We start from the raw sequence: 57054 nt of genomic DNA, 5'->3' as shown, positions 1-57054 counted from the left end.
CCGCGGTGGCGGCCGTCGGCCTCGGCGACCGGCAGGCGACCTACTGGGCGGGCCGGGCGACCCTGTGCGGCTCGCCCGACGACCTCGCCCGCTACGACCAGGTCTTCGCCGCCTGGTTCGACGCCCGTGACGGCCTGCCGCGGGCCCGGCCGAGGGAGACCCCGCGCCCGGCCGCTGCGCACCTGCTGCCCGAGGCGGAGGGCAGCGGGGGCGGTGAGGAGGAGGACGAGGACGTGCTGCGTGCCGCGGCCTCCCCGGCCGAGGTGCTGCGCCACCGCGACGTGGCCACCCTCGACGCCGCCGAGAAGCGACGTCTCGACGCGATGTTCGCCCGGCTGTCGCTGCGGCCGCCGAGTCGTCGTACGGCACGACACCGGAGGTGGCACCGCGGGCAGCTCGACGCCTCCCGCACCCTGCGCGCCTCGCTGCGGCAGATGGGCGAGCCGGCGGAGATCGCGTGGCGCCGCCGCGGGGTCCGTCCGCGGCGGGTGGTGCTGCTGGTCGACGTCAGCGGGTCGATGAGCGCCTACGCCGACGCCCTCCTGCGGCTCGCCCACCGCCTGACCCAGTGCGGGCGTGCGGGCGGGGGCACCGTCGAGACGTTCACCGTCGGCACCCGGCTCACCCACGTGACGCGGGCGCTGCGCTCGCCCGACGCCGACCGCGCGATCGTGGCCGCCGGCGAGGTGGTGCCGGACTGGTCCGGCGGGACCCGGCTGGGGGAGACGCTGAAGGTCTTCCTCGACCGCTGGGGGCAGCGTGGGATGGCCCGCGGCGCGGTCGTGGTCGTCTTCAGCGACGGCTGGGAGCGCGGCGACGCCGAGCTGCTGGGCGCGCAGATGGCGCGGCTCAAGCGCGTCGCGCACCGCGTCGTCTGGGTCAACCCGCACCGCGGCAAGGCGGGCTACGAGCCGCTCCAGGGCGGGGTCGTCGCGGCGCTCCCGCACTGCGACCACTTCCTCGCCGGCCACTCCCTGGCGACCTTCGCCGACCTGACGGAGGTGATCGCGCGTGCGTGACGTGCTGCCCGAGCTGATGCAGTGGTGGGAGGCCGGCGAGACCGTCGGCGTGGGCACCGTGGTGGCCACGTTCCGCTCCGCGCCCCGGCCGCCCGGCGCCTCCATGCTCGTCGGTCCCGACGAGACGGCCGTCGGGTCCGTGTCGGGCGGGTGCGTCGAGGGCGCGGTCTACGACCTGGCGCAGACGGTGGTGTCGACGGGGGAGCCCGTGCTGGAGAGGTACGGCGTCTCGGACGACGACGCCTTCGCGGTCGGCCTGACCTGCGGCGGCATCCTCGACGTCTTCGTCGAGCAGGTCTCGCGGGAGACGTTCCCCCAGCTGGGCGACATCGCGGCCGACGTCGCGGCCGGACGACCGGTGGCGCTGGCGACCGTGATCGAGCATCCCGACCCGGCCTGGCTCGGACGCCGGATGGTCGTGCGCCCGGACGTGCGTGCCGAGGGCAGCCTCGGGTCGGAGCGCGCGGACGCGGCCGTCCACGACGACGCCCTCGGTCTGCTCGCCGCCGGCTCCAACGCCACGATGACCTACGGACCCGACGGCGAGCGGCGTGGCGAGGGCATGCGGGTCTTCGTGTGGGGCTTCGCGCCCAAGCCGCGGATGCTGGTCTTCGGGGCGATCGACTTCGCGGCCGCCGTCGCCAGGGTCGGCTCGTTCCTCGGCTACCACGTGACCGTGTGCGACGCCCGCCCCGTGTTCGCCACCACCTCGCGCTTCCCCGGTGCCGACGAAGTGGTCGTCGACTGGCCGCACCGCTACCTGAAGGCCGAGCTCGAGGCCGGTCGTATCGACCGACGGACCGTGCTCACGCTGCTGACCCACGACCCCAAGTTCGACGTCCCCCTCCTCGAGGTGGCGCTGCGCCTGCCCGACGACGTACGTCCTGCCTACATCGGCGCGATGGGGTCCCGTCGCACGCACGACGAGCGGACCGGCCGGCTGGTCGAGGCCGGGCTGTCCGCGGAGGAGATCGCACTGCTCTCCTCGCCGATCGGGCTCGACCTGGGGGCCCGGACCCCGGAGGAGACCGCGGTCTCCATCGCCGCCGAGATCGTGGCCCGGCAGTGGGGCGGGTCGGGGGAGCGGCTGGCGAGCACCGCGGGCCGGATCCACCACGACGACTGAGTCGCCGGGGCGACCCACCCCGCCCGCGAGTTGGCGGTCGGGCGGGGCTCACTTATGGTCTTCGGGATGTTTTTGCTCGCCGTGCGCCCCCGTGTCCTCGTCCGCCCGATCCTCTCCGCCGCCGCAGCGCTCCTGCTGCTGGCGAGCGTGCTGCTCGCCGGCTCGCCCGCGCAGGCGCGCCAGCCGGAGCGCAACGCTGCCGCCTCGTCGCACGCCGCAGCCTCGGGCAACCGCTTCGCCGTGGCGACGCTCAACCTGAAGAAGGGGATGCGCGTCGCGGGCATGCGCCACGACATCAGCCAGGTCATCGGCGGCGGCGCCTCGGTCGTCGGCTTCCAGGAGCGGCTCTTCAGCCGTCCCGCCCTGCGCGCGTCGCTGCCGAAGGCGTGGACCCTGCTGATGCCCAGCGGCCCGACCGGCACGGACGACAACCCCATCGCCTTCGACAAGCGCGTGTGGAAGCTCCAGAAGACCTGGTCGGTCCTGCTCACCGGCACGACCTGGCGGCGCTACTCCGGTCGGATCGCCCACGACCAGTACGGCGTGGTGGCCGTGCTCCGCAACCGCGCGAGCGGCCACACCATCCGTGCGGTCAGCTTCCACCTGCCCAACCACCTCCACAACCGCCGCACCGGCGGCCCCAACTACGCCAACCGTCGCGGCGTGGAGGCGATGTGGCGGATGGCCGGCGCGATCCGCTCGCTGAAGGACGACACGCGCAAGGCGCACCAGTTCGTCGCCATGTGCGACTGCAACGTCACCGAGAACCGCGACACGGGCGAGAACCTCGTCAAGGGGCGCATCACCAAGCCGCTGCGGCTCGAGACCAACTACTCCGCCGACGACCACCGTCGCGGGTCCGGGATCGACTACGTCATGGCCGAGCGCCACTCGGACTTCCGGATCCGCTCCTTCCGCCCCTACCGGCACATGGTCACCGACCACCCGGGCATCGTCGCGACCTTCGTGCGGCGGCGCTGACGCCCGACGGGCGGTGACCGGCGGCCGGGCCGGCCGGAGCAGCACCTCCCGACGGACCCAGTGGTCCCGTTCCCTGTTGTGGGCGTCACAGTCGGGCTAGGTTGGCGGCGACCTCAGGGGAACCCGTGGAGCCGCCATGACCAGCGAAGACCTGCACGCACGCCGTGTGAGCGCGGTGCGCGCGTGGACGAGGTTCGTCGCCCAGGGTGACGAGCAGTCCGAGGCGGTGCGGCCCGAGATCCTGAGCAGCTGGCAGCTCTCCGGGGTGGTCTCGCCGACGGTCACCCAGGCGCCGCTCGACGACGAGGGCGACACCGCCGAGTTCTGGAACGCCTCACCGCTCCAGACCGCGGTGATGCGCGTGCAGGACGAGCTGCGTCGCACGGCCGAGGACGGCGACCTGGTCATCGCGGTCACCGACGAGCAGACCCGGATCCTGTGGACCTACGGCGGACGGGTGATGCGGCGCAAGGCCGAGAGCGTCAACTTCGTCCCCGGCGGGCGCTGGGACGAGCGCAGCGTGGGCACCAACGCGCTGGCCATCGCCGGGCGGACGGCGGCGCCGGCGATGGTGTTCAGCGCCGAGCACTACGCCGAGGTCGTGCACAACTGGGTGTGCTGGGCGGCTCCCGTCTTCGACCCGGTGACCGGTCGCTCGCTGGGGGTCATCGACCTCTCGACCACCTGGGAGCGCACCCACCCGATCGGGCTGGCGACGGCGCGGGTGATGGCGCGGCTGATCGAGGGCGCGATGCCCACCGACCGGCGTGGCGTGCTCGGCGGCGACGAGGGCCCGGACGAGCCCGGTCTCACGCTGACCCTGCTCGGCACGGCCGAGGTCTGGCTCGACGGCCGGCGCCTGCTGCTCAACCGCCGCCAGACCGAGATCCTGGCCCTCCTGGCCCTGCACCCGGCCGGGCTGTCCGTCGAGCACCTCCACTCGCTGCTCTACGGAGACGCCGCGGTGACGACCTCGACGCTCAAGGCGGAGGTGTCGCACCTGCGGGCCGCGCTGGCCGGGCAGCTGTCCTCGCGCCCCTACCGGCTCACGATGCCGGTCGCCACCGACGTGGAGGAGGTGCAGCGGCTGCTGCGGCGCGGCGACGTGCGCGCCGCCGTGCGCGCCTACGGCGGCGACCTGCTGCCCGGCACGGAGTCGCCGGCGCTGGTCCAGATGGGCGACTACCTCGCGGTCAGCGTGCGCGAGGCGCTGCTCGCACACCCCGACCCCGACGCGGTCCTGCGCTACAGCGACCTCGCGCCGTACGACACCGCCGTGGTGGAGGCCTGCCTCGCCGCCCTGCCCGTGCACCACCCGGTGGCACCCCTGCTGAAGGGCCGGCTGGCCGCCGCCCGCTGACGGCCCGGTCTGGTCCTGCGAGGGCGACCAACCGGTCGCCAACCACCGCGACCTAGCGTCGGGGGCGGAGTGACCCACCTCACACGCCCGGAGGCACTGCATGACCAAGATCGAACTCACCGTCGACGGGGCTGCGGTCTCCGATGACGTCGAGCCGCGGATGCTGCTGGTGCAGTACCTCCGCGAGAAGCTCGGCAAGACCGGCACCGTGATCGGCTGCGACACCTCGAACTGCGGGGCGTGCACCGTCCACCTCGACGGGACGAGCGTGAAGTCCTGCAACGTCCTCGCCGTGCAGGCCAACGGCCGCACGGTGACCACGATCGAGGGGCTGGCCGACACCGCCGAGGGTGAGCTGCACCCGGTCCAGGAGGCCTTCCGGGAGTGCCACGGACTGCAGTGCGGCTTCTGCACGCCGGGGATGATCATGCAGGCCGTCGACCTGCTCGGCGAGAACCCGCACCCCACCGAGGAGGAGGTCCGGCTCGGCATGGAGGGCAACCTCTGCCGCTGCACGGGCTACCACAACATCGTCAAGAGCGTGCTCCACGCTGCCGAGCAGACGTCGACGGGGGCGACCGCATGACCGCCACCCAGGACCGTCCCGCTGCCGAGATCGGCAAGGACCGCCGCCGCAAGGAGGACCAGCGGCTGATCACCGGCCGGACCCGCTGGACCGACAACATCACCCTGCCGGGGATGCTGCACCTCGCGATGGTCCGCAGCCCCTTCGCGCACGCCACCATCACCTCGGTCGACACCGAGGCTGCCAAGGCCGCGAAGAACGTCGTCGCGGTCCTGAGCGGCAAGGACTTCGGCGAGGAGCTCGGGGTCTGCATCAACGCCTGGCCGATCACCCCGGACCAGAAGACCCCAAGCCACTCGCCCATGCCCGCCGACCGGGTCGCCTTCGCAGGCGAGATCGTCGCCGTCGTCGTCGCCCGCAGCGCCGCTGCGGCACGGGACGCGGCCGAGCTCGTCGACGTCGAGTACGACGAGCTGCCCGCCGTCATCGGGATCAAGAAGGCCCTCCAGGACGAGGTCCTCGCCCACCCCGACCTCGGCACCAACAAGTCCGCGCTCTGGGTCTTCGACTCCCAGGAGGCCGGCACCGGCGGCGAGGTCGAGGCGGCCATCGAGGAGGCGCGCAACGGCGGCATCGTCATCGAGCGGGAGTACCGGCAGCAGCGGCTGATCCCCGCCTTCATGGAGCCGCGCAGCGTCGTCGTGGACCCGACCGGTGAGCAGCTCACCATGTGGTCGGCGACCCAGATCCCGCACATCCTGAGGTTCGCCCTGGCGGCCACCACCGGCGTGCCCGAGAGCAAGATCAGGGTCATCGCCCCTGACGTCGGTGGCGGCTTCGGTGGCAAGCTCCAGGCGACGCCGGAGGAGTGGGTCGCCTGGGCGGTGGCCCGCAGGCTGATGAAGCCGGTCAAGTACACCGAGACCCGCAGCGAGAGCCTGATGGCGGCGCACCACGGCCGCGACCAGGTGCAGACGCTCACCCTCGCCGCCGACAAGGACGGCAAGGTCACCGCGCTCAAGGTGCACCTCGACGCCGACCTCGGCGCCTACGTCGCGATCGTCGGCGGCGGCGTACCGGTCCTCGGCGCCTTCATGTTCAACGCGATCTACAAGTTCCCGGCCTACCGCTTCGAGTGCCAGACCGTCCTCACCAACACCACCTTCACCGACGCCTACCGCGGCGCCGGCCGGCCGGAGGCGACGTACGCCATCGAGCGGCTGATGGACGAGCTCGCCGCCGAGGTGGGCGTCGACCCGCTCGAGATCCGCGAGCGCAACTGGATCACCCACGAGGAGTTCCCGTTCACCACGGTCGCGGGCCTGGAGTACGACACGGGCAACTACGAGGCGGCGACGGCGAAGGCCAAGGCGTCCTTCGGCTACGACGAGCTCCGCGCCGAGCAGAAGGAGCGGCGCGACCGCGGTGACCGCGTCCAGCTCGGCATCGGTGTCTCGACGTTCACCGAGATGTGCGGCCTGGCGCCCAGCCGGGTCCTCGGCAGCCTCGACTACGGCGCCGGTGGCTGGGAGAACGCGAGCGTGCGGATGACCCCGCTCGGCAAGGTCGAGGTCGTGACCGGTGCCAGCGCGCACGGACAGGGCCACGAGACCGCGTTCAGCCAGATCGTGGCGGACCGGCTCGGCGTCCCGTTCGAGGACGTCGAGGTGCTGCACGGTGACACGCAGGTGGCCCCGAAGGGTCTCGACACCTATGGCTCGCGCTCGCTGGTCGTCGGTGGTGAGGCGCTCGTGAAGGCTGTTGACAAGGTGATCGACAAGGCCAAGGTGCTCGCTGCGCACCTGCTCGAGGCCAACGCCGACGACCTGGACTACGCCGACGGCAGGTTCACCGTCCGCGGCACCGACCAGGGCAAGGCGATCCAGGAGCTGGCGACAGCGACGTTCGCGGGGCACGACTACCCCGAGGGCATGGAGCTGAGCCTCGACGCCGACGCGACCTACGACCCGGTGAACTTCAACTACCCCCACGGCACGCACCTGTGCGCGATGGAGGTCGACACCGAGACCGGCGCCGTGACGATGCGCAAGTACACCTGCTGCGACGACATCGGCACGATCATCAACCCGCTGATCGTCGCCGGGCAGGTGCACGGCGGCCTGGTGCAGGGCATCGCGCAGGCGCTGTGGGAGGAGGCGGTGCACGACGAGTCCGGCACGCTGGTGAGCGGCTCGTTCGTCGACTACCTGCTGCCGACGGCCGCCGACACGATCTCCTTCGACGTGGTCCACACCGACGAGCCGAGCATCTGCACCACCAACACGCTCGGCACCAAGGGCGTCGGCGAGGCCGGCACCATCGCGTCCACCCCGGCGGTCGTCAACGCCGTCGTCGACGCCGTACGGCACCTGGGCGTCAGCGACATCCAGATGCCGTGCACCCCGGAGCGGGTGTGGCGAGCGATCCACGCCCACGACGGGGACGCCCCGACCCCGGCGGACGCGATGCCGCACTTCGAGGAGGGCGCCCTCAACCAGGACCCGACCGCAGGAGGTGCAGACCAATGATCCCGGTGCAGTTCGACTACCTCGCCCCGACCTCGGTCGAGGAGGCGCTGGCCGCCCTCGGCGAGCACGGCGACGACGCGAAGATCATGGCCGGCGGGCAGAGCCTGCTGCCGGTGCTGCGGATGCGGCTCAACGCTCCGGAGGTGGTCATCGACCTCGGCGGCATCTCTTCGTTGCGGGGGATCCGTGACGACGGGGACGCGATCGTGATCGGCGCGATGACGACCCACCACGACGTGCGCGACGACGCGCTCGTCAAGGAGCACGCTCTGCTGGTCTCGAAGGCGGCCGCCGAGGTGGCCGACTCCCAGATCCGGCACCGCGGCACCTTCGGCGGCGCGCTGGCCCACGCCGACCCGGCGGGCGACCTCGGCGCGCCCGCGCTCGCCCTCGGGGCCCAGTTCGTGATCGCGGGTCCGGGCGGCACCCGGACGGTCGAGGCGGCCGACTTCTTCGTCGATCTCTTCGAGACCGCGATCGGCGACGACGAGATCCTCACCGAGGTGCGCATCCCCAAGCACACCGGTTGGGGTGCCCACTACGAGAAGTTCGTCCGGGTGGCGCACCAGTGGCCGATCGTCGCCGTGGCCGCCACCGTGAAGGGCTCCATCGACGAGGCCAGGATCGGGCTTACCAACATGGGCTCCACCCCGTTGCGCGCGAGCGCGGCGGAGCAGGCCCTCGCCGGCGCGAGCGCCACGGAGGACGGCGTACGCGCTGCGGCCGACCTGGCCGCCGACGGCACCAACCCGCCCTCGGACCTCAACGGTGCCGCCGACTACCGCCAGCACCTCGCCCGCGTCCTGACCGGGCGGGCCGTCCTCAAGGCGGCGGGGAACTAGATGGAGCTGAGCCACCACTTCACCGTCCCGATCGGGGTCGAGGAGACCTGGGCGCACTTCAACGACATCGCGTCGGTGGCCGAGTGCTTCCCCGGCGCCCAGGTCACCGAGGCCGACGCCGACTCCTTCTCGGGGTCGGTGAAGGTGAAGCTCGGTCCGATCGCCCTGCAGTACAACGGCAGCGGCACCTTCGTGGAGAAGGACGAGGAGGCGCATCGCTTCGTCGTCGACGCCAAGGGCAAGGACAAGCGCGGCAACGGCACGGCGGGCGCCACGGTGACGGTCTCCATGACCGAGGCCGGCGGCTCGACGGACGTCGCGGTCGAGACCGACCTGGCCATCACCGGCAAGCCCGCGCAGTTCGGGCGCGGCGTGATGCAGGACGTCTCCGACAAGCTGCTCGGCCAGTTCGTGACCTGCCTGGAGCAACGGCTCGCCGCACCCGAGGAGCCGTTGGGCGGTGAGTCGGCAGCTGCGTCCCCCGCGCCCCTGGCCGCCGGCCCACCGCCGGCGGGGCCGTCCGGTGCCGCGGCACCGCCGCCCCCCGCGTCACCTCCACCGCCGCCGCCCCCACCGCCGCCCGCGCCACCGGTGGAGGCGCTCGACCTGGGCAGCGCCGTGCTCCCCGTGCTCCTGCGGACCTACTGGAAGCAGGCGCTCGGCGCCGTCGTCGTGCTCGTGCTCCTGCGCCGGCTGCTCCGGCGGGGGTGAGGGGGCCGCTCAGAACACGTTGGCCGGCCGGAACTGCACCGAGAGGCGGGGGCCGGAGTGCGCCACCTTGGGCACCGCGTGCTCCCAGGTGCGCTGGCAGGACCCGCCCATCACCACGAGGTCGCCGTGGCCCATCGTCAGCGCGATGGACGAGCCGCCGCCCCGCGGGCGGAGCAGGAGCCGCCGCGGGTCGCCGACGCTGACGATGGCGACCATGGTGTCCTGCGACCGGCCGCGCCCGATGGTGTCGCCGTGCCAGGCCACGGAGTCGTGGCCGTCGCGGTAGCAGCAGCCGGCGCTCACGAAGGGCTCGCCCAGCTCGGGGAGGTAGTGGGTGCTGAGGTCGTCGCGGGCGCGGGCGAGCGCCGGGTGCGGCAGCGGGTCGGCCGCGAGGTAGGTGTGGACCAGGCGCGGCACGTCGACCACGGCGTCGTACATCTCGCGACGCTCGGAGCGCCACGGGACCCGCTCGACGAGCGCCGAGAACACCTCGTCGGGGTCGCTCAGCCAGTTGCGCTGGACGTCGACCCACGCACCGAGGGTGAGCTCACGGCGCTGCGGCGCGAGCGCCGGGGCGGCCACGTCGGCGTCGGCGAAGAGGGACGTCTGGAAGTCCACGTGGCCTATGGTACAGCAGAGATCGAACAGGCGTTCGATCATTAAGAATTCGTCAAGGGATGACCACAGGCTCCGTCAATTCGGTGACGCCGGTCCAGCCCAGTCCTAGCCTGTCTGACATGGAACCTGTGGACCTCGTCGTCCCGCGTCAGCGGGCGCTGAAGCACGTCCAGGTCCGCGAACACGTCCGCGGTCTCATCGAAGCCCAGCCGCCCGGCTCCGCCGCCCCCTCCGAGCGGGAGCTCGTCGCGCGTTTCGGCGTCGCCCGCATGACCGTGCGCCAGGCCCTCGACGCGCTGGTCGCCGAGGGTCTGCTGGAGCGCATCCCCGGCCGCGGCACCTTCGTCGCCCAGCCCCCCAAGACGGCCGGGCGCCTCACGTCCTTCACCGAGGAGATCCGCCGCCGAGGCATGCTGCCCGAGTCGCAGACGCTGCTGGCCCGGGTCGAGCAGGCCGGTCCCGGCGTGGCCCGCGCCCTCGACATCTCGCCCGGCGACCCGGTCCTGCACTGGCGCCGGCTGCGTCGCGCCGACCAGGAGATCGTGTGCGTCGAGGACGCCTACCTCAACGAGGTGCTCCTCCCCGGCTTCCTCCAGCACGGCACCCCGACCAGCCTCTACGACGCGCTCGGCGCACGGGGCCTGCGGCCCACCGCCGTCGAGGACTCGATCTCCGCCGACCGCGCCAGCGCGGAGGAGGCCGTCGTCCTCGAGGTCGCCGAGGGCGACCCGGTCCTGCGGCACTCGCGCCGGGCGGTCTCCGACGGCCGCATCGTCGAGGTCTCGCGCACCTGCTACCGCCACGACCGCTTCACGGTCTACCTCCAGCTCGCCGACCGCTGATCGCGACGCCGGCTCCTCGCGCGGCTCAGCCCGCTGCCAGGCCCGCGATCTCGCGGTCGAGGTTGGCGCGCGCCCGCGCCTCCCACAGCTCACGGGCGCGGGCCGAGTGGAACAGCGACGGCTTGGCCGCGAGGTCCTGCAGCACGGCGAGGCGGCCGGCCCGGAAGTCCGCGTCCGCGACGTGGGCGAAGTCGGCCCGCACCCCGGCCACGTAGTCGGCGTAGCGCTCGGGCCCGGCCGCCAGGATGCCGAGGTCGGCGTCGCTCAGCGCGCACCCGGCGGCGTCGTCGTCCGACGGTCGGTGGTGGGCGGTCATCCGCACGAGCCGAGCCACCTCGCCGGCGTACGCCTCGGGGAGCGCGCGCTCGGCCCACTGCGCCGACCGCTCCTCGTCGTCGTCCGCACCGTCGTAGACGGCGTCGTGGAACCACGCGGCCAGCACGACCTCCGTCGCACCGGCGGCCAGCTCGTCGAGCCGGTCCAGCACCTCGCGCAGGTGCAGCAGGTCGTGGTAGCCGGCGCGGTCCCACGCGGAGAGCAGCTCGTCGCGGAGGTCGCGGTGGTCGGGCAGCGGCCACCGGTCCTCGAGGCTCATGCCTGCGCCGCCTCCTGGAGCGCGCGGGCGTGCGCGTGGCCCGGCGCCATCGCCCAGCGGATGGCTCCGGTCGAGACCTTGCCGAGCGCTCGGCCGACCGTCCGGTCGAGGGTGACGTCGAGGACCGGCGGGTGCGGCAGCCCCAGCTCCCGGCGTGCCGAGGCGGGCGTGAGCGACACCGCGGCACCGACGAGGGAGAGGTACGCCGGACGCGCCGCGAGCGGCAGGTCGGGGTGCCAGACCAGGAAGCGGATCGCGTCGCGGGCGGCGGGGGTCCCGGCCAGCTCGGGCTGGTAGGAGGCGAGCGTCCCGCGCAGCCCGGCCTCGGTCGTGGGCGGGTCCTGCACGCCCAGCAGCGCGGCGACGTGGGCGGTCTGGGCGACGTACTCGTCGCGCTCCGCGCCCACCAGCGGCTCGTGGCCGAACCTGTCGTGCGCGACCAGGAAGCTGTCGATCTCGGCAGCGTGCACCCAGCCGAGCAGGTGCGGGTCGGAGGCGGCGTAGGGCGTGCCGTCGGGCATCGTGCCGGTGACCGACTCGTGGGCGCGCTGGACCGCACGGATCACCGCCAGGGCGTCCTTCTCCGCGCCGAACGTCGTCATCGCGATGTAGGTCGACACCTGGGCGAGCCGGCCCCACATGTCGCCTCGGTAGCCCGAGTGGTCGGCCACGCCCTGCATGGCCGCGGGGTGGAGCGACTGCAGCATGATCGCGCGGATCCCGCCGACGAACATCGACGCGTCGCCGTGGACGCGGGTGATCGGTGAGCCGGCGTCGAACCACCGCGGTCCCGGGGAGCCGTGCACGCGCTCGCGCTGCCGGGGGCCGTCCGGCCCGGCGACCTTCTGGAACAGCTCGGCACCGAGGCGCTCGCGGAGACTCACCCTCCCGAGAGTAGCGGCGGGATCCTCACGCTCCAGCGGATCGCGCAGTCCCCCAGAGGCCCTCGAGCAGCGGCAGGACCCGTGGGTCGCGATGGACGCCGTGGCCGGCGCCCGACAGCTCGACCGCCGTCGCGCCCAGGGCGACCAGGGCCTCGGCCGTCTCGTCGTAGAGCGCGCTCCAGCCCCCGGTGACGACCATGGTCGGCACGGGGAGCCCGTCGCCGGCAACGATGCCGGTGTCCCACGGTGGTCGTAGCCGTCGCAGTCGTGCCGCCTCGCGCTCGAGCACGTCGTCGGGCAGGTCGAGCGGTTCGGACCCCATCGCAGCGGCGAAGAGCTCGCTGAACTGGCGCGCCGACACCGCCGGGTCGTCGGCCACGTCGTAGACCGGCGTCATCGCGACGACGTGCTCCTCCACGGCCGGCCTGCCGCGCGCGAGGTCGAAGCAGGCCGGCTCGCACAGCGCTAGCGAGGTCACCAGGTCCGGACGCCGCTGCGCCGCGATGACGCCCGCGCAGGCGCCGTACGACGACGCGACCACGTGGCCGCGGCCCCGCTGCTCCAGCGCGTCGACGATCCTCGCGGCGTCCCGCTCGGGGTCGTCGCCCTCGGGCGCGCGGTCGAGGAAGTGCCACTGCGGGGACGGGTCACCGCCGTGGAGCGGCCAGCCCTCGGCCCCGGCCCGCCCGGCGCCGTGCAGGAAGACGACCGGCGCCGGGCCGTCAGGGGCTGCCTCCGTGGTGGTCACGGGTGGCAGCGTAGTGACGTCGCGGTGTGACGCAGCGGACCTTTGACTTCGAGTGCTCGAAGTTCCTACCGTCGATGGTGTGACCATGACCGCCGTGCCCCGCAGCTACTCCATCAAGGAGGCGGCTGCCCTGACAGGCCTGCCCGCCAGCACGTTGCGGTACTACGAGCAGGTCGGGGTCATCGCCCCGATCAGCCGCGGTGCGACCAGTGGGCATCGGGTCTACGACGAGGCCGACCTCGACCAGCTCATGTCGATCGCCTGCCTCTCCGCGACCGGGATGTCGGTCACCGACATGCGCCAGTACATGGCCAACGCGCGGCGGGGCGCCGACGCCGCGGTCGAGCAGCAGCGTCTCCTCGAGGAGCAGCGGCGTCGGCTCGCGACCGAGGCGGAGGCGATCGCCCTCCGCGGGCGCTACGTCGGGCTCAAGGTCACCTACTGGCAGGCCGTCGCTGCCGGCGACCCGGCGCGTGCTCAGGAGGTCGCGGCGCAGGCATCGGCGTTGGCCGACGAGCTGCGCCAGGTCGGCAAGGACTAGTCACCGCCGGGACCAGAGTCCCGACGCACCACCACACCCCCCGAGAACGAAGGACTTCAGCATGCGCGTGAACGCCTATGCAGCACCGGCGGCCGGCGAGCCGCTGGCACCCACCACCATCGAGCGCCGCGAGGTCGGCGCCACCGACGTGCTCATCGCCATCGAGTGGGCCGGCATCTGCCACTCCGACATCCACACCGTGAACGGCGACTGGGGCCCCCAGCCCTACCCGGTCGTGCCCGGCCACGAGATCGTCGGCACCGTCGCCGAGGTCGGTCCCGACGTGACCACCCACCGGGTCGGCGACCGCGTCGGCGTCGGCTGCATGGTCAATTCCTGCGGCACGTGCGACAACTGCCGCAACGGCGACGAGCAGTACTGCCGCCACGGCATGGTCGGGACGTACGCCGCCACCGACCGTGACGGCACCACCACCCAGGGCGGCTACTCGACCCACGTCGTCGTCGACGCCGGCTTCGTGCTGTCCGTCCCCGACGGCATCGACCCGGCCGCGGCCGCGCCGCTGCTGTGCGCCGGCATCACGACGTACTCGCCGCTGCGCCGCTGGAACGCCGGCCCCGGCAAGAAGGTCGCTGTCGTCGGCCTCGGCGGGCTCGGCCACATGGCCGTCAAGATCGCCCACGCGATGGGCGCCGAGGTCACCGTCTTGTCGCAGTCGCTGAAGAAGCAGGAGGACGGCCTGCGGCTCGGGGCGGACCACTACTTCGCCACCTCCGACCCGGGCACGTTCGACGCCCTCGCCGGCTCGTTCGACCTCATCGTCAACACCGTGAGCGCCTCGATCGACGTCAACGCCTACCTCGGCCTGCTGGCCGTCGACGGCACGCTCGTCAACGTGGGTGCGCCGCCGGAGCCGCTCCCGGTGAACGCGATGGCCCTCATCGGCGGCCGGCGCTCGTTCGCCGGGTCGATGATCGGCGGCATCGCCGAGACCCAGGAGATGCTCGACTTCTGCGCCGAGCACGGCATCGCGGCCGAGGTCGAGGTCATCCCTGCCGACCGGGTCAACGAGGCGTACGAGCGGGTGCTCGCCTCCGACGTGCGCTACCGCTTCGTGATCGACGCCAGCACGCTCGCCTGATCGAGGCGGCCACGACAGTGGAGCCCGGGGCCGCACCTGGCGGCTCCGGGCTCCACGGTTCACTGGAGGTCGCGTCAGCTCGACTCGGCGGACAGGTCCCCGGCGTCGATGATCCGGTAGGCGTAGCCCTGCTCGGCCAGGAACCGCTGGCGGTTCTGGGCGAAGTCGGCGTCGACGGTGTCGCGCGAGACGATCGTGTAGAAGTGCGCGCTGCGGCCCTCCGTCTTGGGCCGCAGCAGCCGCCCGAGGCGCTGGGCCTCCTCCTGGCGCGAGCCGAACGACCCGCTGACCTGGATCGCGACCTCGGCCGAGGGCAGGTCGATGGAGAAGTTCGCGACCTTGCTGACCACGAGCAGCCCGATCTCGCCGGACCGGAACGCGTTGAAGAGCCGCTGCCGCTCCTTGACGGGCGTCTCGCCCTTGATGACCGGCGCGTCGAGCAGCTCGGCGATCTCGTCGAGCTGGTCGATGTACTGCCCGATCACCAGCGTCGGCTGGCCCGCGTGCTGCTTGACCAGGTCGCGTACGACGTCGATCTTGGCGTGCGTGCACGACGCGAGGCGGTAGCGGGTGTCGGGGTCGCTCGTGGCGTAGGCCAGTCGCTCGCCGTCGGGCAGGGTCACCCGCACCTCGACGCAGTCAGCGGGCGCGATGTAGCCCTGCGCCTCGATGTCCTTCCACGGCGCGTCGTAGCGCTTGGGCCCGATCAGCGAGAACACCTCGCCCTCGCGGCCGTCCTCGCGCACGAGGGTTGCGGTCAGGCCGAGGCGGCGGCGGGCCTGGAGGTCGGCGGTCATCCGGAAGATCGGCGCGGGCAGCAGGTGCACCTCGTCGTAGACGATGAGGCCCCAGTCGCGGGCGTCGAGCAGGTCGAGGTGGGGGTAGACGCCCTTCCGCTTGGTCGTCAGCACCTGGTAGGTCGCGATGGTGACGGGCCGGATCTCCTTCACGGCACCGGAGTACTCGCCGATCTCGTCGGGCGTCAGCGACGTGCGCTTGACCAGCTCGTCCTTCCACTGCCGCGCGCTGACGGTGTTGGTGACGAGGATCAGCGTCGTGGCCTGCGCGTGGGCCATCGAGGCCGCGCCGACGATCGTCTTGCCCGCACCGCAGGGGAGCACGACGACGCCGGAGCCGCCGTCCCAGAAGGACTCCGCGGCCTCGCGCTGGTAGGGCCGGAGCGTCCAGCCCTCCTCGGCCAGGTCGATCGCGTGCGCCTCGCCGTCGACGTAGCCGGCGAAGTCCTCGGCGGGCCAGCCGAGCTTGAGGAGGGCCTGCTTGAGGTTGCCGCGCTCGCTCGGGTGGACGGCCACGGAGTCGTCGTCGAGGCGGGCCCCGACCATGCCGGCGATCTTCTTCGCCCGCAGCACCTCCTCGAGGACCGGGCGGTCGGTGGAGGAGAGCACCAGCCCGTGCACCGGGTGCTTCTCGAGGCGGAGCCGGCCGTAGCGACCCATTGTCTCGGCGACGTCGACCAGCAGCGCGTGGGGGACGGCGTAGCGGCTCCAGGTCAGCAGCGCGTCGACGACCTGCTCGGCGTCGTGACCCGCGGCCCGCGCGTTCCAGAGGCCGAGCGGGGTGAGCCGGTAGGTGTGGATGTGCTCGGGCGAGCGCTCGAGCTCGGCGAACGGTGCGATGGCCTTGCGGGCCTCGGCCGCCGAGGGGTGGTCGACCTCCAGCAGGAGGGTCTTGTCGGACTGGACGATGAGGGGGCCGTCGTTCACTGCGCCGCCGCCTTCTGCCGCGCCCGGAAAGCGGCCACGTTGGCCCGTGACGAGCACCGGTCCGAGCAGTAGCGGCGCGACTGGTTGGGGGAGGTGTCCACGAAGACGTTGTCGCAGCGGGGCTCGGAGCAGATCCCGAGCCGGGTGGCACCGAGGTCGCACACGAGGTTGGCCAGCCCCATCAGCGCCTCGGCGACGAGCAGCTCGGCGACGGACGAGGCGCGGTTGGTCACGTGCATGTGGAGGTGGTCGGGGTCGTGGTCGGAGATCATCGGCGTGACCGGGTGTCGGGCGAGCAGGTCGTTGAGCGAGCTCACCACGCGGCGTACGTCGTCGACGTCGGAGGCCTCGAAGACCGGCCGGAGCTCGGCCTGGAAGGCCTGCAGCGACGGCACGTCGTCGTCGACGACCGAGCGGTGCAGCCACGAGCGGTCCGCCAGGTGCTCGCGCAGGGCCTCCGCGTCGGGCAGCTCGGCGTTCACGAGCGCGGCGGAGCGCTCGGCGTAGCGGATGAAGTCCACAGACCCATTCTACGGAGATGCCCCTTACCGGGCCGATTCGTCCGCCGCGGTCACGCCTGTCGCACGCCGGTGATGCGGTGCACCGCGAACTCGCGCACGGCGTCGGCGCGGTGGTCGTACGCCGAGAGCCGGCCGCCGTCGAGCCGGCGCGGATCGACGACGCGCTCGCCGGTCGCGCCGTGGTTGTCGACGTAGCCGATCACCACCGTGCTCCCGCCCTCGATGGCGTCGCGGAGGGCGGCCAGGGCGCCCGACGGGGAAATGGTCGCGACGGTGGGGGGACGGGAGGCCTCGGCGCGGTCGCCGGCCCGGATCGCGGTGGCCACAGCCTGCACCTGCGCCGCCTGGCGTGCCTCCACGGCGCCGGCCGGGCGGCGGCCGCGGCGGCTGCGCGCCCGCTGGAGGTCGGGGCGACTGACCCGCACGGTGCCGTCGGCGGCCTCGACGACGGGCGCTGCGCCGAGCTCGCGCAGCCGCGGCAGCAGCACGTCGAGCGGCGAGGTGGCGATGGCGACCGTGGGGGCGAGGAGGCGCAGGCCGAGCGTGCGGGCGCGCGGGTCGTGGACGAGTGCGGCCAGGGCCGCCTCGTCGTCGGCGCGCAGGAACGCCTCGGCGTGCCCGACCCGCACCGAGCCGAAGGTGCGCGCGACGTCGTCGACGAGGAACTCCAGCGGCTGGGGGACCGGTGTCTGCGAGACGGAGGTGAGGAAGTCGCGGACCTCGAGGGCGGACCAGCCGGCGTCGAACCCGCGGCGCAGGGAGCCGGAGGTGAACCGGTAGACGGTGGCGCCGCCGCGTGACTCCACGTCGGCGAGCAGGTGCAGCCGGCGTGCGACCTCGGTCTCCAGCGGGCCTGGTGCGACGGCCGTCAGGTCGGCCTGGAGCAGCACCTTCTCCACCGGGCGCGGGAGGTGGGGGTCGATCGCCTCGGCGGCTCCGGGCAGGTCGCCGGCCGCGACCAGTCGCCCGCTCGGGGGGAGCGCCCCGGCCCCGCTCACGCCGAGCACCGCGGCCTCGGAGAGGGCGGCGGCCACCAGGTCGGAGAAGATCGTCGGCCGGCGGGGGCGCAGCCAGCCGACGCGCTGCACCAGCGACGGGATCCCGGTGCCGGCGGCCAGCACCTCGCCGTCGGGCACCTCGGCGAGCACCTGCAGGGCGAGTCGCCGGGCCTCCTCGGTGAGCCCGCTCGACAGCTCGGGGGCCAGCGCGTTCCACGTCTTCCCGGCAGCGTCGCGCCGCCCGACCAGCGACGGCACCCGGCTGCTCGCCAGCCAGCCGCCCACCAGGCGCGCCCAGCGTTCGGAGATCGGCCGGCCGGACCAGACGTCGAACTCGTCCGTCGGGAGCCAGGCAGGCGAGCCGTCGGGCTCGGTGCCCTCCGCGACCAGCCCGGTCGCCTGCGCCACCTCCACGAGCAGTGCGGCGCCCGGCTCGTCGACGTGCAGCTCGCGGGCCACCGCCTTGAGGTCGCGCACGGCCAGGCCACCGCTGCGCAGCACACTGGGCGGCTCGACGCCCCAGTGGTCCAGCAGCAGCTCCACGCGGCGTACGACGTCGAACGCGGCGCCTGCCGCCGTGCGGGCCACGAGTGCGGCGTCGCGCGGTGACGTGGCCAGGGGCGGCACGTCGTCGACCGGCTCGGTGGTCGTGCGGCCGCCGCGCAGGGCGAGCCCGACCTCGCCCGGCAGGACGACGGTGTCGCCCTCGCGGGGCACGAGCAGCCGCCGGCTGAGCAGCTCCTCGGCCGGCGAGGCGGCCTCGGCGGGCGACACCGTGCGGCGTGCGGCGCCGGTCGTGCCCTCGCCGCCGTGGGCGGCGACGTGGTCGAGGAGGGCGGCCGCGGCCGGGCTCAGCTCGGCGATCCGGGCCGCGATCTCGGCCGGCGCGGCCGGGTCCGGGCTGCTGGGCCGCAGCCCACTGGTCACCCCCGGCATCCCGCGCATCGCGTCGGCCACCCCGCTGAGCGCCCGGATGCCGCCCGGCGCCTCCCAGGCCAGGGCGAGGTCGAGCAGGCGCTGCAGCGCCCGGGCCGCGTGGTCCGGGTCCGCGCGGACGATCGAGATCACCTCCTCGGAGGTGGTTTGACCTGCAACCAGCAGGGCATCAAGGACGGAAAGCTCCAGGCGGTCCAGCCCGTCGAGGGCGCGGTGGAGAGACGAGCGCGTGGCGGCCCGCGAGGCCAGCTGCGACGAATCCTGAGGGGCGGGCGTGGCGAGATCGGGACGGGCCCTGAGCAGCGCGACGAGGCGCTCGTCGGGCCAGGCCCGGAGCTGCTCGGCGAGGGTGCGCGCGGGTGTCGCCCGCCCTGAACTGGACATCCCTCTTACGCTACTCGCCGGACCGGCACCGCCGCCGGGCCTCCGGACAGTGGGCATCGAAGAGGGCACGGGATGAAGAACGTTGATCTGCACCACGGCGCCGCCAGCGACGTCGGGCTGGTGCGCAAGGTCAACGAGGACTCCTTCCTCGTCGCGCCGCCCGTCTTCGTCGTCGCCGACGGCATGGGCGGCCACTCCGGCGGCGACGTCGCCAGCCAGATGGTGGTCGAGGAGTTCCAGCGCCTCGCCGAGGCCTACGACCCCTCCCGCGGTGCCGAGCAGGTCGCCGACGCGTTCGGCCGCGCGCAGGCGCGGATCATCGACTACGGCAACGCCCACCGCGCGATCACGCCGGGCTGGCACGCCGGCACCACCGCTGTCGTCGCGGTGCTCGTCGAGGACGACGGGGTGGCCAAGTGGCTGCTGGCCAACCTCGGCGACTCCCGCATCTACCGCATCACCGAGGGCCGCCTCGAGCAGGTCAGCGTCGACCACTCCGTCGTCCAGGAGCTCATCGACGCCGGCGCGATCACGGCCGAGGAGGCTGCGGTCCACCCCGAGCGCCACGTGATCACCCGCGCGCTCGGGAGCCCCGAGGGAATCCACCCCGACTTCTTCCTGCTGCCCCTCGGCTCGGTCGAGCGCCTGCTGCTGTGCAGCGACGGCGTCACCGGGATGATCGAGGACACCGAGATCGAGGAGATCCTCGAGTCGGTCGCCGACCCCCGCGACGCGGCCGACCGCCTCGTGCGCGCCGCAGTGGCGGCCGGCGGCCGTGACAACGCCACGGCCGTCGTCGTCGATGTGGTGGGATTGGTGAAGGACGCCAGTTATGACTCCCAGCGGCAGCTGGAGAGTCTCGAATCCAAGCTTGGGGGACGACAGTGAGCTCAGAGGACCGGCTCGAGGCCAGGTTCGCGACGGGCGACTGGTACGCCGTCGTCGGCGACCACGTCACCGTGCTCCTCCCCGCGAGCCAGCGGGACCGGGTCGCGGGCCTGTGGGACCTGGCCGACTCCGGCGGGACCGCCGACGCGGTGCTCGACGCCCTCCTCGCGGGTGGTCTGTCCTCCCTCGACCACTTCGCCCTCGTCGCCCGCGGTGACGACTCGACCCGGTTGATCGTGCGCGGCCTCCCCACCGCCACCGTCTCCGCGCCCTCGGGCGAGGAGGTCGTCACCGCCGCGGTCGGCACCGCCTGGGCCGAGCGGGTGATCCCCGGGGTCACCTCGATCCGCGTGACGCTCGCCGGCGACGGCGACGTCGAGCACGCCCTCACGCCCGGCCTCGCCCGGGTGTCCACCGTCGAGTTCGGTGCCGCATCCACCGCGGCGTCCGCGCCCTCGACCGCGTCCGGGACGTCGGAGCCCGTCATGGCGGTCGAGCCGGAGCCCGAGCCCGAACCCGAACCCGAGGCCCCGGCCGACCTCCGGTCCCAGCCGGTCATGGCCGCCGAGTCCGAGGCGCTGCCCGAGTCGCCGGCCCCGCCGGCTGCGCCTGAGCCGGCTCCCGTGCCGGCCCCACAGCCGCTGAGCTTCGGCGACCCCGGCGACGACCCCACCCTGACCGGCGAGACGCCGGTGGTGGAGGACGACGAGTGGGCCGACCGTGACGGCCAGACCGTGGCCGGCCACCACGCGCCCGACTTCGACCGCCCGCCCATCCCCGGGCAGGAGATCGCCCCCGAGGTGGTGTCGCAGCCGGTGGCGTCGCTGGTGTTCTCCACGGGCGACGTGGTCACCGTCGACCGCACCGTGCTGGTCGGCCGTGCGCCCGAGGCCCGCCGCTTCGCCTCGCACGACCAGCCGCACGTCGTCACGGTCCCCAGCCCGCACCAGGAGATCTCCTCCACCCACCTCGAGATCCGTCCCGGCGCCGGCGCCGACCACGGCTCCGCCATCGCGACCGACCTCGGCTCGACCAACGGCACGGTCCTCGCGCTGCCCGGCCTCGACCCCGAGGACCTGAAGCCCGGCATCGCGGTGAGCCTGGTCCCCGGTGCCGTCCTCGACCTCGGCGACGGCGTCACCATCCAGGTCACCAACCCCTGAACCTGACACCACCGTGACCCAGCAGCCGCACCCCGTGACCTATCCGATCGCCCAGCTCGAGCGACGGTTCACCGCCTTCGCGATCGACCGCATCCTGGCCTGGGCCCTCCTCGCCCTCGTCGGCGTCCTGACCGTCGTGCTCGTCTCCGACGACGTGTGGACCGTGGTGGGCGTGGTCGGCGGCGCGATGGTGCTGGTGTGGCTCGTGCTGGCGGTGCTGCTCGGGGTGAGCGGCACCTCCCCGGGCAAGGCCGCCACGGGGCTCCGGGTGGTGCACCACGGCACCGGCACCCCGATCGGCGTCGGCCCGGCACTCCTGCGCTCCTTCGTCCTCGGCGCCGCCGGCCTGCCCACGTTCGGCATCGGCGTCGCGACCCTGGCGTGGACGGCGGTCGAGGACCGTGGTCGCCAGCGTCGCGGCTGGCACGACCACCTGGCGCACACGGTCGTGGTCGACGTACGACCCGTGGTGGAGGTCGCGACCTCGGCGGTCGACGAGGGCCCTCGCCACATCGTCAACCTCACCGCGATGCGGCTGATCCCGGCGCCGCCGGTGGAGGCGGTCCGCACGCCCGAGCGCTCCGAGCACTCGATGCGCCGCCAGCAGCTGCCGCCCGAGGTCGTCGCCCCACCAGCAGCCGTCCCGCAGCCGCCGCCGCCGACTCCGGTCGGCCGGGCGCCCCAGCAGGCTCCGCAGGCCGCCCCGCCTCAGCAGGCGCCCCAGCCGGCACAGCAGGCCCGTCACCGTGCCCCGCAGACCCCGTCCCAGCAGACGGCCCCCCAGCCGACCCAGCAGCCGACTCCGCAGATGGCGCCGCAGATGGTCCCGCCCCCGGCGACCAGGGCCGGGCGCCCGCAGCCCCAGCCGGCGCGCTGGCGGGTGCACTTCGACAACGGCGAGAGCTTCGTCATCGCCGGCATGGCGCTGGTCGGCCGTCGCCCCGAGCCGCGCAGCGGCGAGCAGGTCGCCCACCTCATCCCGCTCGCCTCGGCCGACATGTCGGTCTCCAAGACGCACGCCCAGTTCGGGCCCGCGCCCGACGGCACGATCGTGGTGATGGACCGCGGCTCCACCAACGGCACGATCCTGGTGCGCCAGGGCGTCTCGCGGCAGCTCGCCGCGGGCAAGCCGGCCGCGCTGGTCCACGGCGACAAGGTCGTCTACGGCGACCGGGAGATGACCATCACCCGCGAGGCCTGACGGGCCACGGGTGTGCCCGCGCGCACCGGGCGGCCATGATGTGCCCGTGCCGTCCTTCCTCGACCTGCTCTACGACGAGGCGCCGCTGAGCGCCTTCGACGAGCGCCTCGCCCAGGCCGAGCGCGAGCTCGACGAGCAGGCGGCCGCCGTCGTGCGCGGTGAGTACGACGTCGCGCTGCGGCTGCGCGACCTGATCGCCCGGATGCGCTCGCGCGAGGCCGAGCTGTCGGCGTTGTACGAGACGGCCTCCGACCTCACCGCCATCCGCGACGTCGACACCATCCTCGCCGCCATCGTGCGCCGTGCCCGGCAGCTCCTGCACTGCGACATGACCTACCTCTCGCTCAACGACGTGGGCGACGGCGCGTCCTACATGAAGGTCACCGACGGCGCCCTGACCCGCGAGTTCCAGAACCTCCGGCTCCCGCTGGGCACCGGGCTGCTCGGCCTGGTCGCGCAGACCGGTGCCGCGTACTTCACCGAGGACTACGCCTCCGACGAGCGGTTCGTGCACAAGGGCTACATCGACGAGGCTGTCGCCGGTGAGCAGATCCGCGCCATCCTCGGCGTGCCGCTGGTGCTCGACGGAGTGGTCATCGGCGCGCTGCTGGCCGTGCACCGGTCGGTGCGCCGGTTCCCGCAGTCGGAGGTCAGCCTGCTGACCTCCTTCGCCGCGCACGCGGTGGTCGCCCTCGAGAACGCGCGCCTCTTCGCCGAGCTCGACGAGGCCAACCGGTCGCTGACGCGGCACACCGAGGCCGTCGACGCGGCCGCGCTCGCCCACGACCGGCTCACCGACCTGCTGCTCGGCGGCGGGGGAGTGGCCGAGGTCGCCGAGGTGCTGTCGACGGTGCTCGACGGCTCCGCGTCCGTGTGGGCCCCCTCGGGAGACCTGCTGGCGGGCGAGGACCCCGGACTCGACTGGACGGGCGTGGTCCCGGCCTCGGTCGCGTCCGGCCGCTCGGTGGTGGTCGACGGCGGCCTGGTGGCGGCAGCCCTCGCGGGCACCGAGCACCTCGCCACCCTGGTGCTGCGACGCGACGAGCCGCTCGACCTCGCTGGTCGCCGTACGCTCGAGCGCGGCGCGCTGGTCACCGCGCTGGTGCTGCTGTTCGCGCGCTCCGTCACCGACGCCGAGGAGCGTCTCGGTGGCCAGCTCCTGGTCGACCTGCTGGAGGCCGACGCAGGGTCCCGCGAGCGCCTGCGGGACCGCGTGCGCCGCCACAGCGCGAGCCTCGACGGTCCGGTCGTGGTCGCCGCCGCGAGCATCGACGGGGCCGACCGCCACCGCGCCAGCCGCGCTGCAGTGGCCCTGGCCCGCCGGATGTCCGGGCTCGCGGGCGAGCACCGCGGTGCCGTCGTCCTCGTCGTGCCCAACGAGGACGCGCACCGGGTCGGCGCCGAGCTCCAGGCGGTCGTGCAGGGCCTCGGGGGCACCGCGACCGTCGGGGTCGCGGCCACCAGCGACGCGCTGCACGGCGACCGGCTCGTCGCAGCCCACGGCGAGGCGCGGCGCTGCCTCGACACGCTGGTGCGGCTGGGGCGACGCGGTGAGGTCAGTGACCCAGCCGGGCTCGGAGTCGCGCGGCTGCTGCTGGGCGACAACGATCCCGAGCACGTGAGCGCCTTCGTGGAGGCGATGGTGGGGCCCGCCCGTGAGTGGGACGCGCGGCGGGGCACCGGCCTGGTGGACACGCTCGAGGCGTGGTTCGCCACCGGTGGTCATCTCAAGGACACCGCGGCGGCGCTGCACCTCCACCCCAACACGGTGACCCAGCGACTCGACCGCGTGGGCGAGCTCCTCGGGGTGGGGTGGCGCGACCCGGCCCGGGCCCTCGACCTGCAGCTGGCGCTGCGGCTGGCTCGGCTCCAGGACGTCTGAGCACGCTCCGGCATGTGGCCACACCACATGTGGAGCGCCCAAGTGTGGCGCTACAGGACATGTGTCCTGCGTCGCGGCGCTCCCTACGGTGGGGCGCATGACCGCCGCCACCCCCACCACCGCTCTCGCCCTGGCCGGCCGCCGGGCACTCGTCACGGGAGCCGCGAGCGGCATCGGTGCCGCCGTCGCCGCGCGGCTGTCCGAGGACGGCGCAGAGGTCCACCTGCTCGACCGCGACGAGGAGGGCGTGGCCAAGGTCGCCGCCCAGGTGCACGGCATCCCGCACGTCGTGGACCTCACCGACGAGCGCGCGATCGAGGCGCTCGACCTCGACGTCGACGTGCTGGTCAACAACGCCGGCATCCAGCACGTCGCCCCGCTCGAGGACTTCGACCCCGAGCGGTTCCGCACCATCCACGCGCTGATGCTGCACGCACCCTTCCTGCTCGCCCGCCGGGTCCTGCCCGGGATGTACGCCCGGGGCTGGGGCCGGCTCGTCCACGTCTCGAGCATCCACGGCCACCGGGCGTCGGCCTACAAGTCGGCCTACGTCAGTGCCAAGCACGGCCTCGAGGGCCTGTCGAAGGTCATCGCGCTCGAGGGCGCGGACAAGGGCGTCACCAGCAACACCGTGTGCCCCGGCTACGTCCGCACGCCGCTCGTCGAGGGTCAGCTCGCCGACCAGGCCCGCACCCACGGCGTCCCCGAGGACGAGGTCCTCGACTCCGTCCTGCTCGCCCGTACGCCGCTCAAGCGGCTCGTCGAGCCCGAGGAGGTCGCCGACGCGGTGGCCTTCCTCTGCAGCCCCGCCGCCACGTCGATGACCGGCTCGTCGCTGGTCCTCGACGGTGGCTGGTCGGCCGCATGACCCACCCCGACCCTGACCCCGAGTCCATGCCATCCCCCGATGAAAGGCACGCCATGACCACCGACACCTCCCCACGGGCCGGGACCTCCCCGTCGCCCACGGACCCCGGTCGCACCAGCATCGTCAGGGTCGTCTTCGCGTCCCTGATCGGGACGGCCGTCGAGTGGTACGACTTCTTCCTCTACGGCTCGGCCGCCGCGCTCGTCTTCGGCACCCTGTTCTTCCCGGACAGCGAGCCGGCCACCGCCACCCTCCTTGCCTTCGGCACCTACGCGCTCGGCTTCGTCGCCCGGCCCCTGGGCGGCATCGTCTTCGGGCACTTCGGCGACCGGGTCGGCCGCAAGAAGATGCTCGTCTTCTCGCTCTTCCTGATGGGCCTGGCGACCTTCGCCATCGGCCTGCTGCCGACCTACGCCTCCATCGGCGTCGCCGCACCGCTGCTGCTGCTGGCCTGCCGGCTCGTCCAGGGCTTCGCCGTCGGTGGCGAGTGGGGCGGTGCCGTCCTGATGGCCGCCGAGCACGGCGACGACTCGCAGCGCGGCTTCTGGTCCTCCTGGCCGCAGGCGGGTGTCGCCCTCGGCAACCTGTTCGCCACCGGCGTGCTGTGGGTGCTCGCGGCCGTGCAGTCCGAGGACGCCTTCAACGCCTGGGGCTGGCGCATCCCGTTCCTGCTGAGCGCCGTGCTCGTGGCGGTCGGCCTGTGGGTCCGCCTGTCCATCGAGGAGTCGCCGGTCTTCACGGAGGCCCGGAGCGAGCTCGAGACCAAGGAGACGCCGCACCTGCCGCTGGTCGAAGTCTTCCGGAAGTACCCCAAGGAGGTCTTCGTGGCGATGGGGATGCGGATGGCCGAGAACATCTCCTACTACCTCTTCACCGTCATCTCGATCTCGTTCCTCACGATCTACGCCGGCACGGCGGACGACAAGTCGCTGATCCTCAAGGCCCTGCTGATCGGCTCGGTCGTGCACTTCCTGACCATCCCGGTCGTGGGCGCGCTCAGCGACCGCGTGGGCCGGCGACCGCTCTACCTCGCCGGCGCCGTCGGCGTCGCCGCCTGGTCCTGGGTGTTCTTCGACCTGGTCGCCTCCCGGTCGGAGGGCAAGATCATCCTGGCGATCGTCGTCGGCCTGGTCCTGCACGCGATGATGTACGCCCCGCAGGCAGCGTTCTTCTCCGAGCTGTTCGGCACCTCGGTCCGCTACACCGGCGCCTCGGTCGGCTACCAGCTCGCGTCGATCTTCGCGGGCGCGCTCGCCCCGATCATCGCGATCGAGCTGTTGGGCGACGCCACCGCCGGCGTCACCAACGTCCCCAAGGTGGCGGTCTACATGACCGTCGCGTCGGTGATCACCATCGTCGCGGTGCTCTTCGCCCACGAGACCAGGGCGACCTCGCTGCGGCACGACCGCGTGCTCGGCGACTGAGCCGAGCCGCCCAGCGGGCCGTCGTCCCCTCGGGGGCGGCGGCCCCGCCTGTGTCCGGGCGGGTCAGCGGGTGAGGGCGACCGGGACCCGGGTGACGCCGCCGCGGGCGCCGAGCCAGACCAGCTCTCCGTCGTCGAGGCGTCCGGGGGTGGTGGGACCGGAGACGGTGACGGTGAAGGCGGCCGACTCCCCGGGCGAGAGGCGTACGGCGAGGGGCTGGACGCGCACCCGGTGGGAGGTGAAGCCGCGGGCGGTCACCGAGAAGTACTCGGGTCGGCTGCCGGTGTTGGTCACCCGCCGCACTGCGGTCGTCTGCCCTGCGGGCATCAGCAGGGAGGGGGTGTTGAGCTCGGCGAGCCGGTTGCTGCGCAGTGCCCGACGCCACGCGCCCGCCGCGACCTCGAAGGCCAGGTGGGCCCGTGGGGCGCGGGTGGGCAGCGCACCGGCCCCCTGGGTCAGCACCGAGGATCCGGGGACCGGTCGGGCGGAGGTGACGAGCATGGAGCGGACCACCGCGGCGGACCAGTCGTCGTGCTCGGCCCGCAGGAGCGCGGCGAGCCCGCTCGCGCGGGCGGTCGCGGCCGAGCTGCCGCTGAAGACGCCCCAGCTGCGACCGCTGGACTCGGGCAGCGCGCCGAGCACCGCGTCGCCGTCGGCGACCGCGTCGGGCTTGAGCGTGGCGCCGCGCGGGTCGCCGGAGGCGCTCCACGGCGGCGTACGCCGTTCGCCCTCCGCGCCGACGACGCGGGACATGCGCAGCGGGGCGTCGGGGTGGCGGGCCACCCAGCGGCTCAGCTCGCGGCCGGCGACGGCGGGCAGGTGCACGGTCGGGACGGCGTGGAAGTCGGCGGTGACGGCGCCCGGGGTGCGGTTGACGAGCACCATCGCGCGTCCGCCGGCCTGGGCGACGGCCTCGGACTTGTCGATGCGGCCGATGCCGCCGCGGCGGCACACCACGATCCGCTCGGCGACGAGGCGGGAGTCGAGGGCCCCCTGCCGGCACTGGCCCGCATCGTGACGGGAGACGCCCGGAGCCGCGGCGTCCTGCGCCAGCACGGCGCGTCCACGCACCGAGACCGGACGTCCGCCACCGGTCCAGGAGGAGCCGCCGGGGACGCTCACCCGCCCGCGCGACATCCGGCCGATCGTGGAGCCGACGGTGGTGACCCACGGTCCGGCGTGCGCGGCGAAGGCCGAGCGTGCGGAGTTGCCCGCGGCGCCGATGACCACGACGTCGGCCTCGGCCGCGCCGAGCAGGGCGCGCTGGAGGGTGTCGATGCGCTCGCCGCCGGCGATCGCGAGGTTGAGGACGTCGACGCGGTCGGCGACGGCCGCGTCGACCGCGCTCACCACGTCGGCCGTCGAGCACCCGTCGCCGGACGGGTCCGGCGCGCCCCAGCACGCCTTGTAGGCGACGATCCGCGCCTGCGGGGCCACGCCGCCGAAGCGACCGGCGTCGCGGCCGTCGACACGGACGCTGACGCTCGCGTTGCCGGCGGCGACCGACGCGACCTGGGTGCCGTGGCCGAGGTCGTCGAGCGCGGACAAGGACTCCGAGGTGCGCACCGCGTCACGGCCGAAGCCCTCGACGAACCAGCGGGCGCCCACGACCTTGCGGGTGCAGTCGTCGGCGGTCCATCCCTCGCCCACGCTGCAGGTGCCGGCGAAGCGCCGCGGGTCGGCGCCGAGGCCGGGCACGTCGGCGAAGGCGGGGGAGTCGGGAGCCAGGCCCGAGTCGACCACGCCGATCACCACGCCCGCGCCGCCCCGCAACCGCGGGGTGGCGGCGGCGCGCACCGCGGCGAGCGACGTACGACCGGCGAGCGGGCGGACCGTGTCGGCCTCGATCGTGGCGACGCCGGGCTGGTGCTCGAGCGCGGTGAGCTGGCTGTCGGTGAGCCGGGCCGCGAAGCCGTTGAGCGCGGTGGTCCAGCGGTAGACCGGCTCGCTGGCGCCCACCGCGGCGAGCAGGGCGTCCTGCCGTGCGACGAGGTCGGCGGCCTCCCGCGTTCCGGCGGACGTGCCCGGCCCCTGCAGCGCGACGAGCGTCAGCGGGGTCGAGGGGGGAGTGGTCGGAGGGGCGTCGTCACCGAGGGCGGCGGCCGTGCCGGTCAGCGCGATCGCGAGGGCGAGCGCGCTGCTCCCCAGGATCCGCCCAGCCGGTCGTGCCCACACGGTGCCCACCCACTTCGTCGAGGTCGCCCAGGTCCGCCGACCGTCCGGCGGGACCCACGAGTTTTCCATGGTCCCAGCAGGGACGTGGGCAAATCAAAGCGGACCCCGGGGGAACCTGTTGGTGGTGGACTGGTCCAGCCGCCTATCCTGTGCCGCGCCCGTGAATCCACGGGCGCCGGAGATTGAGCTGAGTGGAGCAGTCCTGTGCCCAGTGGCAAGGTGAAGTGGTTCGACGCCGAGAAGGGCTTCGGCTTCCTGTCCCAGGAGGACGGGCCGGACGTCTACGTCCACTCCGACGCGCTGCCCGAGGGCATCACCACGCTCAAGGCGGGCACCAAGGTCGAGTTCGGCATCGCGCAGGGCCGCCGCGGCGAGCAGGCGCTCCAGGTCCGTGTCGTCGACGCCCCGGCCTCCGTGGCGCGCAACCAGCGCAACGCCCAGCGCAAGCAGCCGGACGCCATGGTCACCATCGTCGAGGACCTCATCAGGATGCTCGACGGCGTCGAGGAGACCTACCGGCGTGGCCGGCACCCCGAGCGGGCCGCGGCGCGCGGCACGGCGAAGGTGCTGCGCGCGCTCGCCGACGAGCTCGAGATCTGAGGCGGCCGCGGGGTCAGGCCCGCCGCGGCCGGGTGACGAGCACGAAGGTCGCCCACGCGCCGAGCACGCCGGCGGCGATGCCCAGGCCGAGCCGGGGCATCAGCGGCATCACGATGCCCACGAAGCCGCCGATCACCCACGCGAGCTGCAGCGTGGTGTCGGAGCGCGCGAAGGCGCTGGCCTGGATCCGGCCGGGGACGTCGCGCTGGATGGTCGAGTCGAGCGAGAGCTTGGCCAGCGACTGGGCCAGGCCTGCGGTGAGCCCCAGCAGCACGAGCGGCACGAGGCCGTAGAACAGCGCGGCCACGACCGCGATCGCGGCGTCGGCCAGCAGCGCGAGCACCACGGTGACCGCGGGATTGAGGCGTCTGAGCAGCGAGCCGATGGCGATGCCGAGGGTGTTGCCGAGGCCGGCGGCGCCGATGACCAGGCCCAGCAGCACCTCCGGCTTCCAGTCGCCGATCGGGTTGTCGCGCAGCAGGAACGCCATGAACATCGTCAGGAACCCCGACAGCCAGCGCGGCCCGCAGTTGGCCCGCAGGGCGAAGGCCACCGCCGAGGGGATCCGGGTCTTCGACCGGCGGGTGGTGGTCGCCGCGTTGGTCGGGCCGGTGAGCACCAGCTCGCCCTCGCCGTGGCTGGAGTCGACCTTCTCCGGCAGGCGGATCGCCCAGATGGTGGCGAGCACGAAGACCAGGAAGGCGTAGCGCAGCGACCATTCCGGGCCGAACGTGGAGGCGAGCACGGCGAGCGGCGCCGAGACTCCGGCGCCGACGACGCCCGCCAGGGAGACCCGCGCGTTGGCCTTGACCAGCGTGAGGTCTGGCGGGAGCAGCCGCGGGACCGCGGCGGCCCGGGTGACGCCGTAGGCCTTGGACGCGACCAGGACGCCGAGCGCCGCCGGGAACAGCCACCCGGACTCCGTCACCACCGCGGTCGCGAGCACCCAGCACAGGAAGCACCGGATCGCCATCGTGGCGCCGACGGCCCACCGCCGGCCGTGGCTGAAGCGGTCGAGGAAGGGCCCGATCAGCGGCGCGACGATCGCGAACGGCAGCATCGTCAGCCCCAGGAACAGTGCGACCTGGCCGCGGGCCTCGCCGGTCGGCACCTGGAAGAACAGCGTGCCGGCGAGCGAGATCGCCACCGCCGCGTCACCGGCGGCGTTGAAGGCGTGCAGCTCGATGAGCCGGGAGAGGCCCGAGTCCCCGGCGCCCTCCGCGCGCGCTGCGCGTCGCGCCTGCGAGACGGCGTAGTGACCGGCCGTCCCGGCACCGCGCCCGGCGACGCGCGCGCCCCGGCCGGCGGCCCGTACCCCGCGTGCGGCGCCGGACAACGAGCGTCGTACGGCACTGGGCGGGGGTGCTGCGGGGGACTCCCGGTGGTCGCGGCGGTGGTCCTGCGGGTGGTCCTGGGAGCGGGTGTCCGACTGCTGCCCCGGTGTCGGGTCGGGGCGGTCGGTGGTCACGTGCACCATCTTGACCTACCCGCCCGACAGCGAGGCGGAGGACGTCTCGGTTGTGGCCCTCGACGGGACAGGACCACCGTCCGTTTGTCATGATGCGCGTGTGATCGCTCTCCCCACCCGTGCCGGCAAGCCGGACTCCGCCCTCGCCAAGGCCGTGGACCTGGCCAGGAGCGTCGTCCTCGAGGTCGCGGAGCCCGCCGAGGTCGGCGACCACCTCGGTGCCAAGGCCGAGGAGGAGCGCGTGGTCACCCACCACTTCGCCTGCGAGCGCCCGGGCTACCCCGGCTGGTACTGGTCGGTCACCCTGACCCGCGCGAAGCGCGCCAAGGACGTGACCGTCAACGAGGTGGTGCTGCTGCCCGGCGACGAGGCGATCGTCGCGCCGGCCTGGCTCCCCTACAAGGAGCGCATCCAGCCCGGCGACCTCTCGCCCGGCGACCTGCTGCCGGTCGAGGACGAGGACGCCCGTCTGGTGCCGACGTACCTCGTCGGCGACGACCCCCTCGACAGCGACGACAAGGCGCAGGTGCGCCGCGTCGCCGAGGACCTCGGCCTGGGCCGGGTCCGCACGCTGAGCCGCGAGGGCATCGACATGGCCGCCGAGCGCTGGTACGCCGGTCCCGGCGGGCCCGACTCGCCGCTGGCCAAGAGCGCCCCGGACAGCTGCTGGTCGTGCGGGTTCCTGGTGCGGCTCAACGGCTCGCTCTCCGACACGTTCGGCGTGTGCGCCAACGGCAACGCCAACGACGACGGCCGGGTGGTCACGTTCGACCACGGCTGCGGCGCCCACTCCGAGGTCAAGCTCGCGCGCAAGCAGCAGCCGCTGCCCATGCCCGACCACGCCTTCGACACGCTGACCGACGACGACTTCGAGACCCTCTGAGCCGCACCGTCCCGGCCGCGTCCCCGACGACGCGCCGCGGTCAGCGCGCCAGCACCCACACGGCGTACTCGTCGTGGGGCTCGTGGAGCTCGTAGCTGCCGAATCGGTGCACCACACGCAGCCCCGCGGCGGTGACGTCGGCGACGAACTCGTCGGCCAGGTACGTCCGGCTGCCGGCCTTGACCGCCGTGAGGTGGAACCCGATGGCCGCGCGGCCATCGGGTGCGAGCAGCTCGCGCACGCGCTCGAGGACGGCGACCTCGGTGTCCTCGCCGAGGTAGACCATCACGTTGCCCACGATCGCGACCACGTCGAAGGTGCCCAGCTGGCCGGGGTCGAGGGCGAGCGCCTCGTGCGGCAGCACCGTCAGGCCCGGGTACGTCGCCTCCGACTGCGCGCGCAGGTCGGCGTCGGGCTCGGTGGCGACCACGTCGTGGCCGCGCGCCTGCAGCGCCGCGGCCACCCGGCCCATCCCGGAGCCGAGGTCGAGGATCCGCGCCCCACGGGGCGCGAGTGCGTCGAGGAAGCGTGCCTCCCCGTCGACGTCGACGCCCCGGGCGACCTGCACGGCGAAGTGCTGGCCGTAGCCCCGGTTGTCCTCACCCGCGACCTCCCAGCGGGTCGGGGGCAGGCGCGAGCTCACGGGCGGGCCTGCTGGGCGGCCCGCTCCTTGCGACGCCGGCGGCAGTACTCCAGGCCGCAGAGCCCGAGGCCGAACCCGGCCAGGCAGGTCCACAGCCACCACGTGCGACCGTTCTCCTGCAGCGTGCCCCAGAAGGGGAGCAGGCCGAGGAAGCCGAGCAGCCACAGTGCCGTGCCGACCTCCGTGGTCCGCACGCCGTCGACGTCGAGCGGCTCGACCTGGGCGACGATGTAGGTGCGCCGCCCGATCTCGTGCTGTGTCGGCTGCTCGTCACCCAGGTCCACGGCGACACGCTACAACCCGACGCGAGCCTGGGACACGCGCGTGTCGCGGGTCTGCCAGACTGCGGTCCTGTGAGCGAGCCGACCAACACCGCAGCCCAGCCCACGAAGGCCTCCGGCCTCGACGGCTTCTTCAAGATCACCGAGCGAGGCTCGACCGTCGGACGCGAGGTCCGCGGCGGCGTGGTCACGTTCCTGACGATGGCCTACATCATCGTGCTCAACCCGCTGATCCTCGGCTTCGTGCCCGACTCGACCGGCGAGTTCCTCGGCGGCGGCACCGGCGACGGGTCCAACCTCCCGGTGATCGCCGCGGGCACCGCGCTCGTGGCCGGTGTGCTGACGATCCTGATGGGTGCGGTGGCCAACTTCCCGCTGGCGCTCGCCACCGGCCTCGGCCTCAACGCCTTCGTCGCCAACGCGATCGCGACCCGCTCCACGTGGGGCGACGCAATGGGCCTGATCGTGCTCGAGGGCATCATCATCCTGCTGCTCGTGCTGACCGGCTTCCGCAAGGCCGTGTTCCACGCCGTGCCCCAGCAGCTCAAGATCGCCATCTCGGTGGGCATCGGCCTGTTCATCGCGCTGATCGGCTTCGTCGACGCCGGCTTCGTGACCCGCATCCCCGACGCCTTCAAGACCACCGTGCCGGTCCAGCTCGGCAACGGCGGCACCCTCACCGGCTGGCCGGTGCTCGTCTTCGCGATCGGCGTCGTCCTCATCATCGCCCTGTGGGTGCGCCAGGTGCGCGGCGCGATCCTGATCTCGATCGTCGCCACCGCCGTCCTGGCGTTCGTGCTCCAGGCCGTCCTCGACCTCGACTCGGTCGCCAACGAGGGCCCGGGCAACTGGTCGCTCAACGTGCCCGAGCTCAACGGCTTCGTCGACGTCCCCGACTTCGGGACGGTGGGCCAGTTCGACCTGTTCGGCGCGTTCTCCTCCGTCGGCCTCCTGGCCGCCGTGCTGCTCACCTTCACGCTGCTCCTCGCCGACTTCTTCGACACCATGGGCACGATGACCGCCATCGGCGCCGAGGCCGGCCTCAACGACGAGGAAGGCATCCCGCCGCACTCGCAGCGGATCCTCGTCGTCGACTCGATCGCCGCGATGGCCGGTGGTGCCGCCGGCGTCTCGTCCAACACCTCCTACATCGAGTCGGCCTCCGGCGTGGGCGAGGGTGCGCGCACCGGCCTGGCGTCGGTCGTGACCGGCGTGCTGTTCCTGCTGAGCACCTTCTTCGCGCCGGTCGTCGAGGCGATCCCCTCCGAGGCCGCGGTCCCGGCGCTGGTGCTGGTCGGCTTCCTGATGATGCAGCAGGTCAAGGGCATCGCCTGGGACGACCTCGAGATCGCCATCCCGGCGTTCCTGACGATCGTGCTGATGCCGTTCACCTACTCGATCTCGGTCGGCATCGGCGCCGGCTTCCTGGCCTACGTCCTGATCAAGCTGGTCGTCGGCAAGGTCCGCGAGGTGCACCCGCTCATGTGGATCGTGGCCGCCCTGTTCGTCGTCTACTTCGCCATCGACCCGATCACCTCCTGGCTCACCTGACCGGGCACCTCGTCGCGCTGACCACGCTGACCGGGCACTTCCTCGCGTTACTACCGCGAGGAAGTGCCCGGTCGGGTCGTCCTCAGCGCGACGACGTGCCCGGTCGGCGGAATAGTTAGCACAGGTAATGAGTTATGCTAACGACATGCCGACCGCTGACCTCCGGACCGACGCCGGGCTCGCCTCAGAGCTCCGGGCCGGTGTGATGCGCCTGCGCCGCCGCCTGGTGGCCGAGCGCCACCCCGACAACCACCTGAGCATCCCGCAGATGGTCGTGCTCGGCCTGCTCGTGCGCCTGGGCGACCAGACCGTCGGCGACCTGGCCCGCGCGGAGCGCGTGCAGCCGCCGTCGATGACCCGCACGGTCAACTGCCTGGAGAGCGACGGTTACGTCACGCGGCGCCCGCACGAGACCGACGGCCGCCAGGTCGTCGTCGCGATCACCGATGCCGGCCGCGCGGCCGTGCTGGCCGACCGCCAGCGCCGCGACGCCTGGCTCTCCCAGCGCCTCGCCGAGCTCACGCCGGCCGAGCGCGCCGCCCTCCGCGAGGCCGCTCCGGTCCTCGCCCGACTTGCCCTGACCGACTGACGACCGAGGAGTCATCACGAGTCCCACCTTCCGTTCCCTCGCCAACCCGAACTACCGCCGCTACGCCGCCGGTGGTGTCGTGTCCAACACCGGCACCTGGATGCAGCGCGTGGCGCAGGACTGGCTGGTCCTCGAGCTCGCCGCGGGCTCGGGCGCCACGGCGCTCGGCATCACGACGGGCCTGCAGTTCCTGCCCTTCCTCCTGCTGACCCCGTTCGCGGGCCTGGTCGCCGACCGGATGCCCAAGCACCGCCTGCTCCAGCTGACCAACATCGGCATGGCGCTGCCTGCCGCAGTCCTCGGTGTCCTCGCCGTCACGGGCCGGGCCGAGGTCTGGCACGTCTACGTCCTCGCCCTGGTGCTGGGCGCCGCGTCGGCCTTCGACGCCCCGGCGCGCCAGTCGTTCGTCTCCGAGCTCGTCGACCCGGGCGACCTCACCAACGCCGTCGGCCTCAACTCCGCGAGCTTCAACGCCGCGCGCCTCGTGGGCCCCGGCCTGGCCGGCGTGCTGATCGCGGCGTTCGGTGGGGGAGCGGTCGCGACCGGCTGGGTCATCCTCCTCAACGCGGTGTCGTACGCCGCTCCCGTGTGGTCGCTGCGCCACCTCGACACCAGCCGCATCGATGCCGCCGCCCCCGTCAACCGCGGTCCGGGCGCGATCCGCGAGGGCGTGGCCTACGTCCGCGCGCGGCCCGACCTGCTCCTCGTGCTGAGCTTGGTCTTCTTCGCCGGCACCTTCGGCCTCAACTTCCAGATCACCTCCGCGCTGATGGCCACCGAGGTCTACGGCAAGGGTCCCGAGGAGTTCGGCCTGCTCGGCACGGTCCTCGCGATCGGCTCGCTCACCGGCTCGCTGCTCGCCGCGCGGCGCGCCCTGGTCCGCCACCGCCTCGTGGTCGGGGCGGCCCTCGCGTTCGGAGCCACCGTCGTGCTGGCAGGCCTGATGCCGAGCTACCTGACGTTCGCGCTCCTCGCGCCGGTCACCGGCCTCACGGCACTGACGTTCATCACCAGCGCCAACACCTACATGCAGCTGCACACCGACGCGGGCGTCCGCGGGCGCGTGATGGCGCTCTACATGATGATCTTCATGGGCGGCACACCGATCGGTGCACCGATCATCGGCTGGATCGGTGAGGAGTACGGCGCTCGCTGGACCTTGATCGGCGGCGGTACGCTGACCATCGTGGGCGTCGCGGTCTCCGCGGCCGTCCACCTCCGGCTCGACCGGGCGCGACGTGAGCGTGGCGAGGTTGCCACCGAAGGGCCCGTGCCGGCCGCCTCTGCGGCGTTTTGACCCTGCATTGGCGCCCGAGTAGCCTCTTTCCTTGTGTCTGGCACGTCCAGACCCATGCGCATGCACAGATTCGCCGCGGCCCTCCAACAGCCGCGCCGCACGCAGTCGCGACAGGCACACGCACGACATGCACGACACCCGAGCCCGGCACCGCGCCGAGCCGTGACAGAAGACAGAGAGAGGGAACCACCCGGTGCCCACCATCAACCAGCTGGTCCGCAAGGGCCGCCAGGACAAGGTGTCCAAGAACAAGACGCCTGCCCTGAAGGGATCCCCGCAGCGCCGTGGCGTCTGCACCCGCGTCTACACGACCACCCCGAAGAAGCCGAACTCCGCCCTCCGCAAGGTCGCCCGCGTGCGCCTGAGCAGTGGCGTCGAGGTCACCGCCTACATCCCGGGTGTCGGTCACAACCTGCAGGAGCACTCCATCGTGCTCGTCCGCGGCGGCCGTGTGAAGGACCTTCCCGGTGTCCGCTACAAGATCATCCGCGGCTCGCTCGACACCCAGGGTGTCAAGAACCGCAAGCAGGCCCGCAGCCGCTACGGCGCGAAGAAGGAGAAGTAATGCCTCGCAAGGGTCCCGCTCCCAAGCGCCCCCTCGTCGTCGACCCGGTCTACGGCTCCCAGCTGGTCACCCAGCTCGTGAGCAAGGTCCTGCAGGACGGCAAGAAGGCTGTGGCGCAGCGCATCGTCTACACCGCTCTCGAGGGTTGCCGCGACAAGACCGGCACCGACCCCGTCGTCACGCTCAAGCGCGCGATGGACAACGTCAAGCCGGCCATCGAGGTCAAGTCCCGCCGCGTCGGCGGCGCGACCTACCAGGTCCCCGTCGAGGTCAAGGCCAACCGCTCCACCACGCTGGCCCTGCGCTGGCTCGTGGGCTACGCGCAGGACCGTCGTGAGAAGACGATGGCCGAGCGCCTCATGAACGAGATCCTCGACGCCAGCAACGGCCTGGGTGCCGCTGTGAAGAAGCGCGAGGACACGCACAAGATGGCTGAGTCCAACAAGGCCTTCGCCCACTACCGCTGGTGATCGGTGCGGGGCTCCGCCGAGGAGCCCCGCCCCCCACCAACCCATCAACTCTTACGAGGGACTGAGACTTTCAGTGGCTGTCGACATCACCACCGACCTCAACAAGGTCCGCAACATCGGCATCATGGCGCACATCGACGCCGGCAAGACCACCACCACCGAGCGCATCCTCTTCTACACCGGCATCACCTACAAGATCGGTGAGGTCCACGAGGGTGGCGCCACGATGGACTGGATGGAGCAGGAGCAGGAGCGCGGCATCACCATCACGTCCGCCGCGACGACCTGCTGGTGGAAGGACCACCAGATCAACATCATCGACACCCCCGGTCACGTGGACTTCACGGCCGAGGTCGAGCGCTCGCTGCGCGTCCTCGACGGTGCTGTCGCCGTCTTCGACGGTGTCGCCGGTGTCGAGCCCCAGACCATGACCGTGTGGCGCCAGGCCAACAAGTACTCGGTCCCCCGCATGTGCTTCGTGAACAAGCTCGACCGCACCGGCGCGGACTTCTTCCGCTGCGTCGACATGATGGTCGAGCGCCTCAACTCCACCCCGCTGGTGCTCCAGCTCCCCATCGGTGCCGAGTCCGACTTCCTCGGTGTCGTCGACCTGGTCGGCATGCGTGCCCTGACCTGGCGCGGCGAGACCAAGATGGGTGAGGACTACGACGTCGAGGAGATCCCGGCCGACCTCGCCGAGCAGGCCGCCGAGTACCGCGAGAAGTTCATCGAGACCCTCGCCGAGGCCGACGACGACATCATGGAGAAGTACCTCGAGGAGGGTGACGAGAACTTCACCGTCGCCGAGCTCGAGGCCGCCATCCGTCGCGCCACCCTGGCCGACAAGCTCAACCCGGTCCTGTGCGGCACCGCGTTCAAGAACAAGGGCGTCCAGCCCCTGCTCGACGCCGTCGTGAAGTACCTGCCCTCGCCGCTCGACATCGACGCGATCATCGGTCACTCGGTCAAGGACGAGAACGAGGAGGTCGCCCGGAAGCCCAGCGACGACGAGCCGTTCTCCGGCCTCGCCTACAAGATCGCCAGCGACCCGCACCTCGGCAAGCTGATCTACGTCCGGGTCTACTCCGGCAAGCTCGAGGCCGGCTCGACCGTGGTCAACTCGGTCAACGGCCGCAAGGAGCGGATCGGCAAGGTCTACCAGATGCACGCCAACAAGCGTGAGGAGATCGCGTCGGTCGGCGCCGGCCAGATCGTGGCCGTCATGGGCCTCAAGGACACCAAGACCGGTCACACGCTGTGCGACCCCAACAACCAGGTCGTCCTCGAGTCGATGACGTTCCCGGCCCCGGTGATCGAGGTCGCGATCGAGCCCAAGACCAAGGGTGACCAGGAGAAGCTCGGCACCGCGATCCAGCGCCTCTCCGACGAGGACCCGACCTTCACGGTCAAGGCCGACGAAGAGACCGGCCAGACGATCATCGCCGGCATGGGCGAGCTCCACCTGGAGATCCTCGTCGACCGCATGAAGCGCGAGTTCCGCGTCGAGGCGACCGTCGGCAAGCCGCAGGTGGCCTACCGCGAGACGATCCGCAACACGGTCGAGAAGCACTCGTACACCCACAAGAAGCAGACCGGTGGTTCGGGTCAGTTCGCCAAGGTGGTCATCAACCTCGGTCCGAACATCGACCCCGAGACCGGCCAGGGCGCGGGCTACGAGTTCGTCAACAACGTCACCGGTGGTCGCGTGCCGAAGGAGTACATCCCCTCGGTCGACCAGGGTGGCCAGGAGGCCATGGAGTTCGGCGTCCTCGCCGGCTACCCGATGGTCGACGTGAAGTTCTCGCTCGAGGACGGCGCCTACCACGACGTCGACTCGTCCGAGCTCGCGTTCAAGATCGCCGGCAACCAGGCGTTCAAGGAGGCTGCCCGCAAGGCCAAGCCGGTCCTGCTCGAGCCGATGTTCGCCGTCGAGGTGACCACCCCCGAGAGCTTCCTCGGCACGGTCATCGGTGACATCAACTCGCGCCGCGGCCAGATCCAGGCACAGGAGGAGCGTCACGGCGACATGGTCGTGCAGGCCCTCGTGCCGCTGTCCGAGATGTTCGGGTACGTTGGCGACCTGAGGTCCAAGACTTCCGGTCAGGCGTCGTACTCGATGGAGTTCGACTCGTACGCCGAGGTTCCCTCGAACATCGCCGACGAGATCGTGAAGAAGGTCCGCGGCGAGTGATCGCCGCCGGATCCTCGGCACCCAGCACCACCCCACACCCACGAGTCAAGTAACAACAATCAGGAGGAGCCCCAGTGGCTAAGGCGAAGTTCGAGCGGACCAAGCCGCACGTCAACATCGGCACCATCGGTCACATCGACCACGGCAAGACGACGCTGACCGCGGCGATCACCAAGGTGCTGCACGACAAGTACCCGAATCTGAACGAGGCCTCGGCCTTCGACCAGATCGACAAGGCTCCCGAGGAGCGTCAGCGCGGCATCACGATCTCGATCGCGCACGTCGAGTACCAGACCGAGGTGCGTCACTACGCGCACGTCGACTGCCCCGGTCACGCCGACTACATCAAGAACATGATCACCGGCGCGGCGCAGATGGACGGCGCGATCCTCGTGGTCGCCGCCACCGACGGCCCGATGCCGCAGACCCGTGAGCACGTGCTGCTCGCGCGCCAGGTCGGTGTCCCCGCCCTGGTCGTCGCGCTCAACAAGTGCGACATGGTCGACGACGAGGAGCTCATCGAGCTCGTCGAGATGGAGGTGCGCGAGCTCCTCTCCGAGTACGAGTTCCCCGGCGACGACATCCCCGTGGTGCGCGTTGCTGCCTTCCCGGCGCTCCAGGGCGACGAGAAGTGGGGCGAGTCGGTCGCCGAGCTCATGCAGGCCGTGGACGACTACATCCCGACCCCCGAGCGTGACACCGACAAGCCGTTCCTCATGCCCGTCGAGGACGTCTTCACGATCACCGGTCGTGGCACCGTCATCACCGGTCGCATCGAGCGCGGCATCGTCAAGGTCAACGAGGAGGTCGAGATCATCGGCATCCGCGAGGGCTCGCAGAAGTCGACCGTCACCGGTGTCGAGATGTTCCGCAAGCTGCTCGACGAGGGCCAGGCCGGTGAGAACGTCGGTCTGCTGCTCCGTGGCACGAAGCGCGAGGACGTCGAGCGCGGCATGGTCGTGATCAAGCCGGGCACGACCACCCCGCACACCAACTTCGACGCCTCGGTCTACATCCTGTCGAAGGACGAGGGCGGCCGTCACACGCCGTTCTTCAACAACTACCGTCCGCAGTTCTACTTCCGGACCACGGACGTGACCGGCGTGGTGACCCTCCCCGAGGGCACCGAGATGGTCATGCCGGGTGACAACACCGAGATGTCGGTCGAGCTCATCCAGCCCATCGCGATGGACGAGGGCCTGCGCTTCGCCATCCGCGAGGGTGGCCGCACGGTCGGCGCTGGCCGCGTCACCAAGATCACCAAGTGAGCTGAGCCGCCGACCCGACGCAGTCGGGACGGCGGACCTCAGCCAGGTCGAGCAGTCCCGCGACTGAGCTTGTGAAGTCGCGACCAGGGCGTGTCGAGACCGGTTGATCCATCCGAGACCCCGTCTCCCGCAAGGGAGGCGGGGTCTCGTGCGTGTGGACCAGCGGGCGTTCAGCCGAGGTCGGCGCCGTCGAAGTCCTCGGGGGTGAAGCTGCGCGGCTCGACGAGCACCATCCAGTTGCCCGAGTTGTCCCGCATGAGCGCCTCGACTCCGTACGGGCGGTCCTCCGGCTCCTGGAGGAACTCGACGCCCTTGGCCTTGAGGTCGGAGTAGGTCGCACGGCAGTCGTCCACGTTGAGCCCGATGCCGGGCATGGCCCCCTCGGCCTGCGCACGCTCCATCGCGGCGATGAGGTAGTCGGGCAGCGGCTTGCTCGGAGTGGTCAGGTGGAGGTGGATCTCCGGCTGCTTCGGGTGGACGACGGTGCACCACCGGAAGTCCGGGCCGAGCTGGAGGTCGTCGCCGACCTCGAAACCCATGACGTCGGTGTAGAAGGCGAGGGAGGCATCGATGTCGGTGACCCACACGGACAGGAGCGAGATGTTCGTGATCATGGCTCGACCCTAGGGACGCGTCGCGCCGCCCTGCTTCTCCGTCATTGCGGTCCTCTCCACCAGTCCGGCCATGAAGACGTAGCACCCCGGGATGCGCGGGTTGCCCGCTGCGGCGTAGCGCCGCTGGAACTGGCTGGGGGTCTCGCCGACCACCTCGGCGAAGCGCGAGCTGAACGAGCCGAGGCTGGAGTAGCCGACGGCGTGGCACACCTCGGTGACGGTCAGGTTCGCGGCGCGCAGCAGGTCCTGCGCGCGTTCGATGCGCCGCTGCGTGAGGTAGGCACCGGGAGTGATCCGGTAGGTGGCCGCGAACGAGCGCAGGAAGTGGAACCGGCTCATCCCGGCGAGGCCGGCGAGCAGGTCCAGGTCGAAGTCGTCGGCGTAGTGGGCGTCGAGGTGGTCCCGCGCGCGACGCAGGTGCACGAGCACGTCGCCGGGCACGCGGGGCAGCTCCATGCGCCCCAATCTACGGACCGGCTGCTCCTCGCGTCTCGTGCGTCAGGATGGGCGGCATGGGTTTCACGCGCACCGAGCTGGAGTCGTACCGGGACACCGAGGTCCCCGACCTGCTGCCGGCTCGCGACCAGCCGCTGCTGCTGCTGTTCGTGGGCATCAACCCGGGGTTGTGGACCGCAGCCACGCAGACGCACTTCGCCCACCCGGGCAACCGCTTCTACCCGGCGCTGCTGCAGGCCGGGATCCTCACCGACCCGGTCGACCAGGCAGCCGGCATGACCGAGGCGGACCGCGACGCGCTGCGGCGCCGCGGCATCGGCATCACGAACGTCGCGCCGCGGGCCACGGCCCGTGCCGACGAGCTGACCCCCGACGAGCTCCGCGAGGGCGGGCAGCGCCTCCGGCGGCTCGTCGCCGATCGGCGCCCGCGGGTCGTCGCCGTGGCCGGCGTCACCGCCTACCGGTCCGCCTTCGACCAGCGGCGCGCGACGGCAGGTGAGCAGCCCGAGCGCTGGGGCAGGTCGCGGGTCTTCGTGGTGCCCAACCCCTCGGGGCTCAACGCCCACGAGACGGTCGGCACCCTCGCGACGGCGTACGCCGAGGCGGCTCGCGCGGCCGGGATCATCGCGGACCTGCCGGAGTCCTGACCGCACGGACGACAGCCGGGGCGCCTGATCCACGGACCGTCCGGGACGCGGCGGCGCGGACGTGCGAGCATGCGGGCCATGGATGCCAAGGCCATCGAGGCCACCTTGTCGCGCGCCGTGGTGACGGCCGTGGGTCGCGCCCCCCACCGTGTGCAGACGCTGCTCGGCGGTCGCCGTGTGAATCGCGCGGGCGCGCAGATGGAGCCGGAGGTGGCGGCGGCGCTGCGCCTGCTCGACGCCCTGCCCGACAGTGACTTCAGCGCCCTGCCCGTGGCGGAGGCCCGCCGTCAGGTGGAGGAGGAGGCGACGCTGTTCGGCGGCAGGGCGCTGCCGATGGCGCTCGTCGAGGACCTCGAGATCCCGACCTTCGCCGGCGGCATCGCCGCCCGCCGCTACCTCGCCGACGTGCGCGACGCCGACCGCCTGCTCGTCTACTTCCACGGTGGTGGCTTCGTCGTCGGCTCGCTCGACAGCCACGACACGGTCTGCCGCTTCCTCGCGACCTACGCCGGGGTCTCGGTGCTCGCCGTCGACTACCGCCTCGCCCCCGAGCACCCGTTCCCGGGCGCTCCGGACGACGCGAAGGCGGCCTTCATGTTCGCTGCGTCCCGCGCGGACGCATGGGGCCACGACCCGCACCGGATCGGTGTGGCGGGCGACAGCGCCGGCGGCAACCTCGCGGCCGTGCTGTGCCAGGACCTCCGCGAGTCGCGGGTCCGCCCGGCCCTGCAGGTGCTGTTCTTCCCGGTCACCGACCTGAGCCGGCACAGCGACTCCTACCGCGAGTTCGCGGAGGGGCACTTCCTGACCGAGAAGCAGATGGACTGGTACACCGAGCACTACCTCGCCGACCCGGGCGACCGGACGAACCCGCGCGTGTCCCCGCTCCTCGCCGACGACGTGTCGGGCCTGCCACCGGCCTACGTCGCGGTCGCCGGCTTCGACCCGCTCCGCGACGAGGGGGAGGCCTACGCCCGTCGGATGGCAGAAGCAGGCGTGCCGGTCGCGCTGCGCCGCCACGACGGGCTGATCCACGCGTTCGTCAACAGCACCGGGGTCGGGCGCTCCGGGCGGGAGGCGATGCTCGAGGCCTGCGGCGCCGTGCGGATGGGGCTCGGCGCCGGGCTGCAGCGGCACGCCTGATCCCTCAGGCGGCCCACGGCCGGGGGAGGAGACCGGCGTCCTCGAGCAGCATCTCGACACGTTCGCGCTCGTGGTCGCGCTCGGTGCCGGGCGGCAGCACGTCCAGCAGGTGGGCCGCTTCGACCATGTCGGCCGCCTCGGCGAGCACCCGGTCGTAGGCCAGCCGGCAGCCCTCGTACTTGGCGAACCGCAGGCCCTCGCGGTGGAACGACGCGTGGAGGCGGCGCAGGTCGGCGCCGACGTCCTCGATGGGCCGGTGGAGGGCGACCACGACGGCTCGCCGGGGTCGGAGCCGGCGTGCCAGCCGGACCACGCCGCGAGCGGTGCGCCAGCCTCCGAGCTCGTCGAGCAGCGCCGCGATCCCGATCCGTATCAGGACGTGGAGCAGGAGCACCGCGCCGAAGACCTGGAACCAGCCCCGCATCTGCCCACGGTACGCCGTCGACGGCGGCCCCGTCAGCCGACGAGAGCCTCCACGGCCCCGCGGAAGGCAGAGGTGTGCGCATCGACGTCGGCCGGGGTGTGGAAGGGCGAGAACAGCGACATGTTGTGGAACGGCGCGAGCAGCACGCCGCGGTTGACGGTCCACAGGTGGAAGAAGGCGTCGAGCTCCTCGTCGACCGCGGCGGCGGCCTCCGCCCCGGTCCGCGGAGGCGGGCAGAACCAGTACTCCGCCCGGCACCCGAGGCGCTGGACGTGCCAGGGCAGGTCGTGCTCGTCGATGACGCCCTGGATGCCGTCGGTGAACGAGGTGGCGAGGGGGACGGCGACGTCGAAGTCCTCCTGGCGCAGCGCGGTCGAGAGCGTGGCGCGCACCGCGGCCATCGCCAGCGCGGAGCCCGAGAGCGTGCCGCCCACGCCGGCGACGTCGATGTCGTGGCCGAGCATCGGCCCCTCGAGCCGCGCCGCCACGTCCGCGCTCATGCCGTAGGCAGCGACGGGGATGCCGCCACCGATGGGCTTGCCGATGACGACGAAGTCCGGGTCGAGGTCCCACGCCGCGGTCGCACCGCCCGGGCCGGCGCAGATGGTGTGCGTCTCGTCGTTGACGAGCAGCACCGCGTGCCTGCGCGTCACCTCGCGCACGCCGGCGAGGTAGCCCTCGTCGGGCAGCACGATACCGATGTTGGTCAGCGAGGGCTCCATGAGCAGGCACGCCACGTCGCCCTCCGCGAGGCGCCGGTCGAGGGCGTCGAGGTCGTTGAACGGCACCACCGCCGTCGTCTGCGCCACGTCGACCTGCGGGCCGAGCGCCCCCGGACGGGCGACGACGCGGTCCCCGGCCCGACCGTGCTCCAGCACCGCGAGCGTCTCGTCGACGGTGCCGTGGTAGCACCAGTCCATCACCGCGATCCGCGGCCGCCCGGTCAGGTGCCGCGCGAATCGCAGCACGAACCGGTTGGCGTCGGTGGCGGTCATCGCCATCTGCCAGCGGGGGAGCCCGAACCGCCGGGCCAGCTCGGCGGCCACCCAGGCGGCGTCCGTCGAGGGGAGCATGGTCGTGATGCCGCGCTCGGTGCGTTCGCGCACGGCCTCGGCCACCGCCGGCAGGCAGTGCCCGGTCATCGAGCCCGTGTCGCCGAGGCAGAGGTCGACGTGCTCGATGCCGTCGACGTCGGTGAACCGACCGCCTCCGGCGCTCTCCACGAACAGGGGGAACGATCCCGGCCACCGGGTCATCCACGGCATCGGGACACCGGCGAGCAGGTGCTCGGCGGCCTCCGCGGCGAGCCGGGCCGAGGTCGGGTGCAGGTCGACGAAGCGCTGCTCCTCCTCGGCGTGCAGCGCGGCCAGCCGGGCGCGGTCGATGGCGGTCACGACCGGCTCACAGCGCGCTGCCGACGTACTTGGTCTCGAGGTACTCCTCGATGCCCTCGAAGCCGCCCTCCCGGCCGAAGCCGGAGTGCTTGACGCCGCCGAAAGGTGCAGCGGGGTTGGACACGATGCCCGTGTTGACCCCGACCATGCCGAACTCGAGCGCCTCGCTGACCCGCAGCACCCGGGCGTGGTCGCGGGTGAAGACGTAGGCGACCAGGCCGTACTCGGTGTCGTTGGCCCGGCGGACGGCCTCGTCGTCGTCGGAGAACGTGGAGATCGGCGCGACGGGACCGAAGATCTCCTCGCGGAACACCCGAGCGGTGGGAGGTACGTCGACCAGGACCGTGGGCGGGTAGAAGTGGCCGGGCCCGTCGGGCACCGCGCCTCCGACGAGCGCCCGGGCGCCCGAGGACACCGCCTCGTCGACGAGCTCGTGGACACCCTTGCGGGCCTTGTCGGTGATGAGCGGTCCGACGTCGACACCGTCACCGGTGCCGTCGCCGACGGTCAAGGCACCCATCCGCTCGGCGAACCTGGTGGAGAACTCCTCGGCCAGGGACTCGTGCACGAGGAAGCGGTTCGCCGACGTGCACGCCTCGCCGATGTTGCGCATCTTGGCGAGCATGGCGCCCTCGACCGCGGCGTCGACGTCGGCGTCCCCGAACACCAGGAAGGGCGCGTTTCCGCCGAGCTCCATCGAGACCCGCAGCAGCTGGTCGGCAGCCTGCGCCACCAGGGTCTTGCCGACGCCGGTCGAGCCGGTGAAGGTGAGCTTGCGCAGCCGGGGGTCCTTGATGATCGGCTCGCAGACGCCCCCGGAGTCGGTCGTGGTGACGATGTTGAGCACGCCCCTCGGCAGCCCGACCTCCTCGAGGAGCCCGGCCAGCGCGAGCATGGTCAGCGGCGTCTCCGAGGCGGGCTTGACGACCATCGTGCAGCCGGCCGCGATGGCGGGACCGATCTTGCGGGTGCCCATCGCGAGCGGGAAGTTCCAGGGCGTGATCATCAGCGTCGGACCGACCGGGGCCTTCATGGTGATCAGCCGCGACGAGCCGGACGGTGCCATGGAGTAGCGGCCGTGGATGCGCACCGCCTCCTCGGAGAACCAGCGGAAGAACTCCGACCCGTAGGTCACCTCGCCCTTGGCCTCGGCAAGGGTCTTGCCCATCTCGAGGGTCATCAGGCGGGCGAAGTCGTCGGCTCGCTCGGTGAGCAGCTCGAAGGCGCTGCGCAGGATCTCGCCGCGCTTGCGCGGCTCGGTGGCAGCCCACTCCTCCTGCGCCGCGGCGGCGGCGGCCAGCGCTCGCTCGCCGTCGGCAGGCGTGGCGTCAGCGATGCGGGTCAGCACGCTGTCGTCGGCGGGGTTGTGCACCTCGAAGGTGCCGCCGCCGCTGGCGTCGACCCAGTCACCGCCGATCAGCAGCTGGGTGGGGACGGTCTCGATGAGGGTCGTGTTCTGGTCGGCCATCACTCCACCTTGCCAGTGCCGGACGAACGGACAGCGGCGTCGAAGGCCGCCTCGAAGATGTCGAGCCCCTCGGTGAGCAGGTCGTCACCGATCGCCAGCGGGGGGAGGAAGCGGAAGACGTTGCCGAAGGTGCCGCACGTCAGGGTGACGAGCCCCTGTGCGGAGCAGGCGCGGTGCACCGCACCGGCGAGCGCTGCGTCCGGCGTCCGACCGGGGCCGTCGCTGACCAGCTCGACGGCCAGCATCGCGCCACGACCGCGGACGTCCCCGACGCGGTCGGGGTGCCGCTCGGCCAGGGCCCGCAGCCGCGGGAGGAAGGCGGCCTCGATCGCCCGGGCCCGCGCCGGGAGGTCCTCGACCTCCATCGTCTCGATCGCGGCGAGGGCAGCCGCGCACGCGACCGGGTTGCCGCCGTAGGTGCCGCCGAGTCCTCCGACGTGCACGGAGTCCATCACCTCGGCGCGACCGGTGACGGCGGCCAGGGGGAGCCCGCCGGCCATCCCCTTGGCGGTGGTGACGATGTCGGGGACGACGCCCTCGTGGTCGCAGGCGAACCAGTCGCCGGTGCGGGCGAAGCCGGTCTGGATCTCGTCGGCGATGAAGAGGATCCCGTTGTCGCGGCACCAGTCCGCGACGCGCGGCAGCCACCCGGGCGGCGGGACGATGAAGCCGCCCTCGCCCTGGATCGGCTCGACGAGGACCGCGGCGCAGTTGTCCTCGCCCACCTGCGTGTGGACGGTGGTGACGAAGGCGTCGAAGGCCTCGTCGGCGCAGGCCTCGGCTCCGCCGGGCCAGCGGTAGGGGTAGGCCATCGGGGCGCGGTAGACCTCGCCGGCGAAGGGGCCGAAGCCCTGCTTGTAGGGCATGTTCTTCGCCGTCAGGGCCATCGTGAGGTTGGTCCGGCCGTGGTAGGCGTGGTCGAAGACCACGATCGCGTCGCGGCCGGTGTGGTGGCGTGCGACCTTGACCGCGTTCTCCACGGCCTCGGCCCCGGAGTTGAAGAGCGCCGACCGCTTCTCGTGCTCGCCCGGCGTGACCTCGGCCAGCTTCTCGCAGACCGCGACGTACTCCTCGTAGGGAGTGACCATGAAGCAGGTGTGGGTGAAGTCGGCGACCTGGCGCTGCACGGCCTCGACGACGCGCGGCGCGGCATTGCCGACCGTGGTGACCGCGATGCCGGAGCCGAAGTCGATGAGCTGGTTGCCGTCGACGTCGCGGAGGATGCCACCGCCGGCCTGCTCGACGTACACGGGCAGGGTGGTGCCGACGCCCGCCGACACGGCCGCGACCTTGCGGGCCTGCAGCGCCTGCGAGCGGGGGCCGGGGATCTCGGTGGCCAGGACCCGTTCCTGCGAGAGCGTCATGTTCTGTCCTCCATTCCCCAGGGGGATCCGTATCCCGTGGGCTTGGGTGCGGCGAGCAGGTCGAGGAACGGCTTCGGGGGCAGCGCCTCGGGGCCGAGCACACCGGTGCCCGACCAGGTGCCGTCGGCGAGCAGCTCGAGCGCGACGACGGGGTTGATCGCGGTCTGCCAGACCACGCACTGGGCGCCGTAGTCGCGCATCGAGTCGGCGTTGTCGACCACGTGGTAGAGGTACGTCGCCCTCGGGGCGCCGTCCTTGCCGGTGCCGGTCACGAACAGTCCGGCGCAGGTCTTGCCCTCCATGCGCGGCCCGATCGTGGCCGGGTCCGGCAGGCACGCGGCGACCACGTCGCGGGGGGAGACCTCGACACCCTTGACCGAGACGGGCTCGGTCGAGTCGAGGCCGAGGGTGTGGAGCGTGCGCAGGATGGCGATCATCTCCTCGCCCAGGCCGTACTTGAAGGTCACCCGGTCGGCCTCGACCCAGCGCGGCATGAGGAGCACCTCCTCGTGCTCGACGTGGACGCACTCCACCGGACCGATGCCCTCGGGGAAGTCGAAGACCTCGGGCTCGGAGAAGGGCGGGAGGGTGCGGAACCCCTTCTCCAGGTCACCGCCGCCGCGCTCGCGCTCCCAGACCACGGGCGGGTTGAGGCACTCCTCGATGATCGTCCACATCGAGAAGCCGGGTGCGAACACCTCGTTGCCGTCGTCGTCGCGGATCACCAGGTTGGCGCCGTCGCGGGTGCCGAGCTCGTCGATGTGGTCGAACAGCTCGTCGGCGGCGTAGCGGGCGAAGACGTCGGAGAGCCCGGGCTCCACGCCGATGCCGAGCAGGGCCAGCCGGCCCGCCGCCTCCCAGTCACCGGCGCGGGCGAACTGCTCGTCGCCGAGCTTGACGCCGACCTTCTCGTACGGCGCGTCCGGGTGACGCACCGACAGGCTCATGGCCATGTCGAGGTAGTCGGCGTCGGCGGCCAGCGCGCCGGTGAAGATGGGCATGACGAAGCGCGGGTCGACGGCGTTGAAGACGTGGGTGGCGCGCACCTCGCGGGCCAGTGCGGCCACGGCGTCGGCGTCGGAGGCGTCGACCTGCGCGGCACGGAACCGCTCGTCGCTGGTACGCCGTTGGCGCGCCGCCGCGACGGTCCGCTCGGCCCGCGCCAGGTCGTAGTCGGCGACGACCCAGGCCTCGAAGTAGTCGCGCTCGACGGCGATGCGGGCGGCGGCGTCGCCGACGCCCCCGGCTCCGACCATCAGCACCCGCATCGGCGTACGGCCGGGCTCAGCGCCGGGCTCGGTCATGGATCACTCCTTGGTCCTCGAGGCACGCAGCGAGCCCACGGCCTGCGCACCGACCACCAGCAGGACGGCGAGCACGAACATCGAGAACCCGATGACGTTGGCCTCGGCAGGGATGCCGCGGCGCGACGCGACGTAGACGAACTTGGGGAAGGTCGACTCGTTGCCGGAGACGAAGTTGGTGATGATGAAGTCGTCGAAGGACAACGAGAAGGCGAGCATCGCGGCACCCAGGATGCCCGGCAGGATCAGCGGGAAGGTGACCTTCCAGAACGTCTGCACCGGGCTGGCGTAGAGGTCCTGGGCGGCCTCCTCGATCCGCGGGTCGAGCGACTGGATCCGCGCCTTCACCGTCACCACCACGAAGCTCAGGCAGAACATGATGTGGGCGAACACGATCGTGCCGAAGCCCAGGTCGATGCCGATGTTGGCGAAGCCCTGCACGAAGATCGTCAGCAGCGCCGCGCCCATCACGATCTCCGGGGTGGCCATCGGCACGAAGATCAGCACGTTGCTGGCGGCCTTGCCGCGGAACCGGTAGCGCACCATCGCCAGCGCCATCAGCGTGCCGAGCACCGTCGCCACGACGGTGGAGATCGCCCCGACCTGCAGCGAGGTCACCAGCGACTCGCAGGCACCGCCCACGCGGCACGGGTCCTGCCAGTGTTTCCACGTGAAGCCCTGCCACACGATGTTGGTCTTGCCGTGGTCGTTGAACGAGAAGGCGAAGGTGTAGGCCACCGGCAGGAAGAGGTAGAGCAGCACCAGGATGGCCGAGAGGATCGCGAAGTGGTTGGCCAACCAGAGCTGGGCCCTCTTCGCTCCGGAGGGGCGGTAGGGCGTGGTGGTCGTGGCGCTCATCTCACACCAGCTCCTCGGTGCCGAAGCGGCGCACGTAGAGGAAGACCATCACGAGGATCGCCGCCATCAGCGTGAACGACAGGGCCGAGGCGACCGGGTAGCCGCCCGGGATCGCGAGGAACTGGTCGTTGATGACGTTGCCGACCATCTTCCCGCGCTGCGGGCCGAGCAGCTCCATGTTGACGAAGTCGCCGGCCGCCGGGATGAAGGTGAGCAGGGTGCCGGCCAGCACCCCGGGCATCGACATCGGCAGGGTCACGGTGCGGAAGGTGGTGAACCCGTTGGCGTAGAGGTCGCCACCCGCCTCGATCACGCGCGGGTCGGCGCGCTCGAGGGAGGCATAGATCGGCAGCACCATGAACGGCAGGAAGTTGTAGGTCAGTCCCGCGATCACGGCCACCGGCGTGTTGATGATGTGACCGCCCGGCAGGAGGTGCAGGAAGTTGAGGGTGCCGGCCACCCAGCCCTCGTCGGCGAGGATCTGCGACCACGCGAAGGTGCGCAGGATGAACGAGGTGAAGAACGGCGCGATGACGCAGATCATCATCAGGTTGCGCCACCTGCCGGCCTTGAACGCCATCGCGTAGGCCAGCGGGTAGGCCACCACGAAGGCGAGGAAGGTCGCCAGCCCGGCGTAGAGGAAGGACCGCGCGAAGTGCGGGGCGTAGTCGGTCAGGGCGCTGACGTAGTTGTCGAGGTTGACGTCGCGGTAGTAGTAGCCGGGGAAGCCCGGGTAGCGGCTCTGGAGGCTCACGGTCGCCAGCTGCACGAGCGGCAGGACGAAGAAGACTCCGAGCCACAGCGCTCCCGGCAGCAGCAGGAGGTACGCCGTCCAGCCGCGCTTCTGCGTCTCCGGCGCGGGGGCCGTCGGGTGGACCGCCGGGTCGCCGGCCACCTGGGAGACCTGCGCCAGCGAGCTCATGACTCGTCCACGGGGACACCGAAGGCGTGGCCGGGGTTCCACGTCAGCCACACCGCGTCCCCGGGCCTGAGGTCGAGCGGCTCGACGTCGAGGTTCTGCTCGTAGCAGCTCCAGGTGGCACCGCTGGGCATGTCGACGAGGTAGCTGGTGGCCACGCCGAGGAAGGACACGTCGCGCACGACCCCCTTGACGTCGTTGCCGGCGCCCTCGGGTTGGCTGCGCGAGACGGTCACCTTCTCGGGCCGGACCCCGAAGAGCACCTCGCCGTCGTGCACCTGCGAGCGCGACTTGAGGATCTTGACCGGTGTGCCGAGCACGTCGGCCACGAGGTGGTCGCCGTCGGTGCCCTTGATGGTGCCGACACCGGTGTTGGCCTGGCCGAGGAAGTTGGCGACGAAGCGCGTGCGGGGCAGGTCGTAGAGCGCGGCCGGTGCACCGAGCTGCTCGATGTGGCCCTTGTTCATCACCGCGACCGTGTCGGCCATGGTCATGGCCTCCTCCTGGTCGTGGGTGACGTGGATGAAGGTGAGCCCGACCTCGGTCTGGATGCGCTTGAGCTCGACCTGCATCTCGCGCCGCAGCTTGAGGTCGAGCGCGCCCAACGGCTCGTCGAGCAGCAGCACCTCGGGGTGGTTGACGAGCGCGCGGGCCAGGGCGACGCGCTGCTGCTGGCCGCCGGAGAGCTGCGCCGGCTTGCGACCCGCGAACTGCGTCATCTGGACGAGCTCGAGGGCGTCGTCGGCACGCGCGGCCGCTTCCTTCTCCTTGCGGCGCTTGGGCCCGAAGGCCACGTTGTCGCGGATCGTCAGGTGGGGGAACAGTGCGTAGGACTGGAAGACCGTGTTCACCGGTCGTTCGTAGGGTCGCGAACCGGTCAGGTCGGTGTCGCCGATCATCACCCGGCCGGCCGTCGGCTGCTCGAGGCCGGCGATCATCCGCAGCGTCGTGGTCTTCCCGCAGCCCGACGGTCCGAGCAGGGCGAAGAACGACCCACGGGGGACGTCCAGGTCGATGTCGTCGACAGCGGTGAAGTCGCCGAAGGCCTTGGTGACGCTGTCGAGCTTGAGGTCGCCGCGCGCCTCGCGGAATCCGGCCATGTCAGTTCCCCATCACCTTCGTGGACCACAGGTCGGCGAACTCGATGTCCTCGTCGGCGTCGAGCACGCGGAACGCCTGGATGTTCTTCTCCGCGATGTAGTCGGCCGTGGGGAAGATGAGGGGGCTCTCGGCCAGGTCGGGGTCGATCTTCTCCATCTCGGCCTGGGCACCGTCGACGGGACAGACGTAGTTGACCCAGGCGGCCACCTGCGCCGCGACGGCCGGGTCGTAGTAGTAGTCCATCAGGCGCTCGGCGTTGCGACGGTGCGTCGAGGTGATCGGCACCATCATGTTGTCCGACCACAGGGTGCCGCCGGACTCGGGGATGGCGAAGGTCCAGTTGGGGTCCTCGGTGTCGTAGGCGAGGATGAAGATGTCGCCGCTCCACGTGATGCCGGCGACGGCGTTGCCGCTGGTGAGGTCCTCCAGGTAGGAGTTGCCCTTCACCTTGCGGATGTAGCCCTCCTCGATCTTCTGCTCGATGAAGTCCAGGGCGTTCTCGAACTCCGCCTTGCCCCAGTCGCTGTCGATGTCGACACCCTGGGACTGCATCACCAGCCCGGCGGTGTCGCGGAACTCCGACAGCACCACGACCTTGCCCTTGAGGTCGTCGGTCCAGAGGTCGTCGAGCGACTTGAGCTCGCGGCCGACCTTCTCCTTGTTGTAGCCGATCCCGGCGAAGCCGCTCTGCCAGGTGATCGAGTGCTGGCGGCCCGGGTCGAACGACACGTCCTTGAGCGGCTGGAGCAGGTTGTTGACCACGTTGGGCATCTGGATCAGCTCGAGGGGCTGGCAGAGCTGGTCGCGGATGATCCGCGCGGCCATCCAGTCGGTCATCGTGATGATGTCGCGGTCGATGCTCTGGCCGGCGCGCAGCTGTGGACCGATCTTGGCGTAGTAGGAGTCGTTGTCGTCGATGTCTTCGCTGTAGCTGACCTGGATCCCGGTCTGCTGGATGAAGGCCTCGAGCGTCGGCGACTTCGTCTCCTTGCCGTTCATGTCGAGGTACGCCGTCCAGTTCGCCCACCTCAGCGTCTTGTCCGAGGCGGAGACGTCCTTGGGCAGCTTCACCGCGGCCGGGCCGCCGGTCGGGGGCGAGGGCGGCGCGCACGCAGTGAGCGCGAGCCCGGCGCCGGCGGCCACTCCGGTGCCGAGGAGCCGGCGTCGGCTCAGGCCGCCGGTGGCCGCCGCGACGACCTCGGCCGCCGGGGGCGACAACGGGCGCCGGTCACGGCGCGGGATCGGTGTCATCAGTGAAGGTCCTCCGCTAGGCCCGAGTCGCTCTGGTGGTCGTACGTCGTGCGGTGGTGCGTGGTCCGCGTGGTGCTCAGCTCTCGATGTTCGCCATCACGTGCTTGACCCGGGTGTAGTCCTCGAAGCCGTACATCGAGAGGTCCTTGCCGTAGCCGGACTTCTTGAAGCCGCCGTGCGGCATCTCGGCCACGAGCGGGATGTGGGTGTTGATCCACACGCACCCGAAGTCGAGGGCGCGCGACATCCGCATGGCGCGACCGAAGTCCTTGGTCCAGACCGACGACGCCAGGCCGTAGTCCACGCCGTTGGCCCAGCGGATGGCCTCGTCCTCGTCGGTGAAGCGCTGCACGGTGATGACGGGACCGAAGATCTCGTTCTGGATCGCGTCGTCGTCCTGCAGCAGGCCGGAGAGGACCGTGGGCTCGAGGAAGAAGCCGTCACCGAGGTCCGTACGCCGGTTGCCGCCCGCCGACACGGTCGCGTGCGAGGGCAGGTTCTCGATGAAGCCGCTGACCCGCGCGAGCTGGTTGGCGTTGTTGACGGGGCCGAAGAGGGCGTCCTCGTCGTCGGGGAGGCCGACGGGCGCCGAGCTGCGGGCGTAGTCGGCGAGCGCGGCCACGAAGTCGTCGTGGATGCCCGGCGCCGCGAGCACGCGGGTCGCCGCGGTGCAGTCCTGGCCCGCGTTGAAGTAGCCCGCGATCGCGATGCCCTCGACGGCCGCCTCGATGTCCGCGTCGTCGAAGACCACCACCGGTGCCTTGCCACCGAGCTCGAGGTGGACGCGCTTGAGGTGGGGGGCGGCGCTCGCGGCGACCTCGGCGCCGGCACGCACCGAGCCGGTGATCGCGACCAGGGCCGGGGTCGGGTGCTCGACGACCAGTCGGCCGGTGTCGCGGTCCCCGGTGACGACGTTGAGGGTGCCGGCGGGCAGGAACTCCGAGGCCAGCTCGGCCAGCCGGAGCGTGCTCTCGGGGGTCGTGTCGCTCGGCTTGAGCACCACCGTGTTGCCCGCGGCCAGCGCCGGCCCGATCTTCCACATGGCCATGAGCAACGGGTAGTTCCACGGGGTCACCTGGCCGACGACCCCGATCGGCTCGCGGCGGACCCACGACGTGTGGCCGGCCATGTACTCCCCGGCGGCCTTGCCCTCGAGCACGCGGGCCGCGCCGGCGAAGAACCGGAGCTGGTCGACCATCGGCGGGATCTCCTCGCTCGCCGTGAGGGCCTTGATCTTGCCGGTGTTCTCCGACTCGAGGGCGATCAGCTCCTCGGCGTGCGCCTCGATGGAGTCCGCGAGCTTGAGCAGCGCCTGCTGGCGCTCGCTGGGCGTCGTACGTCCCCACTCGGCGCTCGCGCGCTGCGCCGCGTCGTAGGCCGCGTCCACGTCGTCGGCGCCGCTGACCGGTGCGTGCGCCACGACCTGACCGGTCGCGGGGTTGACGACCTCGCTCGTGGTCCCCGAGCCGGCGTCGACGTAGGCGCCGTCGATGAAGTTGCGCAGCGTGCGTGGGCTGGTCACGTGGGTCCTCCCGGTCGAGTGCGGTGAAGGGAGACTAGGACGACCAGCGGGAGAATCTCCATAGGTGAAGCCAAAAGAAACTGCGGGAAACGCAGAATTAACCTCTCCAAAACGCGGAATCCGCGTCAGGGGAGTTGCAACCGACCGATCCGCACAGCACGATGGGCGCATGAGTGAAGGACCAGTCCGGCTGGATGCGACCGCGAAGCGGATCATCGAGCTCCTCCAGGAGGACGGCCGGATCTCCTACGCCGCGATCGCGAAGGCGGTCGGCCTCTCCGAGGCCGCCGCGCGGGCGCGGGTCCAGAAGCTGCTCGACTCCGAGATCATGCAGGTGGTCGCGGTCACCGACCCGACCCAGGTCGGGTTCACCCGGCAGGCCATGATCGGCGTGCGCACGGAGGGCGACCCGATGAAGGTCGGCGACCTGCTCGCGCAGGTCGACGAGGTCGACTACGTCGTGACGACCGCCGGCAGCTTCGACCTCCTCGTCGAGGTGGTGTGCGAGGACGACCCGCACCTGCTCGACGTCATCCGACAGGTCCGCGAGCTCGAGGGCGTGGTCTCCTCCGAGACCTTCGTCTACCTCAAGCTCAACAAGCAGCACTACAACTGGGGCACCCGATGAGCAGCCACACCCACGACGCCGAGTCCTTCGACTACCAGGCCGCCGGCCGCGACCACCTCTGGTTGCACTTCACCCGGCACTCGACCTACGAGAACGGCGGCGAGATGCCGATGATCGTGCGGGGGGAGGGGCACAAGATCTGGGACAGCCACGGCCGCGAGTACATCGACGGGCTGGCCGGCCTGTTCGTCGTGCAGGTCGGGCACGGCCGCGAGGAGCTCGCCGAGGCAGCGGCCCGCCAGGCCAAGGAGCTGGCCTTCTTCCCGCTGTGGTCGTTCGCCCACCCACGGGCCGTCGAGCTCGCCGACCGGATCGCCGCGATGGCCCCCGGCGACCTCAACCGCGTCTTCTTCACGACCGGTGGCGGCGAGGCGGTCGAGTCCGCCTGGAAGCTGGCCAAGCAGTACTTCAAGCTCACCGGCAAGCCCAACAAGCACAAGGTCATCTCGCGGGCCGTGGCCTACCACGGCACCCCCCAGGGTGCGCTGTCCATCACCGGCATCCCGCCGCTGAAGGAGATGTTCGAGCCACTCGTGCCCGGCGCCCACAAGGTGCCCAACACCAACTTCTACCGGCGCCCCGACTACGTCGGCGACGACGAGAAGGCGTTCGGCCGCTGGGCGGCCGACCGGATCGCGGAGGCCATCGAGTTCGAGGGCCCCGACACGGTCGCCGCCGTCTTCCTCGAGCCCGTGCAGAACGCCGGCGGCTGCTTCCCGCCGCCCCCCGGCTACTTCGAGCGCGTGCGCGAGATCTGCGACGAGTACGACGTCCTGCTCGTCTCCGACGAGGTCATCTGCGCCTTCGGCCGGGTGGGGGAGATGTTCGGCGCCGCCGAGTTCGGCTACCAGCCCGACATCATCACCTGCGCGAAGGGGATGACGTCCGGCTACTCGCCGATCGGCGCGATGATCGCCAGCGACCGGCTCTTCGAGCCCTTCAAGAGCGGCACCACCGCCTACGCCCATGGCTACACCTTCGGCGGTCACCCGGTCTCCTCGGCGGTCGCCATGGCCAACCTCGACATCTTCGAGCGCGAGGGCCTCGTCGACCACGTCCAGCAGAACGCCCCGGGCTTCCGGTCCACCCTCGAGAAGCTGCTCGACATCCCGATAGTCGGCGACGTCCGCGGCCACGGCTACTTCTACGGCATCGAGCTGGTCAAGGACCGCGAGACCAAGGAGACGTTCAACGACGCCGAGTCCGAGCGGCTCCTGCGCGGCTACCTCTCCGGCGCCCTCTGGGAGGCCGGCCTCTACTGCCGTGCCGACGACCGCGGCGACCCGGTCATCCAGCTCGCCCCGCCGCTGATCATCGGCCAGCCCGAGTTCGACGACATCGAGCAGCGCCTGCGCTCCGTCCTGACGGGTGCGATGGACCACCTGTAGAAGGGCGCGCCCGGACCGGAGTGCCCGGATCGCCCCGGCCTCCCCAGCACGCGCGTTCGGCGCCCGACGTCGTCTGGACTCACTGTGAGGATTCCCTTCGCAGCCTGATGGTGCTGGGCTGTGGTCGGTGACTGCGGGCGTGACCCTTGGACTGACTGGCTTCGTGCCTTTCGCTCGACT

General features: G+C 72.0%; 53 protein-coding genes (1 of these 53 only partly in view). 30 read left to right on the top strand and 23 right to left on the bottom strand.

What is annotated here, in order from left to right:
- The 8 genes from ASC64_RS07085 to ASC64_RS07050 form a co-directional block, all read left to right on the top strand.
- Window positions 1–1019: the 3' portion of a vWA domain-containing protein gene (locus ASC64_RS07085; RefSeq protein WP_056906847.1), read on the top strand. The gene continues 121 nt to the left of window position 1, outside the view; the window shows 1019 of its 1140 coding nt (coding positions 122–1140); its start codon lies beyond the left edge, outside the window; its stop codon occupies window positions 1017–1019.
- Window positions 1012–2145 carry an XdhC family protein gene (locus ASC64_RS07080; protein ID WP_056906846.1) on the top strand — a complete coding sequence of 378 codons (1134 nt, stop codon included), beginning with the start codon at window positions 1012–1014 and terminating at the stop codon, window positions 2143–2145. The genes ASC64_RS07085 and ASC64_RS07080 overlap by 8 nt, the downstream gene beginning before the upstream one ends.
- A gap of 66 nt (window positions 2146–2211) precedes the next feature.
- Window positions 2212–3126 carry a hypothetical protein gene (locus ASC64_RS07075; RefSeq protein WP_156385069.1) on the top strand — a complete coding sequence of 305 codons (915 nt, stop codon included), beginning with the start codon at window positions 2212–2214 and terminating at the stop codon, window positions 3124–3126.
- A gap of 136 nt (window positions 3127–3262) precedes the next feature.
- Complete coding sequence (locus ASC64_RS07070; RefSeq protein ID WP_056906844.1) at window positions 3263–4486, top strand: histidine kinase; 1224 nt, start codon at window positions 3263–3265, stop codon at window positions 4484–4486.
- Between the two features lie 100 nt (window positions 4487–4586).
- Complete coding sequence (locus tag ASC64_RS07065; RefSeq protein ID WP_056906843.1) at window positions 4587–5072, top strand: (2Fe-2S)-binding protein; 486 nt, start codon at window positions 4587–4589, stop codon at window positions 5070–5072.
- Window positions 5069–7540, top strand: coding sequence for a xanthine dehydrogenase family protein molybdopterin-binding subunit (locus tag ASC64_RS07060; RefSeq protein ID WP_056906842.1), 2472 nt, complete (start codon window positions 5069–5071; stop codon window positions 7538–7540). Before ASC64_RS07065 ends, ASC64_RS07060 begins: the two co-directional genes overlap by 4 nt.
- Window positions 7537–8382 (top strand): FAD binding domain-containing protein, encoded by an 846-nt coding sequence (locus ASC64_RS07055; RefSeq protein ID WP_056906841.1) that lies wholly within the window; start codon window positions 7537–7539, stop codon window positions 8380–8382. Before ASC64_RS07060 ends, ASC64_RS07055 begins: the two co-directional genes overlap by 4 nt.
- Complete coding sequence (locus ASC64_RS07050; protein ID WP_056906840.1) at window positions 8383–9093, top strand: SRPBCC family protein; 711 nt, start codon at window positions 8383–8385, stop codon at window positions 9091–9093. It abuts the gene before it with no gap.
- Window positions 9094–9102: 9 nt separating this feature from the next.
- Here ASC64_RS07050 and ASC64_RS07045 read toward each other — a convergent pair whose 3' ends face one another.
- Window positions 9103–9711, bottom strand: coding sequence for an alpha-ketoglutarate-dependent dioxygenase AlkB (locus tag ASC64_RS07045; RefSeq protein ID WP_235563574.1), 609 nt, complete (start codon window positions 9709–9711; stop codon window positions 9103–9105).
- A 119-nt stretch (window positions 9712–9830) separates the two neighbouring features.
- On the opposite strand from ASC64_RS07045, the gene ASC64_RS07040 reads away from it, so the two are divergent.
- Window positions 9831–10553, top strand: a complete 723-nt coding sequence (locus ASC64_RS07040) for a GntR family transcriptional regulator (RefSeq protein WP_056906838.1) — start codon at window positions 9831–9833, stop codon at window positions 10551–10553.
- A 25-nt stretch (window positions 10554–10578) separates the two neighbouring features.
- On the opposite strand, the gene ASC64_RS07035 is transcribed toward ASC64_RS07040, so the two are convergent.
- From ASC64_RS07035 to ASC64_RS07025, 3 genes are read right to left on the bottom strand one after another with little or no spacing between them, the layout of a single operon-like run.
- Complete coding sequence (locus ASC64_RS07035; RefSeq protein WP_056906837.1) at window positions 10579–11148, bottom strand: HD domain-containing protein; 570 nt, start codon at window positions 11146–11148, stop codon at window positions 10579–10581.
- A complete protein-coding gene (locus ASC64_RS07030; RefSeq protein ID WP_056906836.1) occupies window positions 11145–12032 on the bottom strand; it encodes an oxygenase MpaB family protein in 888 nt (295 codons plus the stop codon). The genes ASC64_RS07035 and ASC64_RS07030 overlap by 4 nt, the downstream gene beginning before the upstream one ends.
- Window positions 12033–12057: 25 nt before the next feature.
- Window positions 12058–12780: an alpha/beta fold hydrolase gene (locus ASC64_RS07025; RefSeq protein WP_056906835.1), complete on the bottom strand. Its 723-nt coding sequence runs from the start codon at window positions 12778–12780 to the stop codon at window positions 12058–12060.
- A gap of 85 nt (window positions 12781–12865) precedes the next feature.
- Between ASC64_RS07025 and ASC64_RS07020 the strand changes: the two genes are divergently transcribed.
- Both ASC64_RS07020 and ASC64_RS07015 read left to right on the top strand, forming a co-directional pair.
- Window positions 12866–13321 (top strand): MerR family transcriptional regulator, encoded by a 456-nt coding sequence (locus ASC64_RS07020; protein WP_056906834.1) that lies wholly within the window; start codon window positions 12866–12868, stop codon window positions 13319–13321.
- Between the two features lie 61 nt (window positions 13322–13382).
- Entirely contained in the window at window positions 13383–14423 is a 1041-nt protein-coding gene (locus ASC64_RS07015) for an NAD(P)-dependent alcohol dehydrogenase (protein WP_056906833.1), read from the top strand.
- 74 nt (window positions 14424–14497) lie between these two features.
- On the opposite strand, the gene ASC64_RS07010 is transcribed toward ASC64_RS07015, so the two are convergent.
- From ASC64_RS07010 to ASC64_RS07000, 3 genes are read right to left on the bottom strand one after another with little or no spacing between them, the layout of a single operon-like run.
- Window positions 14498–16147 carry a DNA repair helicase XPB gene (locus ASC64_RS07010; RefSeq protein ID WP_056906832.1) on the bottom strand — a complete coding sequence of 550 codons (1650 nt, stop codon included), beginning with the start codon at window positions 16145–16147 and terminating at the stop codon, window positions 14498–14500.
- The gene (locus ASC64_RS07005; protein WP_056906831.1) at window positions 16144–16668 is read right to left on the bottom strand and encodes a CGNR zinc finger domain-containing protein; all 525 of its coding nucleotides are present in this window, start codon (window positions 16666–16668) and stop codon (window positions 16144–16146) included. Before ASC64_RS07005 ends, ASC64_RS07010 begins: the two co-directional genes overlap by 4 nt.
- Window positions 16669–16718: 50 nt before the next feature.
- On the bottom strand, window positions 16719–18986 hold the full coding sequence (locus tag ASC64_RS07000; RefSeq protein WP_056906830.1) for a helicase C-terminal domain-containing protein: 2268 nt from the start codon (window positions 18984–18986) through the stop codon (window positions 16719–16721).
- A 72-nt stretch (window positions 18987–19058) separates the two neighbouring features.
- Between ASC64_RS07000 and ASC64_RS06995 the strand changes: the two genes are divergently transcribed.
- From ASC64_RS06995 to ASC64_RS06970, 6 genes are all read left to right on the top strand, one after another.
- The gene (locus tag ASC64_RS06995) at window positions 19059–19874 is read left to right on the top strand and encodes a PP2C family protein-serine/threonine phosphatase (RefSeq protein WP_056906829.1); all 816 of its coding nucleotides are present in this window, start codon (window positions 19059–19061) and stop codon (window positions 19872–19874) included.
- A complete protein-coding gene (locus ASC64_RS06990; RefSeq protein ID WP_056906828.1) occupies window positions 19871–21037 on the top strand; it encodes an FHA domain-containing protein in 1167 nt (388 codons plus the stop codon). Before ASC64_RS06995 ends, ASC64_RS06990 begins: the two co-directional genes overlap by 4 nt.
- Before the next feature lie 34 nt (window positions 21038–21071).
- The gene (locus ASC64_RS06985; protein WP_162245775.1) at window positions 21072–22238 is read left to right on the top strand and encodes an RDD family protein; all 1167 of its coding nucleotides are present in this window, start codon (window positions 21072–21074) and stop codon (window positions 22236–22238) included.
- Window positions 22239–22284: 46 nt separating this feature from the next.
- Window positions 22285–24120 carry a helix-turn-helix domain-containing protein gene (locus ASC64_RS06980; protein WP_235563572.1) on the top strand — a complete coding sequence of 612 codons (1836 nt, stop codon included), beginning with the start codon at window positions 22285–22287 and terminating at the stop codon, window positions 24118–24120.
- A 97-nt stretch (window positions 24121–24217) separates the two neighbouring features.
- Window positions 24218–24988, top strand: a complete 771-nt coding sequence (locus tag ASC64_RS06975) for a 3-hydroxybutyrate dehydrogenase (protein ID WP_056906825.1) — start codon at window positions 24218–24220, stop codon at window positions 24986–24988.
- 53 nt (window positions 24989–25041) lie between these two features.
- The gene (locus tag ASC64_RS06970; protein WP_056906824.1) at window positions 25042–26412 is read left to right on the top strand and encodes an MFS transporter; all 1371 of its coding nucleotides are present in this window, start codon (window positions 25042–25044) and stop codon (window positions 26410–26412) included.
- A gap of 63 nt (window positions 26413–26475) precedes the next feature.
- Here the strand turns inward: ASC64_RS06970 and ASC64_RS06965 are convergent, their stop codons facing one another.
- A complete protein-coding gene (locus ASC64_RS06965; protein WP_056906823.1) occupies window positions 26476–28656 on the bottom strand; it encodes a S8 family serine peptidase in 2181 nt (726 codons plus the stop codon).
- 135 nt (window positions 28657–28791) lie between these two features.
- Here ASC64_RS06965 and ASC64_RS23080 point away from each other — a divergent pair, with 135 nt between their 5' ends.
- Window positions 28792–29187 carry a cold-shock protein gene (locus ASC64_RS23080; RefSeq protein WP_056906822.1) on the top strand — a complete coding sequence of 132 codons (396 nt, stop codon included), beginning with the start codon at window positions 28792–28794 and terminating at the stop codon, window positions 29185–29187.
- A 13-nt stretch (window positions 29188–29200) separates the two neighbouring features.
- On the opposite strand, the gene ASC64_RS06955 is transcribed toward ASC64_RS23080, so the two are convergent.
- Window positions 29201–30655, bottom strand: coding sequence for an MFS transporter (locus ASC64_RS06955; RefSeq protein WP_235563571.1), 1455 nt, complete (start codon window positions 30653–30655; stop codon window positions 29201–29203).
- Between the two features lie 100 nt (window positions 30656–30755).
- On the opposite strand from ASC64_RS06955, the gene ASC64_RS06950 reads away from it, so the two are divergent.
- Window positions 30756–31538: a DUF3027 domain-containing protein gene (locus ASC64_RS06950; protein ID WP_156385068.1), complete on the top strand. Its 783-nt coding sequence runs from the start codon at window positions 30756–30758 to the stop codon at window positions 31536–31538.
- A gap of 40 nt (window positions 31539–31578) precedes the next feature.
- Here ASC64_RS06950 and ASC64_RS06945 read toward each other — a convergent pair whose 3' ends face one another.
- Window positions 31579–32181, bottom strand: a complete 603-nt coding sequence (locus tag ASC64_RS06945; RefSeq protein WP_056906821.1) for a class I SAM-dependent methyltransferase — start codon at window positions 32179–32181, stop codon at window positions 31579–31581.
- A complete protein-coding gene (locus ASC64_RS06940; protein ID WP_235563570.1) occupies window positions 32178–32465 on the bottom strand; it encodes a DUF2530 domain-containing protein in 288 nt (95 codons plus the stop codon). The genes ASC64_RS06945 and ASC64_RS06940 overlap by 4 nt, the downstream gene beginning before the upstream one ends.
- Before the next feature lie 69 nt (window positions 32466–32534).
- Between ASC64_RS06940 and ASC64_RS06935 the strand changes: the two genes are divergently transcribed.
- The 7 genes from ASC64_RS06935 to tuf all read left to right on the top strand — a co-directional run bounded on the left by ASC64_RS06935 (window position 32535) and on the right by tuf (window position 40393).
- A complete protein-coding gene (locus tag ASC64_RS06935) occupies window positions 32535–34013 on the top strand; it encodes an NCS2 family permease (RefSeq protein WP_056906820.1) in 1479 nt (492 codons plus the stop codon).
- A 145-nt stretch (window positions 34014–34158) separates the two neighbouring features.
- Window positions 34159–34602: a MarR family winged helix-turn-helix transcriptional regulator gene (locus ASC64_RS06930; RefSeq protein ID WP_056906819.1), complete on the top strand. Its 444-nt coding sequence runs from the start codon at window positions 34159–34161 to the stop codon at window positions 34600–34602.
- Between the two features lie 79 nt (window positions 34603–34681).
- On the top strand, window positions 34682–35899 hold the full coding sequence (locus ASC64_RS06925) for an MFS transporter (protein ID WP_235563569.1): 1218 nt from the start codon (window positions 34682–34684) through the stop codon (window positions 35897–35899).
- Between the two features lie 193 nt (window positions 35900–36092).
- Window positions 36093–36464 carry a 30S ribosomal protein S12 gene (gene rpsL / locus ASC64_RS06920; protein ID WP_056906817.1) on the top strand — a complete coding sequence of 124 codons (372 nt, stop codon included), beginning with the start codon at window positions 36093–36095 and terminating at the stop codon, window positions 36462–36464.
- Entirely contained in the window at window positions 36464–36934 is a 471-nt protein-coding gene (gene rpsG, locus ASC64_RS06915; RefSeq protein WP_056906816.1) for a 30S ribosomal protein S7, read from the top strand. The genes rpsL and rpsG overlap by 1 nt, the downstream gene beginning before the upstream one ends.
- Window positions 36935–37007: 73 nt before the next feature.
- The gene (fusA, locus tag ASC64_RS06910) at window positions 37008–39125 is read left to right on the top strand and encodes an elongation factor G (protein WP_082550265.1); all 2118 of its coding nucleotides are present in this window, start codon (window positions 37008–37010) and stop codon (window positions 39123–39125) included.
- 74 nt (window positions 39126–39199) lie between these two features.
- Complete coding sequence (gene tuf, locus ASC64_RS06905; protein ID WP_056906815.1) at window positions 39200–40393, top strand: elongation factor Tu; 1194 nt, start codon at window positions 39200–39202, stop codon at window positions 40391–40393.
- A gap of 170 nt (window positions 40394–40563) precedes the next feature.
- Here tuf and ASC64_RS06900 read toward each other — a convergent pair whose 3' ends face one another.
- Together ASC64_RS06900 and ASC64_RS06895 are read right to left on the bottom strand one after the other, a co-directional pair.
- A complete protein-coding gene (locus tag ASC64_RS06900; protein WP_056906814.1) occupies window positions 40564–41007 on the bottom strand; it encodes a VOC family protein in 444 nt (147 codons plus the stop codon).
- Window positions 41008–41016: 9 nt separating this feature from the next.
- A complete protein-coding gene (locus ASC64_RS06895; protein ID WP_082550264.1) occupies window positions 41017–41463 on the bottom strand; it encodes a helix-turn-helix transcriptional regulator in 447 nt (148 codons plus the stop codon).
- Between the two features lie 56 nt (window positions 41464–41519).
- Here ASC64_RS06895 and ASC64_RS06890 point away from each other — a divergent pair, with 56 nt between their 5' ends.
- Entirely contained in the window at window positions 41520–42110 is a 591-nt protein-coding gene (locus ASC64_RS06890) for a mismatch-specific DNA-glycosylase (protein WP_056906813.1), read from the top strand.
- A gap of 78 nt (window positions 42111–42188) precedes the next feature.
- Complete coding sequence (locus ASC64_RS06885) at window positions 42189–43253, top strand: alpha/beta hydrolase (protein WP_056906876.1); 1065 nt, start codon at window positions 42189–42191, stop codon at window positions 43251–43253.
- Window positions 43254–43257: 4 nt separating this feature from the next.
- On the opposite strand, the gene ASC64_RS06880 is transcribed toward ASC64_RS06885, so the two are convergent.
- The 10 genes from ASC64_RS06880 to ASC64_RS06835 all read right to left on the bottom strand — a co-directional run bounded on the left by ASC64_RS06880 (window position 43258) and on the right by ASC64_RS06835 (window position 54858).
- On the bottom strand, window positions 43258–43677 hold the full coding sequence (locus ASC64_RS06880; RefSeq protein ID WP_056906812.1) for a hypothetical protein: 420 nt from the start codon (window positions 43675–43677) through the stop codon (window positions 43258–43260).
- Window positions 43678–43709: 32 nt separating this feature from the next.
- Window positions 43710–45071: a transaminase gene (locus ASC64_RS06875; protein ID WP_056906811.1), complete on the bottom strand. Its 1362-nt coding sequence runs from the start codon at window positions 45069–45071 to the stop codon at window positions 43710–43712.
- Window positions 45072–45078: 7 nt separating this feature from the next.
- Entirely contained in the window at window positions 45079–46539 is a 1461-nt protein-coding gene (locus ASC64_RS06870; protein ID WP_056906810.1) for an NAD-dependent succinate-semialdehyde dehydrogenase, read from the bottom strand.
- Window positions 46539–47903: a 4-aminobutyrate--2-oxoglutarate transaminase gene (gene gabT / locus ASC64_RS06865; protein ID WP_056906809.1), complete on the bottom strand. Its 1365-nt coding sequence runs from the start codon at window positions 47901–47903 to the stop codon at window positions 46539–46541. Before gabT ends, ASC64_RS06870 begins: the two co-directional genes overlap by 1 nt.
- Window positions 47900–49207, bottom strand: a complete 1308-nt coding sequence (locus ASC64_RS06860) for a saccharopine dehydrogenase family protein (protein ID WP_235563568.1) — start codon at window positions 49205–49207, stop codon at window positions 47900–47902. The genes gabT and ASC64_RS06860 overlap by 4 nt, the downstream gene beginning before the upstream one ends.
- 3 nt (window positions 49208–49210) lie before the next feature.
- Complete coding sequence (locus tag ASC64_RS06855; RefSeq protein ID WP_056906808.1) at window positions 49211–50065, bottom strand: ABC transporter permease; 855 nt, start codon at window positions 50063–50065, stop codon at window positions 49211–49213.
- Window position 50066: 1 nt separating this feature from the next.
- Window positions 50067–50987: an ABC transporter permease gene (locus tag ASC64_RS06850; protein WP_056906807.1), complete on the bottom strand. Its 921-nt coding sequence runs from the start codon at window positions 50985–50987 to the stop codon at window positions 50067–50069.
- Complete coding sequence (locus ASC64_RS06845; RefSeq protein ID WP_056906806.1) at window positions 50984–52084, bottom strand: ABC transporter ATP-binding protein; 1101 nt, start codon at window positions 52082–52084, stop codon at window positions 50984–50986. Before ASC64_RS06845 ends, ASC64_RS06850 begins: the two co-directional genes overlap by 4 nt.
- Before the next feature lies 1 nt (window position 52085).
- Complete coding sequence (locus ASC64_RS06840) at window positions 52086–53336, bottom strand: ABC transporter substrate-binding protein (protein WP_056906805.1); 1251 nt, start codon at window positions 53334–53336, stop codon at window positions 52086–52088.
- A 76-nt stretch (window positions 53337–53412) separates the two neighbouring features.
- On the bottom strand, window positions 53413–54858 hold the full coding sequence (locus ASC64_RS06835; RefSeq protein ID WP_056906804.1) for a gamma-aminobutyraldehyde dehydrogenase: 1446 nt from the start codon (window positions 54856–54858) through the stop codon (window positions 53413–53415).
- A gap of 169 nt (window positions 54859–55027) precedes the next feature.
- Between ASC64_RS06835 and ASC64_RS06830 the strand changes: the two genes are divergently transcribed.
- Both ASC64_RS06830 and ASC64_RS06825 read left to right on the top strand, forming a co-directional pair.
- Entirely contained in the window at window positions 55028–55486 is a 459-nt protein-coding gene (locus tag ASC64_RS06830) for an Lrp/AsnC family transcriptional regulator (RefSeq protein ID WP_056906803.1), read from the top strand.
- Window positions 55483–56874, top strand: a complete 1392-nt coding sequence (locus ASC64_RS06825) for an aspartate aminotransferase family protein (protein WP_056906802.1) — start codon at window positions 55483–55485, stop codon at window positions 56872–56874. Before ASC64_RS06830 ends, ASC64_RS06825 begins: the two co-directional genes overlap by 4 nt.
- The last annotated feature ends 180 nt before the right edge of the window (window positions 56875–57054 follow it).

It is taken from the genome of Nocardioides sp. Root122 (genome assembly GCF_001425025.1).
Lineage (GTDB): Bacteria > Actinomycetota > Actinomycetes > Propionibacteriales > Nocardioidaceae > Nocardioides.
This window is presented reverse-complemented; position numbering and strand designations above follow the sequence as displayed.

Excerpts from the sequence above, each read along its gene's own strand:
- ASC64_RS07075 (WP_156385069.1), top strand. The coding sequence starts at position 2,212 with ATGTTTTTGCTCGCCGTGCGCCCCCGTGTCCTCGTCCGCCCGATCCTC.
- ASC64_RS07070 (WP_056906844.1), top strand. The coding sequence starts at position 3,263 with ATGACCAGCGAAGACCTGCACGCACGCCGTGTGAGCGCGGTGCGCGCG.
- ASC64_RS07065 (WP_056906843.1), top strand. The coding sequence starts at position 4,587 with ATGACCAAGATCGAACTCACCGTCGACGGGGCTGCGGTCTCCGATGAC.
- ASC64_RS07060 (WP_056906842.1), top strand. The coding sequence starts at position 5,069 with ATGACCGCCACCCAGGACCGTCCCGCTGCCGAGATCGGCAAGGACCGC.
- ASC64_RS07055 (WP_056906841.1), top strand. The coding sequence starts at position 7,537 with ATGATCCCGGTGCAGTTCGACTACCTCGCCCCGACCTCGGTCGAGGAG.
- ASC64_RS07050 (WP_056906840.1), top strand. The coding sequence starts at position 8,383 with ATGGAGCTGAGCCACCACTTCACCGTCCCGATCGGGGTCGAGGAGACC.
- ASC64_RS07040 (WP_056906838.1), top strand. The coding sequence starts at position 9,831 with ATGGAACCTGTGGACCTCGTCGTCCCGCGTCAGCGGGCGCTGAAGCAC.
- ASC64_RS07035 (WP_056906837.1), bottom strand. The coding sequence starts at position 11,148 with ATGAGCCTCGAGGACCGGTGGCCGCTGCCCGACCACCGCGACCTCCGC.
- ASC64_RS07020 (WP_056906834.1), top strand. The coding sequence starts at position 12,866 with ATGACCGCCGTGCCCCGCAGCTACTCCATCAAGGAGGCGGCTGCCCTG.
- ASC64_RS07015 (WP_056906833.1), top strand. The coding sequence starts at position 13,383 with ATGCGCGTGAACGCCTATGCAGCACCGGCGGCCGGCGAGCCGCTGGCA.
- ASC64_RS07000 (WP_056906830.1), bottom strand. The coding sequence starts at position 18,986 with ATGTCCAGTTCAGGGCGGGCGACACCCGCGCGCACCCTCGCCGAGCAG.
- ASC64_RS06995 (WP_056906829.1), top strand. The coding sequence starts at position 19,059 with ATGAAGAACGTTGATCTGCACCACGGCGCCGCCAGCGACGTCGGGCTG.
- ASC64_RS06975 (WP_056906825.1), top strand. The coding sequence starts at position 24,218 with ATGACCGCCGCCACCCCCACCACCGCTCTCGCCCTGGCCGGCCGCCGG.
- ASC64_RS06970 (WP_056906824.1), top strand. The coding sequence starts at position 25,042 with ATGACCACCGACACCTCCCCACGGGCCGGGACCTCCCCGTCGCCCACG.
- ASC64_RS06965 (WP_056906823.1), bottom strand. The coding sequence starts at position 28,656 with ATGGAAAACTCGTGGGTCCCGCCGGACGGTCGGCGGACCTGGGCGACC.
- ASC64_RS06930 (WP_056906819.1), top strand. The coding sequence starts at position 34,159 with ATGCCGACCGCTGACCTCCGGACCGACGCCGGGCTCGCCTCAGAGCTC.
- rpsG (WP_056906816.1), top strand. The coding sequence starts at position 36,464 with ATGCCTCGCAAGGGTCCCGCTCCCAAGCGCCCCCTCGTCGTCGACCCG.
- ASC64_RS06900 (WP_056906814.1), bottom strand. The coding sequence starts at position 41,007 with ATGATCACGAACATCTCGCTCCTGTCCGTGTGGGTCACCGACATCGAT.
- ASC64_RS06895 (WP_082550264.1), bottom strand. The coding sequence starts at position 41,463 with ATGGAGCTGCCCCGCGTGCCCGGCGACGTGCTCGTGCACCTGCGTCGC.
- ASC64_RS06890 (WP_056906813.1), top strand. The coding sequence starts at position 41,520 with ATGGGTTTCACGCGCACCGAGCTGGAGTCGTACCGGGACACCGAGGTC.
- ASC64_RS06885 (WP_056906876.1), top strand. The coding sequence starts at position 42,189 with ATGGATGCCAAGGCCATCGAGGCCACCTTGTCGCGCGCCGTGGTGACG.
- ASC64_RS06880 (WP_056906812.1), bottom strand. The coding sequence starts at position 43,677 with ATGCGGGGCTGGTTCCAGGTCTTCGGCGCGGTGCTCCTGCTCCACGTC.
- ASC64_RS06870 (WP_056906810.1), bottom strand. The coding sequence starts at position 46,539 with ATGGCCGACCAGAACACGACCCTCATCGAGACCGTCCCCACCCAGCTG.
- gabT (WP_056906809.1), bottom strand. The coding sequence starts at position 47,903 with ATGACGCTCTCGCAGGAACGGGTCCTGGCCACCGAGATCCCCGGCCCC.
- ASC64_RS06860 (WP_235563568.1), bottom strand. The coding sequence starts at position 49,207 with ATGACCGAGCCCGGCGCTGAGCCCGGCCGTACGCCGATGCGGGTGCTG.
- ASC64_RS06855 (WP_056906808.1), bottom strand. The coding sequence starts at position 50,065 with ATGAGCGCCACGACCACCACGCCCTACCGCCCCTCCGGAGCGAAGAGG.
- ASC64_RS06850 (WP_056906807.1), bottom strand. The coding sequence starts at position 50,987 with ATGAGCTCGCTGGCGCAGGTCTCCCAGGTGGCCGGCGACCCGGCGGTC.
- ASC64_RS06845 (WP_056906806.1), bottom strand. The coding sequence starts at position 52,084 with ATGGCCGGATTCCGCGAGGCGCGCGGCGACCTCAAGCTCGACAGCGTC.
- ASC64_RS06840 (WP_056906805.1), bottom strand. The coding sequence starts at position 53,336 with ATGACACCGATCCCGCGCCGTGACCGGCGCCCGTTGTCGCCCCCGGCG.
- ASC64_RS06830 (WP_056906803.1), top strand. The coding sequence starts at position 55,028 with ATGAGTGAAGGACCAGTCCGGCTGGATGCGACCGCGAAGCGGATCATC.
- ASC64_RS06825 (WP_056906802.1), top strand. The coding sequence starts at position 55,483 with ATGAGCAGCCACACCCACGACGCCGAGTCCTTCGACTACCAGGCCGCC.